Annotated in this window: 50 protein-coding genes (2 of these 50 running past the window's edge); 28 read left to right on the top strand and 22 right to left on the bottom strand. The window is 70.6% G+C overall.

All coding sequences use genetic code 11. From position 1 onward, the window contains the following. Nucleotides 1–848, top strand: partial view of an OpgD/OpgG family glucan biosynthesis protein gene (locus tag AC3WSN_RS26450; protein WP_492542039.1) — the 3' portion only. 667 nt of this gene lie to the left of the window's left edge; 848 of the gene's 1515 nt are visible here — the last part of the coding sequence; the start codon falls outside the window, past its left edge; its stop codon occupies nucleotides 846–848. Nucleotides 849–950: 102 nt separating this feature from the next. Here the strand turns inward: AC3WSN_RS26450 and AC3WSN_RS26445 are convergent, their stop codons facing one another. From AC3WSN_RS26445 to AC3WSN_RS26435, 3 genes are all read right to left on the bottom strand, one after another. Beyond that, nucleotides 951–1151: a hypothetical protein gene (locus AC3WSN_RS26445; RefSeq protein ID WP_192706183.1), complete on the bottom strand. Its 201-nt coding sequence runs from the start codon at nucleotides 1149–1151 to the stop codon at nucleotides 951–953. A gap of 121 nt (nucleotides 1152–1272) precedes the next feature. Further along, complete coding sequence (gene zwf / locus AC3WSN_RS26440; RefSeq protein WP_492542037.1) at nucleotides 1273–2745, bottom strand: glucose-6-phosphate dehydrogenase; 1473 nt, start codon at nucleotides 2743–2745, stop codon at nucleotides 1273–1275. 210 nt (nucleotides 2746–2955) lie between these two features. Beyond that, the gene (locus AC3WSN_RS26435; protein WP_492542035.1) at nucleotides 2956–3798 is read right to left on the bottom strand and encodes an SDR family NAD(P)-dependent oxidoreductase; all 843 of its coding nucleotides are present in this window, start codon (nucleotides 3796–3798) and stop codon (nucleotides 2956–2958) included. A gap of 154 nt (nucleotides 3799–3952) precedes the next feature. Between AC3WSN_RS26435 and AC3WSN_RS26430 the strand changes: the two genes are divergently transcribed. Next, nucleotides 3953–5131: an endo-1,4-beta-xylanase gene (locus AC3WSN_RS26430; protein ID WP_492542033.1), complete on the top strand. Its 1179-nt coding sequence runs from the start codon at nucleotides 3953–3955 to the stop codon at nucleotides 5129–5131. Here AC3WSN_RS26430 and AC3WSN_RS26425 read toward each other — a convergent pair. After that, a complete protein-coding gene (locus tag AC3WSN_RS26425) occupies nucleotides 5118–6236 on the bottom strand; it encodes an acyltransferase family protein (RefSeq protein WP_492542031.1) in 1119 nt (372 codons plus the stop codon). The two genes, AC3WSN_RS26430 and AC3WSN_RS26425, sit on opposite strands and share 14 nt — an antisense overlap. Before the next feature lie 388 nt (nucleotides 6237–6624). Here AC3WSN_RS26425 and AC3WSN_RS26420 point away from each other — a divergent pair, with 388 nt between their 5' ends. Then, a complete protein-coding gene (locus AC3WSN_RS26420) occupies nucleotides 6625–8277 on the top strand; it encodes a L,D-transpeptidase family protein (RefSeq protein ID WP_492542029.1) in 1653 nt (550 codons plus the stop codon). Nucleotides 8278–8576: 299 nt separating this feature from the next. On the opposite strand, the gene AC3WSN_RS26415 is transcribed toward AC3WSN_RS26420, so the two are convergent. After that, nucleotides 8577–11252, bottom strand: coding sequence for a bifunctional acetate--CoA ligase family protein/GNAT family N-acetyltransferase (locus tag AC3WSN_RS26415; protein WP_492542027.1), 2676 nt, complete (start codon nucleotides 11250–11252; stop codon nucleotides 8577–8579). A 410-nt stretch (nucleotides 11253–11662) separates the two neighbouring features. On the opposite strand from AC3WSN_RS26415, the gene AC3WSN_RS26410 reads away from it, so the two are divergent. Together AC3WSN_RS26410 and AC3WSN_RS26405 are read left to right on the top strand one after the other, a co-directional pair. After that, nucleotides 11663–12076, top strand: coding sequence for a Ros/MucR family transcriptional regulator (locus tag AC3WSN_RS26410; protein WP_192706176.1), 414 nt, complete (start codon nucleotides 11663–11665; stop codon nucleotides 12074–12076). A 98-nt stretch (nucleotides 12077–12174) separates the two neighbouring features. Then, nucleotides 12175–12924, top strand: a complete 750-nt coding sequence (locus AC3WSN_RS26405) for a restriction endonuclease (protein WP_492542025.1) — start codon at nucleotides 12175–12177, stop codon at nucleotides 12922–12924. Nucleotides 12925–12929: 5 nt separating this feature from the next. On the opposite strand, the gene AC3WSN_RS26400 is transcribed toward AC3WSN_RS26405, so the two are convergent. Both AC3WSN_RS26400 and AC3WSN_RS26395 read right to left on the bottom strand, forming a co-directional pair. Then, the gene (locus AC3WSN_RS26400; RefSeq protein WP_192706174.1) at nucleotides 12930–13571 is read right to left on the bottom strand and encodes a DedA family protein; all 642 of its coding nucleotides are present in this window, start codon (nucleotides 13569–13571) and stop codon (nucleotides 12930–12932) included. A gap of 92 nt (nucleotides 13572–13663) precedes the next feature. Then, the gene (locus AC3WSN_RS26395) at nucleotides 13664–14143 is read right to left on the bottom strand and encodes a peroxiredoxin (RefSeq protein WP_192706173.1); all 480 of its coding nucleotides are present in this window, start codon (nucleotides 14141–14143) and stop codon (nucleotides 13664–13666) included. Between the two features lie 181 nt (nucleotides 14144–14324). Between AC3WSN_RS26395 and AC3WSN_RS26390 the strand changes: the two genes are divergently transcribed. Beyond that, complete coding sequence (locus AC3WSN_RS26390; protein ID WP_192706172.1) at nucleotides 14325–14945, top strand: YqgE/AlgH family protein; 621 nt, start codon at nucleotides 14325–14327, stop codon at nucleotides 14943–14945. 112 nt (nucleotides 14946–15057) lie between these two features. Here AC3WSN_RS26390 and AC3WSN_RS26385 read toward each other — a convergent pair whose 3' ends face one another. Continuing rightward, entirely contained in the window at nucleotides 15058–16050 is a 993-nt protein-coding gene (locus AC3WSN_RS26385) for a hypothetical protein (RefSeq protein ID WP_492542022.1), read from the bottom strand. 391 nt (nucleotides 16051–16441) lie between these two features. Here AC3WSN_RS26385 and dnaK point away from each other — a divergent pair, with 391 nt between their 5' ends. The 4 genes from dnaK (at nucleotide 16442) to AC3WSN_RS26365 (ending at nucleotide 21215) form a co-directional block, all read left to right on the top strand. Beyond that, nucleotides 16442–18358, top strand: coding sequence for a molecular chaperone DnaK (gene dnaK / locus AC3WSN_RS26380; protein ID WP_492542020.1), 1917 nt, complete (start codon nucleotides 16442–16444; stop codon nucleotides 18356–18358). A gap of 253 nt (nucleotides 18359–18611) precedes the next feature. Continuing rightward, complete coding sequence (dnaJ, locus tag AC3WSN_RS26375) at nucleotides 18612–19760, top strand: molecular chaperone DnaJ (RefSeq protein WP_492542018.1); 1149 nt, start codon at nucleotides 18612–18614, stop codon at nucleotides 19758–19760. A 140-nt stretch (nucleotides 19761–19900) separates the two neighbouring features. Further along, a complete protein-coding gene (locus AC3WSN_RS26370) occupies nucleotides 19901–20539 on the top strand; it encodes a class I SAM-dependent methyltransferase (protein ID WP_192706168.1) in 639 nt (212 codons plus the stop codon). Between the two features lie 355 nt (nucleotides 20540–20894). Next, the gene (locus AC3WSN_RS26365) at nucleotides 20895–21215 is read left to right on the top strand and encodes a hypothetical protein (RefSeq protein WP_492542016.1); all 321 of its coding nucleotides are present in this window, start codon (nucleotides 20895–20897) and stop codon (nucleotides 21213–21215) included. A gap of 103 nt (nucleotides 21216–21318) precedes the next feature. On the opposite strand, the gene deoA is transcribed toward AC3WSN_RS26365, so the two are convergent. From deoA to AC3WSN_RS26320, 9 genes are all read right to left on the bottom strand, one after another. Further along, nucleotides 21319–22617, bottom strand: a complete 1299-nt coding sequence (gene deoA, locus AC3WSN_RS26360; RefSeq protein ID WP_192706166.1) for a thymidine phosphorylase — start codon at nucleotides 22615–22617, stop codon at nucleotides 21319–21321. A gap of 2 nt (nucleotides 22618–22619) precedes the next feature. Then, nucleotides 22620–23351: a deoxyribose-phosphate aldolase gene (deoC, locus tag AC3WSN_RS26355; protein WP_492542014.1), complete on the bottom strand. Its 732-nt coding sequence runs from the start codon at nucleotides 23349–23351 to the stop codon at nucleotides 22620–22622. Further along, complete coding sequence (locus AC3WSN_RS26350) at nucleotides 23344–24168, bottom strand: purine-nucleoside phosphorylase (RefSeq protein WP_192706164.1); 825 nt, start codon at nucleotides 24166–24168, stop codon at nucleotides 23344–23346. The genes deoC and AC3WSN_RS26350 overlap by 8 nt, the downstream gene beginning before the upstream one ends. Then, a complete protein-coding gene (cdd, locus tag AC3WSN_RS26345) occupies nucleotides 24161–24589 on the bottom strand; it encodes a cytidine deaminase (RefSeq protein WP_192706163.1) in 429 nt (142 codons plus the stop codon). The genes AC3WSN_RS26350 and cdd overlap by 8 nt, the downstream gene beginning before the upstream one ends. A 73-nt stretch (nucleotides 24590–24662) precedes the next feature. Next, on the bottom strand, nucleotides 24663–25427 hold the full coding sequence (locus AC3WSN_RS26340; RefSeq protein WP_492542011.1) for an anti-sigma factor family protein: 765 nt from the start codon (nucleotides 25425–25427) through the stop codon (nucleotides 24663–24665). 93 nt (nucleotides 25428–25520) lie between these two features. Further along, nucleotides 25521–26156 carry a sigma-70 family RNA polymerase sigma factor gene (locus AC3WSN_RS26335; protein ID WP_492542009.1) on the bottom strand — a complete coding sequence of 212 codons (636 nt, stop codon included), beginning with the start codon at nucleotides 26154–26156 and terminating at the stop codon, nucleotides 25521–25523. Between the two features lie 56 nt (nucleotides 26157–26212). Beyond that, nucleotides 26213–26767, bottom strand: a complete 555-nt coding sequence (locus tag AC3WSN_RS26330; protein WP_192706160.1) for a glutathione peroxidase — start codon at nucleotides 26765–26767, stop codon at nucleotides 26213–26215. Between the two features lie 119 nt (nucleotides 26768–26886). Continuing rightward, nucleotides 26887–28578: a methyl-accepting chemotaxis protein gene (locus AC3WSN_RS26325; RefSeq protein WP_492542007.1), complete on the bottom strand. Its 1692-nt coding sequence runs from the start codon at nucleotides 28576–28578 to the stop codon at nucleotides 26887–26889. 234 nt (nucleotides 28579–28812) lie between these two features. Continuing rightward, nucleotides 28813–29940, bottom strand: coding sequence for a patatin-like phospholipase family protein (locus AC3WSN_RS26320; protein ID WP_492542005.1), 1128 nt, complete (start codon nucleotides 29938–29940; stop codon nucleotides 28813–28815). 353 nt (nucleotides 29941–30293) lie between these two features. Here AC3WSN_RS26320 and ispG point away from each other — a divergent pair, with 353 nt between their 5' ends. From ispG to AC3WSN_RS26290, 6 genes are all read left to right on the top strand, one after another. Further along, a complete protein-coding gene (gene ispG, locus AC3WSN_RS26315; protein WP_192706157.1) occupies nucleotides 30294–31622 on the top strand; it encodes a flavodoxin-dependent (E)-4-hydroxy-3-methylbut-2-enyl-diphosphate synthase in 1329 nt (442 codons plus the stop codon). A 423-nt stretch (nucleotides 31623–32045) separates the two neighbouring features. Next, nucleotides 32046–34055, top strand: coding sequence for a potassium transporter Kup (locus tag AC3WSN_RS26310; protein WP_192706156.1), 2010 nt, complete (start codon nucleotides 32046–32048; stop codon nucleotides 34053–34055). A 207-nt stretch (nucleotides 34056–34262) separates the two neighbouring features. Then, nucleotides 34263–34598 (top strand): DUF6968 family protein, encoded by a 336-nt coding sequence (locus AC3WSN_RS26305; protein ID WP_192706155.1) that lies wholly within the window; start codon nucleotides 34263–34265, stop codon nucleotides 34596–34598. Nucleotides 34599–35051: 453 nt separating this feature from the next. Further along, complete coding sequence (locus AC3WSN_RS26300; protein WP_192706154.1) at nucleotides 35052–35531, top strand: (2Fe-2S)-binding protein; 480 nt, start codon at nucleotides 35052–35054, stop codon at nucleotides 35529–35531. Next, complete coding sequence (locus AC3WSN_RS26295; RefSeq protein WP_492542002.1) at nucleotides 35528–37858, top strand: xanthine dehydrogenase family protein molybdopterin-binding subunit; 2331 nt, start codon at nucleotides 35528–35530, stop codon at nucleotides 37856–37858. The genes AC3WSN_RS26300 and AC3WSN_RS26295 overlap by 4 nt, the downstream gene beginning before the upstream one ends. A 74-nt stretch (nucleotides 37859–37932) precedes the next feature. Continuing rightward, entirely contained in the window at nucleotides 37933–38316 is a 384-nt protein-coding gene (locus AC3WSN_RS26290) for a hypothetical protein (protein WP_492542000.1), read from the top strand. A gap of 245 nt (nucleotides 38317–38561) precedes the next feature. Here the strand turns inward: AC3WSN_RS26290 and AC3WSN_RS26285 are convergent, their stop codons facing one another. The 3 genes from AC3WSN_RS26285 to AC3WSN_RS26275 form a co-directional block, all read right to left on the bottom strand. Then, nucleotides 38562–39356 (bottom strand): DUF1194 domain-containing protein, encoded by a 795-nt coding sequence (locus tag AC3WSN_RS26285; RefSeq protein WP_492543262.1) that lies wholly within the window; start codon nucleotides 39354–39356, stop codon nucleotides 38562–38564. A gap of 311 nt (nucleotides 39357–39667) precedes the next feature. After that, entirely contained in the window at nucleotides 39668–39892 is a 225-nt protein-coding gene (locus tag AC3WSN_RS26280) for a hypothetical protein (RefSeq protein WP_238194614.1), read from the bottom strand. A 218-nt stretch (nucleotides 39893–40110) separates the two neighbouring features. After that, a complete protein-coding gene (locus AC3WSN_RS26275; RefSeq protein WP_492541997.1) occupies nucleotides 40111–40824 on the bottom strand; it encodes a Sir2 family NAD-dependent protein deacetylase in 714 nt (237 codons plus the stop codon). A gap of 120 nt (nucleotides 40825–40944) precedes the next feature. Here AC3WSN_RS26275 and AC3WSN_RS26270 point away from each other — a divergent pair, with 120 nt between their 5' ends. From AC3WSN_RS26270 to AC3WSN_RS26235, 8 genes are all read left to right on the top strand, one after another. Further along, nucleotides 40945–41505, top strand: coding sequence for an isochorismatase family protein (locus AC3WSN_RS26270; RefSeq protein WP_492541995.1), 561 nt, complete (start codon nucleotides 40945–40947; stop codon nucleotides 41503–41505). Continuing rightward, a complete protein-coding gene (locus AC3WSN_RS26265; protein ID WP_492541993.1) occupies nucleotides 41502–42596 on the top strand; it encodes a GlxA family transcriptional regulator in 1095 nt (364 codons plus the stop codon). Before AC3WSN_RS26270 ends, AC3WSN_RS26265 begins: the two co-directional genes overlap by 4 nt. 235 nt (nucleotides 42597–42831) lie before the next feature. Further along, complete coding sequence (gene hydA, locus AC3WSN_RS26260; protein WP_492541991.1) at nucleotides 42832–44259, top strand: dihydropyrimidinase; 1428 nt, start codon at nucleotides 42832–42834, stop codon at nucleotides 44257–44259. Nucleotides 44260–44308: 49 nt separating this feature from the next. Further along, nucleotides 44309–45304, top strand: a complete 996-nt coding sequence (locus AC3WSN_RS26255; protein WP_492541990.1) for an ABC transporter ATP-binding protein — start codon at nucleotides 44309–44311, stop codon at nucleotides 45302–45304. 11 nt (nucleotides 45305–45315) lie between these two features. Further along, nucleotides 45316–46578 carry an ABC transporter substrate-binding protein gene (locus tag AC3WSN_RS26250; protein WP_492541988.1) on the top strand — a complete coding sequence of 421 codons (1263 nt, stop codon included), beginning with the start codon at nucleotides 45316–45318 and terminating at the stop codon, nucleotides 46576–46578. Next, complete coding sequence (locus tag AC3WSN_RS26245; RefSeq protein WP_492541986.1) at nucleotides 46575–47585, top strand: ABC transporter permease; 1011 nt, start codon at nucleotides 46575–46577, stop codon at nucleotides 47583–47585. Before AC3WSN_RS26250 ends, AC3WSN_RS26245 begins: the two co-directional genes overlap by 4 nt. Nucleotides 47586–47587: 2 nt before the next feature. Next, nucleotides 47588–48475: an ABC transporter permease gene (locus AC3WSN_RS26240; RefSeq protein WP_492541984.1), complete on the top strand. Its 888-nt coding sequence runs from the start codon at nucleotides 47588–47590 to the stop codon at nucleotides 48473–48475. A 190-nt stretch (nucleotides 48476–48665) separates the two neighbouring features. Beyond that, entirely contained in the window at nucleotides 48666–49352 is a 687-nt protein-coding gene (locus AC3WSN_RS26235) for a 50S ribosomal protein L25/general stress protein Ctc (RefSeq protein ID WP_492541982.1), read from the top strand. A 359-nt stretch (nucleotides 49353–49711) separates the two neighbouring features. On the opposite strand, the gene pdxH is transcribed toward AC3WSN_RS26235, so the two are convergent. Continuing rightward, nucleotides 49712–50308: a pyridoxamine 5'-phosphate oxidase gene (gene pdxH, locus AC3WSN_RS26230; protein WP_492541980.1), complete on the bottom strand. Its 597-nt coding sequence runs from the start codon at nucleotides 50306–50308 to the stop codon at nucleotides 49712–49714. A gap of 120 nt (nucleotides 50309–50428) precedes the next feature. On the opposite strand from pdxH, the gene AC3WSN_RS26225 reads away from it, so the two are divergent. After that, nucleotides 50429–50920, top strand: a complete 492-nt coding sequence (locus AC3WSN_RS26225) for an RT0821/Lpp0805 family surface protein (protein ID WP_492541978.1) — start codon at nucleotides 50429–50431, stop codon at nucleotides 50918–50920. A gap of 56 nt (nucleotides 50921–50976) precedes the next feature. On the opposite strand, the gene AC3WSN_RS26220 is transcribed toward AC3WSN_RS26225, so the two are convergent. Further along, nucleotides 50977–51273, bottom strand: a complete 297-nt coding sequence (locus AC3WSN_RS26220) for a hypothetical protein (RefSeq protein ID WP_192706139.1) — start codon at nucleotides 51271–51273, stop codon at nucleotides 50977–50979. A 341-nt stretch (nucleotides 51274–51614) separates the two neighbouring features. Between AC3WSN_RS26220 and AC3WSN_RS26215 the strand changes: the two genes are divergently transcribed. From AC3WSN_RS26215 to AC3WSN_RS26205, 3 genes are all read left to right on the top strand, one after another. Further along, complete coding sequence (locus AC3WSN_RS26215) at nucleotides 51615–53216, top strand: glucosamine inositolphosphorylceramide transferase family protein (RefSeq protein WP_492541976.1); 1602 nt, start codon at nucleotides 51615–51617, stop codon at nucleotides 53214–53216. Between the two features lie 127 nt (nucleotides 53217–53343). Continuing rightward, on the top strand, nucleotides 53344–55320 hold the full coding sequence (locus tag AC3WSN_RS26210) for a monovalent cation:proton antiporter-2 (CPA2) family protein (RefSeq protein WP_192706137.1): 1977 nt from the start codon (nucleotides 53344–53346) through the stop codon (nucleotides 55318–55320). Between the two features lie 8 nt (nucleotides 55321–55328). Next, nucleotides 55329–56415: the 5' portion of an MATE family efflux transporter gene (locus AC3WSN_RS26205; protein ID WP_492541974.1), read on the top strand. It continues 350 nt past the right edge of the window; only the first 1087 of its 1437 coding nucleotides appear in the window; it begins with the start codon at nucleotides 55329–55331; its stop codon lies off the right edge, out of view.

Genomic DNA, 56415 nt, shown 5'->3' with positions numbered 1-56415 from the left:
GGACGCTCGCGAAGTTCGGCCTGGCGCCGCTCACCAGCATGTTCCTGCACGGCCAGAACGGACCCGGCGCCCGGGGCGCGACGCCGTTCGACGACTTCCGGCCGCAGGTGCACGATTCCGACGGGCTGTGCGTCGCGGCCGGGAGCGATCCAGCGCGGGTCGATCGCCTCTGGCGGCCTCTGGTCAACGGTCGCAGTCAGCCGCAGATCTCCGCCTTCGCGGCCAAGCCGCTGGCGGGTTTCGGGCTGATGCAGCGCGAGCGACGGTTTGAGGCCTATCTCGACGTGGAGGCGCGCCAGGAGGCACGGCCCGGCCTGTGGGTCGCGCCCGATCGCGCGGGCGGCGCCTTCGCGGAGGGCGCGGTGCAGCTCTACGAGATCCCCTCCGGCGAGGAATACGCCGACAACATCGTCGCGGCCTTCGTGCCGGCGGCTCCGGCCCAGCCCGGCACCCCGCTGCGGCTCGCCTACGGCCTGACCACGGTCGGAGCGGAGCCCGTGGCGGCCATCCCCCAGACCGCCCTCGCCAGGGTCACCTCCACGCGCTTCGGCTCGGCGGAACGCCTGCGCCCGACCAACCCGCCGAGCCCGCAGCGGCGGCTCTGCGTGATCGATTTCGAGGGTCCCGGCCTGCCGAAGGGCGCCGACGAGGACGTCGCCGCGGAAGTCTCGGCCAGCGCCGGCACGATGCACGAGCCGGTGGCCAATTTCGTGCCGCAGACCGGCGGATGGCGGATCTACGTCGAGTGGCGCCCGCCGGACCCGATGCCGAGGGGCGATGTCGTGCTGCGCGCCCGGCTCATCCGTGGGACGACGCCCCTCAGCGAGACCTGGGACGCCGCCGTGTGAGCCCGTCCGCGCATGCAGCGAGGCGACTCTAGCAGGCGCAGGATGGCAAGGCCGGCGCGGTCCGGGATTGCCTCGCGCGCGGATGTTCCGGGCCGGGCGCGTTCAGGCGGTCCGGCGTTCCTGCTCCAGGCGACGCGCGAGACGGGTGGCGCCGTACACCTCGCTCAGGCGGCGGCGTGCGGCGGAGATCGGCGGCGCCTGCCGCTCGACATGGGCGGCGGCGATGACGCGCAGGGCGGCGGCGACCGAACGCTCCAAGCGGCGCTCGGCCTGCGCGGCCGGGTCCTGATGGGTGGCCAGCATGTGATGATCCCTCGTGCATACCGTATCCACCCTCTTGTGGGGCGGTGATCGGCGGCACAGACAGTGTTCACATCTGGCTTGACCGCATCAAGGCAGCTTGGCCGTAAACCGGCGCGCGTCGTTACCGCAATTCCTCGTGCCATGTCCGGCCATCGCGCTCGATCAGCGCGATGGCGGCGGTCGGCCCCCAGCTCCCCGCCGGGTAGGGCCGCGGCGCCTCGGGCCGATCGGCCCAGGCCTTGAGCACGCCGTCGGCCCAGGCCCAGGCGGCCTCGACCTCGTCGCGGCGCATGAACAGGGTGGCGTTGCCGCGGACCACGTCCATCAGCAGGCGCTCGTAGGCGTCGGGATAGCGCTGCTTGAAGGTCTCCTCGAAGGAGATGTCGAGGTCGGTCGGGCGCAGGCGCAGGCCGCCGGGACCGGGATCCTTGGTCATCACCTCGAGCTTCATGCCCTCCTGCGGCTGCAGGCGGATCACCAGCCGGTTCGGCTCGCGGCCGAAGGCCTCCTCGGGGAAGATCGAGAAGGGCGAGGCGCGGAACTGCACCACGATCTCGGAGAGCTTCTGGGGCAGCCGCTTGCCGGTGCGCAGGTAGAACGGCACCCCGGCCCAGCGCCCGGACTGGATCTCGACCTTCATGGCCACGAAGGTCTCGGTCCGGCTCTCGTGGCCGAGCTCGGCGAGGTAGCCCTCCACCGGCTTGCCGTCGACGGCGCCCGCCACGTACTGGCCGCGCACGGTGACCGCCTGCACGTCGTGGGCCGTGATCGGCTTGAGGGCGCGCAGCACCTTCAGCTTCTCGTCGCGGACCGAGTTCGCCTCGAGATTGAGCGGGCTCTCCATGGCGGTGAGGCAGAGCAGCTGCAGGATGTGGTTCTGCAGCATGTCGCGCATCGCGCCCGACGTGTCGTAGTAGCCGGCCCGGCCCTCGACCCCCACCGTCTCGGCGACCGTGATCTGGACGTGGTCAATCACATCCGAGGTCCAGAGCCGCTCGAAGATCGTGTTGGCGAAGCGGAGCGACAGCAGGTTCTGGACCGTCTCCTTGCCGAGATAGTGGTCGATCCGGAAGATCTGCGATTCGGGGAAGACCTCGCCGACCGCGTCGTTGATCGCGCGGGCCGATTTCAGGTCCTTGCCGATCGGCTTCTCCAGCACGACGCGGGACTTCTCGCCGACGAGCCCGTGGGCGGCGAGGTTGCGGCAGATCGAGCCGTAGAGGTCGGGCGAGGTGGCGAGGTAGTAGGGCCGGACTTGGTCGGGCCGCTCGTCGAGCTTGGCGACGAGGTCGGTCCAGCCGCTGTCGCCGGCCCCGTCGACCGCGACGTAGTCGACGTGGTCGAGGAATCGCCCGAGCATGGCGTCGGTCAGGTCGGCGGCCGGCACGAAGCGCTTGAGCGCGTCGCGGGCGTGCTCGTGGAAGGCGTCGATGGACAGTTCCGAACGCGAGGCACCGATGATTCGGCTCGTCTCGGGAATCTGGCCGTCGCGGAAGCGGTAGAACAGCGCCGGCAGCAGCTTCCGCGCGGTCAGATCGCCAGTCGCGCCGAACACGACGCAGTCGAAGGAAGCGACGGGGATGATCGTGGCCAAGTGCGGCTCCCGGTTGTCGTGCGCTGGTCTCGTGCGGCGGCTGCGTCGCACTGACCTAGCCCGTGTGCAAGGGCTTCGCCAGACGAGGGGCGCAGGCCTGCGCTGCCCGGGCCGGGGCTCGGCCGCGACAGGTCCGGGCGACCCGATCGCGTCACGCTCAATCTTCGCGAGCGCAGCGAAGTGACTCAGGGCAGCGCGAGGCCGATTGGGTCAGCCCTCCATGTACCGCTTGAACGCCTCGGCGTAGTCCGGATGCCAGCGCGACAGGGCAGGCCGGTTCTCGACGATGTCGCCAGACGCCCAGGCGATCCGCTTCGCATCCTGGGCGCGGGTGGTCTCGTTGTCGGGGCAGAGGATGTAGAAGTCGCCGGCGGCGAGCCGCTCCAGCATGAACGCCACGGTCTCCTCGGGCGTCCAGGCGCCAGCCGGCTTCTCGGTGACGCCGCGGGCCTTGGTGAGCCCGGTATAGACGAAGCCGGGGATCAGCAGGTGGGCCGTGGTGTGGCAGCCCTCCCGGTTGCGCAACTCGTGGGCGAGCGCCTCGGTGACCGCCTTCACGCCCGCCTTCGAGACGTTGTAGGGCGCGTTGCCCGGCGGCGTGGTGATGCCCTGCTTCGAGCCGGTGACGATGATCGCCCCGGCCTTGCCGCCCTCGATCATGGCGGGTGCGAAGGCGTGGATGCCGTTGACCACGCCGCCGAGGTTGGTGCCCAGGATCCGCGCCCAGGTATCGGCGTCGGAGAACAGCTTTCCGCCGGCCTCGATCCCCGCATTCAGCATCACCAGGGCGGGCGGTCCGGCCTTGGCGACGGCGGCCGCCAGGGCCTCCACGGCGCCCCGGTCCGAAACGTCGGTGGGTACGGCGCGCACTTCGACGGCGGCGAGTTCGGCGACGGCGGCCCGGGCCGCGTCCAGGGCCGGCCCCGGCAGGTCGGCGAGCCAGACATTCATGCCGGCCCGGGCGAAGGCCTGCGCGGCGGCAAGCCCGATGCCGCTCGCAGCCCCGGTGACGACCGCGTTGCGACCGGGGCTGATCGCGGGGTGCTGGCTCATGACGGATCCTCGGCTGACTGGCGCCCATCAGATGGGGCGAGCCTGGAGGAAGGCGAGTTCGCGGCAGCGTACCGAAACCCCGCAGAACCCGCGGATCGCCGCAGGAGCGGCGTCTGTTAGGGTGAGGCTGCGCCCTCAGGATACCAGGACCCGGATGCCCCCTCCCCCGAGCCGCCGGTCGATCCTGGCCGGTGCGGCCACCCTCGGTCTCGCGGCGACGGCGCGGGCGGCCGGTCCGGCCGGGTTCGGCCCTCCCGGCCGCCCATCCTGGTCGGGCGACAGCCTCCAGGCGGCCGCGTCGGCCAAGGGCCTGCTCTACGGCTGCGAGGTGCCGTTCCACCGCTTCGACGCGACCCCCGCCTACCGGCAGGCGGTGGCACGCGAGTGCGGCCTCCTCGTCTGCGGCACCGAGATGAAGATGGAGGAGGTTTTGCCCGCCCCCGGCAAGACCGACTTCGCCCGCGGCGACGCCATCCTGCGGTTCGCCCGAGCGAACGGCCAGCGCATGCGCGGCCACACGCTCGTCTGGCACGCGGCGCTGCCGCCCTGGGTCGGGCCACTGCTCGGCCGGGCCAGCGCCGTCCAGGCCGAGGACTTCATGCGGCGCTGGATCGAGACGGTGGCGGGGCATTACCGGGGCCAGATCGTCGCCTGGGACGTGGTCAACGAGATCCTCGGCAACGAGGCCGATCCCGACCGCGGCGGCGGCCTGCGCGACTCGCCCTGGCTCGCCTCGATCGGCCCCGGCTACGTCGATCTGGCCTTCCGGATCCTGCACGAGACCGACCCTACGGCGGCCGGCACGTGGAACGAGGACGCGGTGGAGCAGGGCGTGCCCTGGATGGAGGCAAAGCGCACCAAGGTCCTGCGCCGCTTGGAGGCGATGCGCGCCCGCGGCGTGCCGATCCGGCGCTTCGGCCTGCAATCGCATCTCACCAGCACGATCCCGATCGACCAGGGCCAGCTGCGCCGCTTCCTGCGGGAGATCGGCCAGATGGGGCTCGGGATCGAGATCACCGAGCTCGACATCGACGACCGGGCGTTTCCGTCCGACGTGGCCACCCGCGACCGGAGGGTGGCCGACTTCGCCCGCCGCTTCCTCGACGTGGTGCTGGACGAGCCCGCCTGCCTCGATGTCGTGACCTGGGACATCTACGACCCGGATACGTGGCTGAACGACCACCCCTACCGCAAGCGACCCGATGGCCTGCCGCAGCGGGCGCTGCCGCTCGACGCGCAGTTCCAGCGCAAGCCGCTCTGGCACGCGATGAAGGCGGCCTTCGAGGCCGCGCCGGATCACAGGGTCGCCCGCGACAAGCTCAGGCGGGCGTGACGCCGGCCCGACGGCTGTCCTCGGCGAGGCTCGGCTCCGGCGGCCGGTCCGCCAGGAGGCGGCGGCGGAGACGCGCGCAGGGGCGTTCGACGAGCCCGTACATGCCCCAGCACCAGAGCAGCGTCACCGGGAAGGCCGCCAGCATCAGCCCGAACCCGTGGAGTCCAGGCCGCAGGTGCAGCACCAGGGCCACCACCGTCATGTGGGCGAGGTAGAAGCTGTAGGACCAGAGCCCCAGCTGCCGCATCGGCCGGCTCGCCAGCACCCGCACCAGAGACCCCTCCCCGTGCAGCAGGTACGCGAAGGGCACGAACAGGGCGGCGCTCTGGAGCGTGTAGCGCAGGCTCTCGCGGAAGGCGGGATCGCGGACCGCCAGGGTCCCGAGGATCACCGCGAGGCTGGCGGCGACGTGCCAGAGCGCGGGGCGCCGAGCCCGGTCGGCCGGGATCACCGGGTTGTTCCACAGGCCGAGGCAGCAGCCGAACAGGATCGCGTCGATGCGGGTGTGGGTCCAGCTGTAGTTCAGGCTGTAATCCGGCAACCGCCAGACGTTGCTGCACCGGATCGCCAGGACCGCCGCGCAGAGTCCCAGACAGGCGAGCGCGGCCCGGCGCGGCGCGAGACGCCCGAGCCACAGCACGAAGGCCAGCGGGAAGACGAGGTAGAAGTGCTCCTCGATGGCGAGGCTCCAGAGCGGCACCGGCAGCACCGCCTCGGTGCCGAACAGGCCGGGATAGTTGGTCAGGAACGTCACTTGGCCCAGCACCGCCGCCGGCGCGACGGGCATCCAGTTGAGGAGGCCCGTCGCGTAGAGCGCTCCGGAGGCGAGCAGCGTCAGGTACATCGGCGGCAGGATGCGCAGGCTCCGCCGCAGATAGAAGGCGGAGAGCGAGACCGCACCCGTCCGCGCCCGCTCGATCCGCAGGAGCGTGGTGATCAGATAGCCGCTGAGGAAGAAGAAGATTGTGACGCCGAAGCCGCCCGGCACGATGTGGCTGTAGCCGCAATGGGCCGCGAACACGATCAGGATGGCGAGCGCCCGAACCCCGTCGAGCTGCGGCAGGTAGGGCATCGCTGCGGGACACGGGTCTCCGGGATGCGGCATGGCGGGAACCGATCTCCTGTCTGGGTCTGGGCAGCCGTGGCGGACCAGCCATGCGGTGTCCGATGGAACGCTTCGATTGAGGTGTCTCACGCCGTCATCGCGAGCGGAGCGACGTGACCCAGGGCAGCGCGCCGTCGATGAACGGGGCGCTGTCTGGATTGCTTTGCTCCGCTCGCAAAGACGGCGGTGCCGAAGCCAGCACGTCATAAAATGTATAAGCGCCGTTTTCGCGCCGGCCGACATCCGCACGAAACCTCACGCGGCTGAACCAATTGCAGGATCGTGAATCCGGGTCTCGGGCCACTCTCATGGCCGGAGGAGATTGGTAACCACGCCGGCCCATCATCCGGCCCGGTCGCGCCGCCTGAGCGCGTCGGGAGTGTTGCGTATGGTCCCGGTCCCACCCCGCCGTCCTGCCGACCCGCGTGCCCGTCTCGGTACGGGCCTGTCGCTCCTGGCGCTGCTCGGCACGTCCGTCGCGGCGCTGGCGCAGGGCGCCCCCGCGGCCGTCCCGGCGGCCAGCCCGCCTCCGGGGCCGGTACCGCCGCGCGCCATTCCGGCTACGCTGCCGCCGAGCCCGGACACCGGATCGCCCGGCAAAGGCGCGGAGACCAAGGTGCCGGAGGCGAAAGGCCCCGAGACGAAGCCGGCCGAATCCAAGCCCGCGGAGACGGCATCCCCCGAATCCAAGCCCCTCCCGGGCAAGCCGCAGGAGACGGCGCGGAAATCGCGTGAGCCGGCGCCCCTCGTCTACGCCAAGGTCTCCGCCGACCCGAACCCGACGCTGACGGCGCGCACCTTCCTGGACACGCTCCGGGCGGCGGAGCGTTACGCGGCCTTCGCGGAGGCCGGCGGCTGGGAGCGGCTGCCCGAGGATCTCGCGCGCCTGAAGCCCGGCGAGCGCAACCCGGCGATCCCGGCGTTGCGCCACCATCTGACCCTGACCGGCGACCTGCCGGCGGACGCGCCCCCGAGCGACCGCCTCGATCCGCCCCTCGTGGCCGCGATCGCGGCCTTCCAGGGCCGCCACGGCTTGCCCGACAGCGGCATCCTGGGCCGGCTCACGATCAACGCGCTCAACGTGCCCGCCTCGGTGCGTCAGCGTCAGCTCGCCGCCTCGGCGTCCCGGCTCATGGGCTCGAAATTCCCGTTCGGCGAGCGCTACGTCGTGGTCAACATCCCCTCGGCCGCCGTCGAGGCGGTGGAGAACGGCACGGTGGTCCGCCGCTACGTCGCGGTGGTCGGCTCCCCCGACAAGGCGACCCCGGCCGTGGAGACGCGCATCACCGACATCAACTTCAACCCGACCTGGACCGTCCCGGCCTCGGTGGTGAAGAACGAGATCATCCCGCAAATGCGCAAGAATCCGGGCTATCTCGCCAAGAACCACATCCGGATCCTCGGGCCCTCCGGCGAGGTCGACCCGACCAAGATCGATTGGGCGGGCGAGAAGGCCGTCAACTACACGCTGCGGCAAGATTCCGGCTTCGACAATTCGCTAGGCCAGGTGCGGATCGACATGCCGAACCGTTTTGCCGTCTACATGCACGACACGCCGGCGAAATCGCTGTTCGCCGCCAGCGTGCGCTTCCACAGCCACGGCTGCGTCCGCGTGGGTCAGGTGAAGGAGCTCGTCGGCTGGCTGCTGCAGGGCACCGATGGCCCGAACGGCCCGGGCACGAGCTGGGGGCCGATCGAGATCGAGACCGGCATCGCCGACGGCGAGCGCCGCGACATCAAACTGCCGAAGCCGGTTCCGGTGACCTTCGTGTACCTCACGGGCTACGCCACCCCGGACGGCAAGGCGCATTTCCGCGACGACATCTACAATCTCGACACGCCGGCTCCGGAACCCGCGGCCACCGGCGCGATCCCGCCTGCGGCCAGCGTCCCCGCGCTTGTGAAGCCGGCCGTCGCCGCGCCGACAGCCAGACCCGCTGGGATGCCCGCAGTGGCGGCCAAGCCCGGCCCGACGAAGCCTGCTTCGGCCAAGCCCACAGCGGAGCGCCGCACTTTGGAATCCGTTGACGCTATCCGCTGACCCAACCCCGCGATGTCGATGAGCGCTCGTGTTTGCGCCATCGGATCGTCCGGAATGCCACCGACAGCGGCCATTTCACGGGTGCGGGCTCTCGGATTCGAGCCTCACGAAGCCTGACGTCCTTGAGGGTCACCCTTCAGCGTCATCCCGGGGCGCCGCAGGCGAGCGCGGAATCCGGACGCCTGGTCGGTGAAAGACTTGCCGCGTCGGTAGGTCTGGATCCCGGGTTCCGCTCCCGCGGACCCGGGATGACGATGGCCAGGGCTTAGCGGCGCGGGCGCCCTGCATCCGAGCAGGCATCAAGCCCCCGCCAGATCCAGCCGCACTTTGACCAAACCGGGATCCTCCGGGTCGCGCCCCTGCGCGAAGCCGAGGCGGCGGCAGACGGCCAGCATCGGCCTGTTCTCGGCCAGCACCGAGCCCTCGACCCGGCCGATCCCCTCCGAGCGCGCCCAGTCGATCATCAGGCGCATGAGGGCGAAGGCCAGACCCGTGCCCCGGACGTCGCGGCCCACCGCGATCGCGTACTCGCCGCTCTCGTGGTTGGCGTCGGCGTGCAGCCGCACGGCACCGAGCATCCGCTCGCCCCCGTTCGGCTCGACCTCGGTGGCCACGAACGCGATGGCCCGGGCATAGTCGAGCTGGGTGAGGCGTGCCAGGAAGGCGTGGCTGAACTCGCGCACCGGCCCGAAGAAGCGCAGACGCAGATCCTCCGGGTCCAGCCCCTTGAAGAAGGTCAGGAACAGGCCCTCGTCCTCGGGTCGCACTGGCCGCACGCGGATCGTGCGGTCCTTGAGATTGAGGGTGCGGACCCACTCCGCCGGGTAGGGGCGGATCGCGAAGCGCGGATGGCCGCGGCCGTATTGCCTCTTCTCGGAGCGATTGATCCGGACCTTGGCGTCGAGTGCCAGCACGCCGGTCTCGTCGGCGAGCAACGGGTTGATGTCGAGTTCGCGGACCTGCGGCAGGTCGGCGGCCAATTGGGACAATTTCACCAGCGTCAGCGCGATCGTCGGCAGGTCGGCCGCCGGCACGTCGCGGTAGCTGTCGAGACGCCGGGCGACGCGGGTGCGGCCGATGAGGTCGCGGGCGAGGATCAGGTCCAGGGGCGGCAGGCCGAGCGCCCGGTCGTCGATCACCTCCACCGCCGTGCCGCCGCGGCCGAAAACCACGACAGGGCCGAAGACCGGATCCTCGGCGAGGCCGGCGATAAGCTCGCGCCGCTGGCCCCTGCGCACCATCGGCTGCACGGCGAAACCGGTGACCCGCGCATCCGGCCGCTCCCGGCGCGCCCGGGTCAGGATGCTGCCCGCGGCCGCGCGGACATCGGCCTCGCTGGTGAGGTCGAGATGGACCCCGCCGACATCGGATTTATGCACGACGTCGGGAGAGACGACCTTGAGGGCTACGGCCCCGCCCGCCGCGATGATCGGCCACGCGGCGGCGGCGGCGGCATCCTTGTCGGGGGCGAGGGTGATGGGGACGGTCGGGATGCCGTAGGCCTCCAGTAGGCCGTTCACCGCGACCGGATCGAGCCACGCGGCGCCCTGACGGAGGGCGCCGGCGATGATCGAGCGGGCGCGGGCCGTATCGGGGGAGAAGTCGCGCGGCAGCGAACCCGGCGTGCGCATGAGGTCGTCCTGCGCCTCGCGGTAACGCACGAGATGGAGGAAGCCCTCGATCGCCTCCGAATCGGTGGTGAAATGCGGGATCCCGGCCCGGGCGTAGGCGTCGCGCGCGGCCTCAGCGTCGCCCAGGCAGACCGCGAAGACCGGCTTCTTGCGCGTCTGGCCGGCCCGGGCCCGCTTGACCGTGTCGGCGATCGCGCTCGCGACCTCGCCGGCCTCCGAGCGGGCGGTCGGGACGTGGATCGCCAGCACGGCATCGCTCGTCCGGTCCACGAGCATCGGGCCCAGGGCGCCCGAGAAGGCCGGGCCCGCCGCGTCGATGCCGAGGTCGAGCGGATTGCCGGCCGGACGCCCCTCGGCTGCGGCGGCTCCGGCAAGGCTGCCCGACTTCTCGATCAGCCGGTCGGCGGCGAGCAGGCCGATGCCGCGGCCGTTCGACAGGATGGCCAGCCGGTCGCCCGGGAACGGACGCTGGCGCCCGAGGGTCTCGACCGCGGAGAACATCTCGTCGAGATCCTGGACGGCCAGGAGACCGGCCCGCCGGAAGGCCGCCGCGTAGACCGCGTCCGGCCGGGCCAGCGCGCCGGTATGGGTCACGGCCGCGCGCCTGTCCGGGCGGTGACGGCCGGCGCGCAGCACCACGACGGGTTTCGCGCGGGCCGCAGCGCGCGCCGCCGACATGAACCGGCGCGCATCGGCGACCCGGTCGAGGCACAGAAGGATCGCGCGGGTGCGGTAATCGGCGGCGAAGTGATCCAGGCAATCGGCCACGCCGATATCGAGCACGCTGCCCAGCGACAGGACCGCCGAGAAGCCGGTCCCGTGGCGGGCGCCCCATTCGACGAGGGCCGCGGCGACGGTGCCGGATTGCGAGACGAGCGCGAGGTCCCCGGCCTTGGGGGCATGGGCGAAGAGGCTGGCATTGAGCTTGGCGCCCGGCACCGCGAGCCCGGCACTGTCAGGCCCGAGCAGGCGCAGGCCATGCGCACGGGCGATCCGATGTGCCGTCGGCCCGGGATCGTCCGGCTCCGAGCCGAGCCGGGCAGTGAGGATGACGGCCGCCCCGGCGCCGATCGCGGCGGCCTGCGCCACCACGTCGGGAACACCCGGCGGCGGCACCGCGATCAGGACGAGATCGGGGACGGCTGGCAGATCGGCGATCCGTGGCACGCAGGGCAGGCCGTCGATGGTGGCCTGATCGGGCTGCACCGGCATGATCGCGCCCGGAAAGCCGGCGCCGCGCAGGCTGTCCAGCACGCTGCGACCCAGCGAGCCCTCCCGCGTCATGGCCGCGACCAGGGCGATCGAGCGGGGCGCCAGCAGCTTGTCGAACCGATAGGTACTCACGACCGGCCGCTCACAGGGCCGCCGTCACGGGATGAGATCCTGTGGGGGATGCGTGCCGGCGTGCATGCGGTGTCCCTCGCTGGCATCGGGATCCGGCGAGCCTCCAGGCCTGCGCCGCTCTACCAGATGGCGCAGGCCGCCGCACGGGCAATGCCCGATCGGCCCGCCCCTGTCGGACGCGGCTCCGGGGCTGCCGGGCCCTACAGAGACATCCACGATGTCCAATATCTATCAACCTTTACCGTCGTCAAAATGGATTTTGTGAACCGATCTAGATTGGTCTTGCCATCAAATTCGCGCCACCATAGTAACTGCGCCTCAACTACCCTGTATCGGGCCAACCAGAAACAGATTCCGGCCCTTCGGCGCAGAGCGACGGCCAAGGCCAGGGATCACGAGGAGATTGCGGGATGGATGCCACGGTTGAAGGGCAACCGGACTATCTCACGCTGTCGGTCGACATCGTATCGGCGTTCGTGAGCAACAATCCGGTGCCCGCGCCGGAACTGCCGAGCCTGATCGCGGCCGTCCACGCGACGCTGCATGGGCTCAGCCAGCCCGCGGCGGCGCCGGCGGAGGAGTTACGGCCTGCCGTCCCGGTCCGGCGCTCGGTCCAGCCGGACTTCATCGTGTGCCTGGAGGACGGGAAGAAGTTCAAGTCGCTCAAGCGCCACCTGCGCACCCATTACGACATGACGCCCGACGCGTACCGTCAGAAATGGGGTCTCCCGCCCGACTACCCGATGGTGGCGCCGAACTATGCGGCCGCCCGGTCCAGCCTCGCCAAGAGCATGGGGCTCGGCCATCAGCGCCGGAAAGGCTGAGCGCGTCCGCGCGCATCCACAGCTTTCCAGCCCCGGTTTAGGTATCGGGCAAGGGGCGCTTGCGAGGGTCGAACGCCCCTCCACACTCCCGAGACCCGATGTCCGGCAAGCCCAGCCCCGTCGCCCGCCTGTTCTGGACGGCCGTGATCGGCTGCCCATTCGGGTTCTGGTACGGCACGCCCGGCTTCGCGGCGACGGGCGCCGCTCTCGCGCTGGTCCTGACGCGCCATGTCGGCCGGCCCCGCCGGTTCCGGGCTCGGGTCCGCCGCATCGCCCGGGCGCATGGTGAGACCCTGGCGCTCCGGCGGCGCCAGGAGAGCTTCTGCGACGCCTACGGCAACTGGATCGAGGACGGCTGGCTGCGCGAGCGGGCGTACTTCCTCGATCGCACGGTGCTGCCGCAGATTGGTCCACGCTACGCCGATCTCGCCGTCTCGGAGCGCGAGCGGATGCTGGCGATCGTCGAGGCCGAGGCCGCTGCGGTCGCGCTCCCGGACGAGGAGGACGCTCCGGAGGAGGGGCTCGAGTACGAACGCTTCTGCGCGGATCGCCTTGCTGAGGCCGGCTGGCGGGCGCACAGGACCCCGGCGAGCGGCGATCAGGGTGCCGACATCGTCGCGGTGCGTGACGGCCTGCGCCTCGTGGTTCAGTGCAAGCGGCTGAGCAAGCCCGTCGGCAATGCCGCGGTGCAGGAAGCGGCGGCGGCCCAGCGCTACTGGGCGGGCGACCGCGCCGCGGTCGTGTCGAATGCCGGATTCACGCCGGCGGCCCGCCGGCTCGCGGCCGCGACGGGCGTGCTGCTCCTGCATCACGATGCCCTCGCAGCGCTCGACCTCGCCGCGCGGTGACGGCTTCAGGCGAGCGGGCCGGGAATGGCGATCTCCGCCTCGCCGAGCAGGCGCGCCTCGTGCCGACGCACGAACAGCCAGAGGGCCAGGCCGCCGAACACCACCAGGGCCAGTAGCGTCAGGCCGACCGGACCCACGATGTGCTCGATCGAGCGCCCGCAATAATATGAGCCGATGCCCATGCTGGCCGCCCAGGTGATCCCGCCCAGCGCGTTGAAGGCGAAGAATCGGCGGGCATCCAGGCGGTTCACGCCCGCCAGCAGGGCCGCGTAGGCACGCAGCATCGCGGTGAAGCGGCCGAAGAACACGATCTTCCCGCCATGGCGGCGGAACAGGTATTGGCCGAGCTTGAGGCGTCCGTGATCGAGGGCGATCACGTGTCCGTAGCGCAGGAGCAGGGGCATGCCCCAGCGGCGACCGGCCCAGTAGCCGACATTGTCACCCAGGATCGCGGCCGCCGCGGCCGCGGCGATCACGAGGCCGATGTTGAGGTTGCCCGTACTGCCGGCATAGACGGCGGCCGAAATCAGCACCGTCTCGCCCGGGCAGGGCACGCCGGCGCTTTCCAGGGTGATGATCACGAAGATGGCGATGTAGCCGTAATTCGCGATCAGATCGGCGATAGGCAGGTCGTTCAGGAAGGCCATGCGGTCCTCGAGGCCGGTCTTCGGGCAAAGCCCGAAGACAGAAGCGGGCGGAACGTGGCCTTAAAAGGGCTCGCCGAGGGCGGGAAGCCGGCTCAGAGCACCTTCAGGAGCGCCTCCGCACCCGACGCCTCGGCCTTCGAAGGCGTCTCCTCCACGTTCAGGATGCGCACGACGCCATCCTCGACGAGCATGGAGTAGCGCTTCGAGCGCATGCCGAGACCGAAACCGGTGCCGTCCATCTCAAGGCCGATCGCCTTGGCGAAGTCGGCATTGCCATCGGCGAGGAATTCCAGGCCTTCGGCCCCGCTGGCCTTCGACCAGGCGTCGAGCACGAACACGTCGTTGACGCTGGTCACAGCGATCGCATCGACACCGCGGCCGAGGATCTCGTCCTTGTGGGTGACGAAGCCCGGCAAGTGGTTGCGGTGGCAGCTCGGCGTGAAGGCGCCGGGCACGCCGATCAGCACCACGCGCCGACCCTTGAACACGTCGTCGGTGGTGCGGGCGATCGGGCCTTCCGGACCGGTCACCCGGAACGTGGCCTGGGGCAGATGGTCGCCAACCTGGATCATCGCGGGTTCCTCGTTGCCGCGCGCCAAGATTGCGCGCGTGAGCAGCGCGCCTGACCTAGCGTGACAGACAGGACCTGTCGAGGAAGCCGCGTGCTCGAAGTCCGGTGCTCATGACGCCGCGCCAAGCCGGTCGGGCGCTTTGTCCGCTGGACAAGCGGAGGGCACCGCGTAGCATGTGGGTATGCAGAACCCAGCGTCGCCCGCGCGTTCCGCGCTCTCCGGACCGAACTTCCTCGACGGCCAGTTCCTCGTAGCGATGCCGGGGATGGCGGACGAGCGCTTCGCCCGCTCGGTGATCTACGTCTGCGCCCATTCCGCCGACGGGGCGATGGGCATCATCGTGAACAAGGCGGCGACCGACATCAGCATGCCGGATCTGCTGGTCCAGCTCGACGTGGCGCCCGAGGCGGACGCGATCCGCCTGCGCGAGCGCGTCGGGCACATGCCGGTCCTGATGGGTGGTCCCGTGGAGGGACGACGCGGCTTCGTCCTCCACACCGACGATTTCCACATCCAGCAATCGACGCTGATCATCGACGACGGCATCTGCCTGACGGCGACCGTGGAGATCCTTCGGGCCATCGCCAGCGGCGAGGGACCGGCGAGCGCCGTGCTGGCGCTCGGCTATGCCGGCTGGCAGGCGGGCCAGCTGGAGAGTGAGATCATGGCCAATGGCTGGCTCAACTGCCCGGCCGATCCGGCCCTGATCTTCAACGCCGACCTCGACGCGAAGTACGACCTCGCCCTGCGGGCGAACGGCATCGACCCCGCGATGCTGTCGATGACCGCCGGCCGGGCCTGATCCGGCCGGGAGCGCGACTGGCCTCACGTTGCGCCGGGTTGCATCGCTTGGCGCGCAAGGGCGCTCGAGCCGAACTGCCAGCCGGCGATGAGGCGCGGATCGGCGCGGTGGCCTATTCCTGAACGGCGTCGGCACCGCCGCCCGCGTCCGGGTTCATGCCTTCGACGGCGGGCTTCGGCCGGGGCCGGCGCGGCGCGGCCGCGGCGGTCGGAACCGCCGTGTTGGCACCGAGGCGGGTGGCTAGGGCCAGAGCCCGGTTCTCGGTGACGCGCAGGTGGCAGAACCCGTGCGAGCCTTCCCGAGAATAGGTGCGGCAGAGCTGCTCCCGATCCGACGAGAAGGCAGCCTGCTCGCTTACGATCGGCCGCACGTCCTCGCGCCGGGCCCGCTGCGTCATGAGCTTGTAATTGTCGCGCACGGCCTTGTCGGCGACGCCCCGACCCGTGTCGAATTCGCCGGCCCGCGGAATCAGGGTGGCGGCGGCCGGCCCCCAGAGACCCGTGGGGGTCGTGGCGCAGTCCGCGGCCGAGAAGGTGCAGACCGGACCTGAGCCGAGGGTCGAGACCAGGACCCCACCCTCGGTCACGTCGAAACGCAGCGGGCACTCGGCCCCGGCGGCCTCGAAACGCGGGACGCCCTCGGGCTTGCCCTCGGCGCTCAACGAGACGGGATTGCCGCCCGCGAGCGGCACCGTGCACGTCTCGGCCGGCTGCGAGATCTTGGTCCCCGGCAGCTTGATCCGGGCGGTGATCGCGGTGCCGGACCGTTCCAGCTTCAGGGCGCCGGACAACCCGTTCAGCATGAGCTCCTGCCCGAGGATGCCGTCCTCCGACGGAGTCTTGAGCACGACCGGGCGCGCCGGCACGGGCGCGGGGCGCGGCGCTTCCGCCGCTGGAGGCTGCCCCGGCTCACCGGGTGCGCCCGGCGCGGGTGCCGCGGGCGGAGCCTCGGGAACGCCGCGGGGCGGCACCGGGGGTCGATCGGGCTTGATGCCGAACAGACGCTCGAAGAAGTTCTGCGCATGCGCAGGCGGCGAAGTCAGCATCGCGGGCGCCGCGACGGCGACCGCCAGGATCGGGAGCAGGAAGCTGCGGTTCAGACGCATCGTTCTCTACGGGGGACACGAAGTGGCGGGGCCACACGCAACCCCTTGTCGAAACGTTAACACGCCCTCGATGGCGCGGACGTGGCAGCGAAGCAACAAAATGCCATCACGCCATCCGGCAAGATCGCAGTCTCGGGCGATATCCTGCCGGGAACACAAAGAGATAGCAACGCTGCGCCCGGCCGATCGCCGCGTGCAGGCTTCGCCTTGCGAGCCCGTTGCGGGCTTCTTATATCGCCCTCGACGCGGGATTGCGCGCTGGGTTTCAGCCGTTCACGGCCCTTGATCCGGCCCGGGTCCCATACTCACATCACCTCCGTACACCGCCATGGGCCGAGCTGCTTCGGGGCTCGGCGGTCTGCTTGAACGCGACACAAAGAGGGATCCCACCATGGGTAAAGTTATCGGCATCGACCTCGGCACCACCAATTCCTGCGTGGCCGTGATGGAAGGCACGCAGCCCAAGGTCATCGAGAATTCGGAAGGCGCGCGCACCACGCCGTCCATCGTCGCCTTCACGGACGACGGCGAGCGGCTCGTCGGCCAGCCGGCCAAGCGCCAGGCGGTCACGAACCCCGAGCGCACGTTCTTCGCCATCAAACGGCTCATCGGCCGGACCTACGACGACCCGATGACCCAGAAGGACAAGGGCCTCGTGCCCTACAAGATCGCCCGCGGCGATAATGGCGACGCCTGGGTCGAGGCGGACGGCAAGAAGTACTCGCCCTCGCAGATCTCCGCCTTCACGCTGCAGAAGATGAAGGAGACTGCCGAGTCGCATCTCGGCCAGCCGGTCACGCAGGCAGTCATCACGGTCCCGGCCTACTTCAACGACGCCCAGCGTCAGGCCACCAAGGATGCCGGCAAGATCGCGGGCCTCGAGGTGCTCCGCATCATCAACGAGCCGACCGCGGCGGCGCTCGCCTACGGCCTCGACAAGAAGAAGTCCGGCACGATCGCCGTTTACGACCTCGGCGGCGGCACCTTCGACGTGTCGATCCTTGAGATCGGCGACGGCGTCTTCGAAGTGAAGTCGACGAACGGCGACACCTTCCTGGGCGGTGAGGACTTCGACAACCGCGTCGTCGAGTATCTGACGGCCGAGTTCAAGAAGGAGCAGGGCATCGATCTGACCAAGGACAAGCTCGCCCTTCAGCGCCTCAAGGAGGCCGCCGAGAAGGCGAAGATCGAGCTGTCCTCGGCCACTCAGACCGAGATCAACCTGCCCTACATCACCGCCGACAACACCGGCCCGAAGCACCTTGCGCTGAAGCTCAGCCGCGCGAAGTTCGAGTCGCTCGTCGACGATCTGGTGCAGCGGACGATCGAGCCCTGCCGCAAGGCGCTCAAGGATGCCGGCGTGTCGGCCTCCGAGATCGACGAGGTGGTGCTGGTCGGCGGCATGATCCGCATGCCGAAGATCCAGGAGGTGGTGAAGTCCTTCTTCGGCAAGGAGCCCCACAAGGGCGTCAACCCGGATGAGGTCGTGGCCATCGGCGCCGCCGTGCAGGCGGGGGTGCTCCAGGGCGACGTCAAGGACGTGCTGCTCCTCGACGTGACCCCGCTGTCGCTCGGCATCGAGACGCTGGGCGGCGTGTTCACCCGGCTCATCGACCGCAACACCACGATCCCGACCAAAAAGTCCCAGACCTTCTCGACAGCGGAAGACAACCAGAACGCGGTCACGATCCGGGTCTTCCAGGGCGAGCGCGAGATGGCGGCCGACAACAAGCTGCTCGGCCAGTTCGACCTCGTCGGCATCCCGCCGGCGCCCCGCGGCATGCCGCAGATCGAGGTGACCTTCGACATCGACGCCAACGGCATCGTCAACGTGACGGCCAAGGACAAGGCGACCAACAAGGAACACCAGATCCGCATCCAGGCCTCGGGTGGCCTCTCGGACGCCGACATCGAGCGCATGGTCAAGGACGCCGAGGCGAATGCCGAGGCCGACAAGAAGCGGCGTGAGCTCGTCGAGGTGAAGAACCAGGGCGAGAGCCTGATCCACGCCACCGAGAAGTCGGTGACGGAGTACGGCGACAAGGTCCCGGCCGCCGACAAGGGCGCGATCGAGACCGCGATGACCGCGCTCAAGACCGCGCTCGAGGGCGAGGACGTTGAGGCGATCAAGGCCCGCACCACGGACCTGATGCAGGCCTCGATGAAGCTCGGCGAGGCCATGTACGCCGCCAATCAGGCGGCCGGCCCGGATGCCGGTGCCGAGGCGGCGGCCTCCGAGAAGAAGGACGACGTCATCGACGCCGACTTCCAGGAGGTCGACGAGAAGGACCAGAAGAAGCGCGCCTGAGGCGCATTTCTGATACGACCGCGCAGGGCCGGAGCGATCCGGCCCTGCGTTTGCGTGGGCAGCTGATCCGAAGGCTCCGTCATTCCGGCGACGCGAAGCGAAGCCCGGAAGCCAGAAGCGCCGACAGATCAACGTTCTGCACGGGCAGTGCTTCTGGATTCCGGGCTCGCCTGCGGTGCCCCGGAATGACGAAGCGAGAGTAGAAGCGTCGCGATCCGAAGTTCGGGCCGACGGGAAGGCACCTGAGGGCGGGATGTCGAAGCGGGACTATTATGAGATCCTGGGGGTCACCAAGACCGCCACGGAAAGCGAGATGAAGGTCGCTTTCCGCAAGCTCGCGATGACCTATCATCCCGACCGCAATCCCGGCGACAAGGACGCCGAGATCAAGTTCAAGGAAATCAACGAGGCCTATCAGTGCCTCTCCGACGGCCAGAAGCGCGCCGCCTACGACCGGTTCGGCCACGCGGCCTTCAGCCAGGGCGGCGCCGGCGGACCCGGATTCGGCAACGAGTTCGGCGACTTCATGTCGGACATCTTCGACAATTTCTTCGGCGACGGCCGTGGCGCCGCCGGCGGCGCCCGGGGGCGCGGCGGCGCGCCGGGCCGCGAGCGTGGGGCCGACCTGCGCTACAATCTCGAGATCACCCTTGAGGAGGCGTTCGCCGGCAAGGCCGAGACCATCAAGATCCCGACCTCGGTGACCTGCGAGGCCTGCGACGGTTCCGGCGCCAAGCCCGGCTCGAAGCCCAGGACCTGCCCGACCTGCGCGGGCTACGGGCGCGTCCGGGCCGCACAGGGCTTCTTCGCCATCGAGCGCACCTGCCCGAACTGCCACGGCCGCGGCGAGATCGTCGACGATCCCTGCACCGCCTGCCAGGGCGCCGGGCGCGTCAACCGCGAGCGTACCCTCTCGATCAACGTGCCGGCGGGCGTCGATGACGGGTTGCGGATCCGGCTCGCCGGAGAGGGCGAGAGCGGGTTGCGCGGCGGCCCGGCGGGGGACCTCTACGTCTTCCTGTCGATCAAGCAGCACGAGTTCTTCCAGCGCGACGGCGCCGACCTGTTCTGCCGGGTGCCGATCTCGATGGTCACCGCCGCGCTGTCCGGCGAGATCACCGTGCCGGTGATCGACGGCTCGCAGACGCAGGTGCGCATCCCCGCGGGCACGCAGACCGCCAAGCAGTTCCGCATCAAGGGCAAGGGCATGCCGGTGCTCCGCTCGCGGGAGGTCGGCGACCTCTACATCCAGGTCTTCGTCGAGACCCCGCAGAACCTGACCAAGCGCCAGCGCGAGCTGCTCCAGGAGTTCGACCAGTCGGCCTCCCCGGAGAACCACCCCGAATCCGCGGGCTTCTTCTCGAAGGTGCGGGACTTCTTCGGCGGCACCGTCCGTCCGTGAGGTCGGATCCCAAACCGGGGAAGACCTGTTATGCATGCGGCCGGCGTGGCCTGCGTACCCTAGGCGCCGTCCCGGCTTGACTGTAAGACAGCGCCGTTCTCTAGCCTTTCATTCTCATCCGGCATCAAGGAATCCAGGACTTGCCGCCGCTCCGCCGTCCCAACGCGAAGGCTCCTGCCGCCAGGAGCGCGATTTTCGGGCCGCGGCGCGACCCCTTGGAGGACGAGGCCCGCTTCCTCCGCTCCTGGTTCGAGCGACCGCTGGTGACGGGTGCCGTGACGCCCTCGGGCAAGATGCTGGCCCGGACCATGGCGTCCTACGTCGATCCGCGGCGGGAAGGCCCGGTCGTCGAGCTTGGGCCCGGCACCGGCCCGGTGACCGAGGCGCTGATCCGGCGCGGCGTCGCACCGGAGCGGCTGATCCTCGTCGAGTTCAACCCCGATTTCTGCCGCCTGCTCACGCATAGGTTCCCCGGCGTCACGGTGATCCGCGGCGACGCCTACGACATGCGCGCCAGCCTCAAGGCCGTGCTCACGCAGCCCGCCGCCGCGACGATCTCCAGCCTGCCGCTGTTCACCAAGCCGCTGGAGCAGCGGCTCGACCTGCTCAACACCGCCCACGACCTGATGCAGCCGGGCGCGCCGTTCGTGCAGTTCACCTACGCGGTGGTGCCGCCGATCCCGGCCCGCTGCGAGGCCGGCAGCTACACCGCCGACCGCTCCAACCGGGTCTGGCTGAACCTGCCGCCGGCTCGGGTCTGGGTCTACCGCCGGCCCTGAGCTGAACACGGCCCTCGCTGCAGGGACGATTGTCCAGACGGCAGCGATCGACCACCCTGTCATTCCGGCGCGCCGCAAGCGAGCCCGCAATCCAGAAGCACCGTTCGTGCAAGGTCCTGGCAGGTCCGCGTTTCTGGATCCAGGGCTCCCCTGCGTGGCCTGGGGACGACGGGGTGAAGGCTTGTGCGTCGACGCGCCCCCGAACGCGGAGAAGAGCAGACGTTTCAGAAGCGGCGGCCGGGTCGACCTGAACACGGGCTGAGCGAGCAGCTCACGTTGATGTCAACTTCAACGGTTCACACCTGAGACACGGCCGGACGCGCAATCGCGCCCGGCGTGGAACAGGAGAACCTCGATGTTCACCAAGACCGCACGCACCCGCTTGGCTGCAGCGCTGGCCTTCGGCGGCCTTGCCCTCGCGGCGCCGGCCATGGCCGCGCCGCCGAGCCGCGACGCAGGATTGCAGCAGGGTTCCGGCGAGGTCCACACCGTCCAGTACGGTCATGGCTACGGTCACCGCCATGGCGGCTGGGGTCACCACGGTTTCGGCCCGCGCCATCACCATCACGGCGGCTGGGGTCGGGGGCACCATTACGGCTGGCGCCACCATGGTTTCGGCCCGCGTCACCATCACCACGGCGGCTGGGGTCATCGGCACGGCCACGGCCGCTGGTAGGCTCCTGAGGGGCGCGCGTTCCACGTGAGCGGGGCGCGCCTTTTCAGGACATCGCAGCCGCGCCCGGCCGCCACCCGGGTGCGGCCGCTCGACGGGCCGGACGCTAACCGGCGCTCACCCGTTCGATGACGGCCGGCCGCTCCGCTGGCGCCGCCCCCATCCGATAGGCGGCCCGCAGGGCGGCCTCCGCCTGATCGGCCGCGGCCTCATCGGCGGCGTGGACGATCCCGAGCAGGCCGCCGGACGCGCCGGGGCCGGCGAGATCGGTGAAGCCGACCCGTGGGTCGATGGCATCCTCCGGCCGGGTGCGACCGCCGCCGAGTTCGATCACCGCCAAGCCGAGCGCCCGCGTCGCGACTGCCGCGACGGTTCCGGTCTGATGGACCGGCCGCTGCACCGGCGCCTCGGACAGGGACCGGGCCGGCTTTTCCAGGAGGTCGCCCGGCCCGCCGAGGGCGGTGACCATGCGGGCGAAGCGCTCGGCCGCCCGGCCCGTGGCGAGCGCCTGCTCCAGCCGCGCCGCAGCGTCGTCCCGATCCGGCGCCAGACCGCCGGCCACAAGCATCTCGGCGCCCAGCGCCAGCGTGACCGCGTGGAAGCGCGGCTCGCGGCGTACGCCCGTCAGGTAATCGATCGCGTAGGCTACCTCGACGGCGTTGCCGGCGGCGCTGGCCAGCGGCGCGTCCATGTTGGTGATCAGCGCGGTCGTGCGCAGGCCCGCGCCGCCCGCCACCGTGACGATGCTCTCGGCCAGCGCCTGCGCCGCCGGCAGGCTCTCCATGAAGGCGCCGGAGCCCTGCTTGACGTCCATCACCAGCCCGTCGAGGCCCGCGGCCAGCTTCTTCGACAGGATCGACGCGGTGATCAGGTCGAGGGATTCCACCGTGCCGGTCACGTCGCGGATCGCGTAGAGGCGCCGGTCGGCCGGGGCGAGGTCGGCCGTCTGCCCGATGATCGCGCAGCCGACCTCCCCGACAACCCGTCGGAACGCGTCGAGCCCCGGCGTGGCGTCGTAGCCCGGGATGCTGCCGAGCTTGTCCAGCGTGCCGCCGGTATGGCCGAGCCCCCGGCCGGAGATCATCGGCACGTAGCCGCCGCAGGCCGCCACCATGGCAGCGAGCGGCAGGCTCACCGTGTCGCCGATCCCGCCGGTGGAGTGCTTGTCCAGCACCGGACCGGGCAGGCTCCAGGTGAGGACGCGGCCCGACTCGGCCATGGCGCGGGTCAGCGCCACCCGCTCCGGCAGCGCGAGCCCGCGGAAGAATACCGCCATCGCGAAGGCCGCGGCCTGTCCCTCCCCGACCGCACCGTTGGTGAGACCCTGGACGAAGGCGCGGATTTCCTCGGGGTCGAGGGACAGGCCGTCTCGCTTGGCGCGGATCGTCTCCTGGGGAAGCCGCACCCTCAGACTTCCCGCGCCTGCATCAGGGTCTCGAACAGGCTGCTCGCCCCGAGCCGGAAGGTCTTCTGGGTGATCCAGCCCGGCCCCATGACCCGATCGGCCAGGGCGAGGTAGGCCGCGGCGTCGGCGACGCTGCGCAGGCCGCCGGAGACCTTGAGGCCCGCCGGTCGGCCGCTCGCGCGGATCTCGGAGAGCATCGCCTCGGCCGCGTCCGGAGTCGCCGAGACCGGGCTCTTGCCCGTAGAGGTCTTGAGGAAGTCGGCGCCCGCCTCCAGGGCGAGCCGGCTGGCTTCCCGGATCCGCGTCGGATCGGCGAGCTCGCCCGTCTCCAGGATCACCTTGAGGATCGCCGAGCCGCAGGTGTCGCGCACGGCCTCCACCATGTCGCGGGCGATGGCCGCGTCGCCCCGCAGCAGGGCGCGGTAGGGCAAGACGAGGTCGATCTCGTTCGCCCCGTCGCGCAGCGCCTCGGCGGTGTCGTCGGTTGCGCGGGCGCAGTCCTCGCCGCCGGCCGGGAAATTGATCACCGTGGCGACACGGATCCCCGTGCCCGCGAGCGCCCGTGCGCCCTGCTCGACGAAGCGGGGCCAGACGCAGATCGCCGCCACGCCGCCGCGTTTCGCGTCCCGGCAGAGGGTATTGATCTTGCTCTCGGTGCAGGTCTCGCCGAGATCGGTGAGGTCGAGGAGTGGCAGCGCCCGGCGGGCGACCGCGCCGGCTTCGGGATCACTCATCGGACATGTCTCCGTCGGGCAGGCCGGCCACGAAGGCCCGGACCAAGCGTCCGAGATCCGCCGCGGCGCGGGCTGCCACCGCCTTCGTCTCCGCGTGGTGCGGCGCGCCCCCGGCAATCCCGGCCGCCAGATTGGTCACCACCGAGACCGCGGCGACCGGCAGATCGAGGAAGCGGGCGAGGATGACCTCGGGCACGGTGGACATGCCGACGCAATCGGCCCCGAGGATGCCCGCCATACGAACCTCCGCGGGCGTCTCGAAGCTCGGGCCGGAGAACCACGCGTAAACGCCCTCTCCCAGAGGCACACCGCAGGCCGCGGCCGCCGCGCGGAGCCGCGCCCGAAGGTCCGGATCATAGGCTTCGGTCATCGGCACGAAGCGGGCGTCGCTGGCCTCACCGATCAGGGGATTCAGGCCGGAGAGATTGATGTGGTCGGCGAGCAGCACGAGGCTGCCGGGGCCGGTCTCAGGCCGGAGCGAACCGGACGCGTTGGTGAGCAGCAGGCGCCGGGCGCCGAGCTGCCGGGCGCAGGCGAGCGGCACGCGCATCACCGCCGGATCGCCGTGCTCGTAGGCATGGGCCCGCCCCTCGAACACCAGGACGGGTCGCCCTGCCAGGGTGCCGCGGTGCAGCCGGCCGCCGTGGCCGCTGACGCCAGGCCCCGGAAAGCCGGGGACCGCCGCGTAGTCGATGGCAATCGCGTCCGCGAGGGCGGCGGCGATGCCGCCGAGGCCGGTGCCGGTGACCACCGCGCAGGCGTAAGGTCCCGCGAAGCCGGCGGCGCGCAGCGTATCGAGGGCAGCCGCCTCACTCACCCAGCGTCTCCGGACCGAAGGATTCCGGCAGAAGCTCCGCCAGCGTGAAGCTGCGGAGGACACCCTCCGGCCCGGCCGCGTGGATCGGCGTGTCCGGCGCGGCGAATTCACGGATGCGCTGGCGGCAGGCACCGCAGGGCGTCACGAGGCCCGCGCCGTCGCCGCAGACCAGGATCGCCGCGACCCGCCGGCCGCCGGCCGCGATCATCGCGGCGATCGCCCCCGCCTCCGCGCAGGTGCCGACCGGATAGGCGGCGTTCTCGACATTGCAGCCGGCATGGATCGCGCCGACCTCGTCGCGGAGCGCGGCGCCGACCCGAAAGCGGGAATACGGAGCGTGCGCCCGTTCGCGCACAGACCGGGCTGCCGCGAACAGGGCGGCGAGCCCGTCATCCTCGTGTCCTGAACCGACGGCCTGCATGGCCGATCTTTGGCACCCGCCGGGGCGCCCTGTCGAGGGCCCCACCGGAGGTCAAAGTTCGGTCAGGGTAGGGTCAGCGGATCGCCGCGCCGGCCCCGAGCAGGCTCGCGGCCTGGCGCAGATCCGCGTCGTCCCGCGGGCCGCTGAGGGCGTAGGCGGTGTCGCCGGCATTCCACGAGAGGACGTCGCCGTCGTCCGAGCCGGTGAGCGTCGCCGGACCGCCGCGGATCCCGCGGGTGGCGAACAGCGACGCCTCGCCGAAGGTCCCGGCGTCGAGCGCGATCTCGATGCCGGTGCCGTGCCGGGCGGGGAAGATCTGGATGTCGCGCACGTGCCAGCCCTCCGGAAGGGTCGGCAGGTCGATGCCCGTGACGGTGCGGAGCCGCGCCCGGTCGTAGACCGGACCGTCGCCCTGCCCGGCGATGCTCTTGCGCAGCTGCGCCACCGCGCGGGCCTGCCGGGCATCCGACAGCAGCGCCGGATCCGGGGTCGCCGCCAGGGTATCGGGCACGCCGAACTGGCCGATCTCGTCGTGGGCGAGCCATCCGGCGCCGACGAGCACCGCGATGGCGGCGGCCCGCTTCAGGCGCGAGGCGACCCGGCGCCAGCGCAGGTTCCGGTCGAAGCGGCGCGCCAGCGCAAGGGTCCGGTCGGGCCCGGGTCCCGGCACACGCTCGAAACAGGCCCGGAGGGCGTCGCGGTCGTGCATCTCGGCCATCACCCGGGCCGCGGCTGCGGGATCGGCCGCCAGATGCGCCTCGACCTCGAGGCGGCGCATCGGGTCGATCTGCCCGTCGACGAAGGCGATGAGATCGTCGTCTGTGATCGGATCAATCATCGTGAAGTCCTCGAATCCAGCGTAGCCCGGAGGGCTATCCGCCGGTCTCAATCGTCCTATCCTGCCGGCACCGCAGGCGGTGCCGGCCTATCCTCAGGCCTCACCGACGGCGCGCCGGAGCGGCCAAACCGAGTGGCGCTGCGGCTCGTCCGACACGACGAGCCGCAGCGCCGACGGCGGCCCGCGCCGTGTCTCGGGGGATCGGCCGGACTCCGCCTCATCGGCGGCCCGGTCGGTGCGCGCGCCCTCCTCGAAGGCCCGCAGCGCCGCCCGGCCGCGGCCGAGGCGGGACATCAGCGTGCCGATCGGGATGCCGAGCACGGCGGCCGCGTCGGCATAGGCCATTCCCTCCAGGGTCACGAGGTGCAGGGCGGCGCGCTGCTCCTCGGGCAGGGTGAGGAAGGCTTGGCGGATCTGGGCGAGACGGACCCGGCCCTCCTGGGCCGGCGGCGCCATGTCGTCGGCCATCCGGACCAGCGTGTCGGCGTGGCGCGCCTCGACCTGCTTGCGGCGCTGCTCGTCGATGAAGGCGTTGTGCAGCACCGTCATCATCCAGGTGCGCAGGTTCGTGTTCGGGCGCAGCGAGCCCTGCATCTCCAGGGCGCGGACCAGGGTGTCGTGCACGAGGTCGTCGGCCCGCAGCGTGTCGCGGGTGAGCGACCGCGCGTAGCGCCGCAGCGGCACGAGCAGATCAAGAAGGTCGGGACGCTTGTTCTTATCCGATGCCATAGGGTGTGAACGCGGACGCACGGCCGTTTAATCCCTCCGCCCGCGCGCGGCGTTGCTCAGGCCTGATCGAGGGTGGCGGCGATCCCCGAGATCACGCGCGGATCTGTGGGCTCGACCTGCGTGGCGAAGGCGGCCGCGAGGGTGCCGTCGCGGGCGATCAGGTACTTGTGGAAGTTCCAGCGGGGCGTCTCGGCCGGGCGCTCGGCCGCGGCCCAACGGTAGAACGGGTGGGCGCCCGGCATCCGCACGCGGGTCTTGGCGGTCAACGGGAAGGTGACGCCGTGGTTCTTCCGGGCGGCCTCCGCGATCGCCGGCCCGTCCAGGGGCTCCTGATTGCCGAAATCCGGCGAGGGCACCCCGATGACCGTGAGGCCCCGGTCGCGGAAGCGGGTCCACAGCGTCTGAAGGCCGGCGAGCTGTCCGGCATAGCCGCAGGCCGTCGCGGTGTTGACCACGAGGATCGGGCGGCCGGCATAGGCCGAGAGGGGCATCGGGCCGCCCTCCGGCGTATCGAAACCGAAATCGGTCGCCCGCGGCCCATCGGCCGCATGCGCGCCGCCGGCGAGCCCGGCGCCGATCAGGATCAGGGCTTCCCGGCGCAGCAATGTCATGACGGCAGCCTCGTTCCGAGGGGGCGACCGCGCGCCCGATGGCAGGTGCCCGAACGTGCCACGCCGCGCGGGGTTTCGTCACGCGACGGGGTCGATTCGTCGCAGACGCCAGCTGCGCCTCAGGCCGCCCGGATCGAGTCGAGGAACTGGCGCATCTCCGCGTCGAGCTTCCGGGCCTGGGTCGAGAGGCCCGAGGCCGAGTCCAGGACCTGCGCCGCGGCCGCGCCGGCGCCTTCGGCTGCGCGGGCCACGCCCGCGATGCTGGTCGTGACCTCTCCGGTCCCGAGCGCCGCCTGCCCGACATTCCGGACGATCTCCTGGGTCGCCGAGCCCTGCTGCTCGACCGCCGCGGCGATCCCGCCGGCCTGCCCGCTGATCTCGCCGATGCGGCCAACCACGACCGCGATCGCGTCCGACGCATCTCCGGTCCAGGACTGGATCTCGCCGATCTGCTTGGCGACCTCCTCGGTGGCTCTGGCCGTCTGGCCCGCGAGCTCCTTGACCTCGCTCGCCACCACCGCGAAGCCGCGGCCCGCCTCGCCGGCGCGCGCGGCCTCGATCGTGGCATTGAGCGCCAGCAGGTTGGTCTGCGCCGCAATGCCCGAGATCAGGCCGACCACGTCGCCGATCCGGGCGGCGCCCGCGCGCAGCGTCTGCATGAGGTCGGCGGACTTTCCCGCCTCCGCGACGGCCGCATCGGCGAAGTCCGCCGAGTTCTGTACCTGCCGGCCGATCTCCGCGACCGTGGCGCCGAGTTCCTCGGCCGCCGCCGCCACCGTGTTGACGTTCGAGGCCGCCTGTTCGGCCGCCGAGGCCACGGCGGTCGATTGCCGTGCGGTCTCGGTCGCGGCCACGCTCATGGTCTCGGCGGTGGATTGCAGCGAGGTTGCGGCCTCGGAGACGGCGCGCACGACACCGCCGACCGCCGCCTCGAAGCCGTCGGCCATCTCGTGCATCGCCGCCTTGCGTTGGGCGTCCAGCGCGTCCCGCGCCTCCGCCGCCTTCGACTCCAGGACCTTGGCCCGGGCGAGCCCGTCCCGGAAGACCTGCACGGCATCGGCCATCGCGCCGATCTCGTCGCCGCGCCCGACGCCCGGGACCGCCACCGAAAGCTCGTCCGCGGCCAGCCGGGTCATCGTCCCCGTGATCGCGTGGATCGGACGGGCGATGCTCACCTGCAGGAGCGCCAGCCCGGCAAGGGCCGCGAACACCATCAATCCGAGGCCGACGAAGCTGGCGGTGCGCGACGACGCGATGGCCGCCGTCGAGCCCGCGGCGCGGATCTTGAGGAGATCCTGCTCGGTCTTCGTCAGCTCGGCCGCCTTCGCGCGCAGACCGTCCATTGCCGCCTTGCCAGTCCCCGAACTCTCGATGCGCCGCGCCTCGTCCCGAGTCGACGGATCCTTCATCAGGGCGATCTCGCGATCCGCGACGGTGCGGCTCCACTCCTCGGCCAGCACCTTCAGGTCCGCGAGTCTCGCCTGCTGCGACGCGTTGCGCGCCGTCAGGTCTCGCGCCGCGGCCCAGGCCGCCGCGAAGGTCGCCCGGCCCGCCGCCTCGGGCTCGAGGAAGCGGGGATCGGCGGAGATCAGGTAGCCGCGCAACCCGGTTTCACGGTCGATCATCGCGGTGGTCATCCGGCCGATCTCGGACAGGACTTCGTGGGTGTGGACGGTCCAGGTCTCCGCTTCCTCGATCTGGCCGACGTTCCGGAGGTAGATCACCGAGACGCCGACCGTGATCGCCAGCATTACCGCCATGGTCAGCGCAATCTTCACGCTGATCCTGAGATCGGCCAATCGAACGCCCATGAACCGCCCCGCCCTCACGATGGAGCCCGACGGGGCAACCATTTCGCGCGGATCAGGTAGATGATCTCTGTAAAAATCAAGCCGTCATCGCAAAAATCCGCTCCATCAACGTGCATCCAGCCGCATAAATCAACGTCAAAACTGATTTTCTACTGCTTTATTTGCGACCATCGGTCTTTAAAACGGAAAAGTCTTAATCACCAAAATCGCTCAACAACTGTGACTCGGGCGGCATTACTGATACGCCTGCTGCAGATCGACGGTGCAGTCCCGGCCGACCCGCTCGTAATTCTCGGCGAGCCAGGCCTGCGCGGCGGCCCGGCCCTTGTCGCGCAGGCGCTTGAACACGGTCCACCGCGCGTCGAGCTTGGACGCCGCGTTGTACGCTTCCAGGGCGTCGGTGCCATCGATGCGGTGGACCAAGACCCGGCGGTACTGCCCCTGGCCCAGGGTCCCCTCCTCGATCAGCCCGTCGAGGAAGTCGATGGCCCGCAATTCCCGCATCAGGTTGGCATTGAAGGTGATCTCGTTGAGCCGGTCGCGGATCTCGCTCTCGGTGCGCGGCGTCTCACGCCGCTCCACGGGATTGATCTGTACGAGGAGGATGTCGCGCGTCCGGGCGCCGCGATGGAGCGGATAGAGGGGTGGATTGCCGAGATAGCCGCCATCCCAGTACGGCACGCCGTCGATCTCCACCGCCTGGAAGACCGTGGGCAGGCAGGCCGACGCCATCAGGTGGTCGACGGTCAGGCGCTCGCGCTCGAACACCGCGAGCTTGCCGGTCCAGACGTTGGTGGCGGAGACGAACAGGCCCGCCGTGTCGGCTGCGCGCAGGCGGTCGAAATCGACCTGCTCGGCGAGCGCCTTGCGCAGCGGGTTGATGTTGAGCGGGTTCGACACGTAGGGGCTGGGCGACAGCATCTTGGCCCAGAACTCGGCCACCGGATTGCCCTTCCACAGGCTGAACAGGCCGCTGACGACGTTGCGCTGGGCCGGCCCGAGATCGCCGTCGAGGCTGACCTCGCGCCAGAATCGCTCCAGCCCGTCGCGGGCGCCGTCCGGGCCGCCCTTGAGCCAGCCGTCCACCAGAACGACGGCGTTCATCGCACCCGCGCTTGCCCCCGTCACCGCCTCGAAGGCAAGGCGTCCGTCCTCGATCAGGGCGTCGAGCACGCCCCAGGTGAACGCGCCGTGGGCGCCCCCGCCCTGCAGCGCCAGGGAGACCGGCTTCTCGGCCCGAGGTCCGGACAGAACCTGACCGGTCGGCTGCGCGGACACGGCCTCGATCGCGTCCGAGACCGGACCCTCGGGCACGGCCGTCGCGGGGTTCTGCGGCGCAGCTTCGCCGGAATGCTCGCTCATGATGGCCTCCTCGAACAGGACCGAAGATGGGATGCTGCGCTGCAGCATCAACTGCGCATCAGGGTTGCGGCCCGAAGCGCGACCCGGACGGGCCCCGCGCGAATCGGCAACAGACGCCGACGAAAACCCGGCGGCGTGCCGAGCAAACTCGACATCCGCGCCCGGATACGACATGACAGCGGCGATGCTGTCATGCGCGATGCTGTCCTGCGCGGCGCCGGCTTGACGCGGCGCCGGGTCGTCCGCAGCTAACCAAAGGCAGCCCCGAAGTTCCGGCGAGGCGCGTCCCCGGACCGGTCCGGCAGCCCCTCAGGGCTCCCACGGCCCGCGAGACGCGCACGCGAAGGTCCACGATGGAAGTCATGGAAGCCACCCGTTCCGAAATCCCCGCCGAGAACCCGCTGGCCGGCGGCGGTCCGGAGATCGCAGGCCCCGCCCCGCGCCACCGCACGGTTGGCGTCACGGTCGGCGAGGGCGCCGGCGCGGTCACGGTCGGCGGCGGCGCACCGATCGTCGTCCAGTCGATGACCAACACCGACACGGCCGATATCGACGCCACGGTGGCCCAGGTCGCGCAGCTCGCCCGGGTCGGCTCGGAGCTGGTGCGCATCACGGTCGACCGCGACGAGGCGGCCGCCGCGGTGCCGAAGATCCGCGAGCGCCTCGACCGGATCGGCGTCCACGTGCCGCTCGTCGGCGACTTCCACTACATCGGCCACAAGCTGCTCGCCGACCACCCGGCCTGCGCCGAGGCGCTGGCCAAGTACCGGATCAACCCCGGGAACGTCGGCTTCAAGGACAAGAAGGACACGCAGTTCTCGTCGATCATCGAGCAGGCGATCAAGCACAACAAGACCGTGCGGATCGGCGCCAATTGGGGCTCCCTCGACGGCGAGCTGCTCACCCACCTGATGGACGAGAACGCCAAGCTGCCGCGGCCGATCGATGCCCGCGCGGTCATGCGCGAGGCGATGGTCCGCTCGGCGATCGGCTCGGCCGACCGGGCCGTGGAACTCGGCCTGCCGCAGAATAAGATCATCCTCTCGGCCAAGGTCTCGGCGGTGCAGGACCTGATAGCGGTCTACCGCGAGGTGGCGCGCCGCTCGGACTACGCGATCCATCTCGGCCTGACCGAGGCCGGCATGGGCTCGAAGGGCCTCGTCGCCGCCTCGGCCGCCATCGGCGTGCTGCTCCAGGAGGGGATCGGCGACACGATCCGCTACTCCCTGACTCCCGAGCCGGGCGGCGACCGGAGCGTCGAGGTGAAGGCCAGCCAGGAACTCCTGCAGACGATGGGGTTCCGCACCTTCGTGCCGATGGTGGCGGCCTGCCCGGGCTGCGGCCGCACGACCTCGACGACCTTCCAGGAGCTCGCCCGCGACATCCAGAACTGGATCGTCACCTCGATGCCGGAGTGGAAGAAGACCTATCCGGGCGTGGAGGGGCTGAACGTCGCCGTGATGGGCTGCATCGTGAACGGCCCGGGCGAATCGAAGCACGCCGACATCGGCATCTCGCTGCCCGGCACCGGCGAGACCCCGACCGCGCCGGTCTTCATCGACGGCAAGAAGGCGATGACGCTCCGCGGCCCGACGCTGGCCAAGGATTTCGAGACGATCGTCATCGACTACATCGAGCGCCGATTCGGCCAGCAGGGCGGGACGCGCACCGCCGCCGAGTAAGAGGCGCGGGGCGGGTCTCCTCCGACCGGAAGATCAGTCTCCCGCACCGTCATTCCGGGGCGCCGCAGGCGAGTTCGGACCCGGAGAGGCACGCCGGAGGCGGGCAATCCAGAACCGCTGGCGGTGCAAAGTCTGAGCGCGTCGGCGGCTCTGGATCCCGGGCTCCGCTCCGCGGCCCCGGGATGACGGGACAGCGGCCAGGTCTGGGCCCACCGCGCCGAGACCCAGCTCCGCGCTCTTCGCATCTGCACACGGTTTCCGCCTGCACGCGGCCGTGGTAGCAACGCGGCACGATCCCGTGAAAGGTCGGCCCGGTGGCCGTCCCGCGCGGTTCGGCGGAGTCTTCGCGTTTGCTGCCCGGCCCCGACTGGCCCCTGAGCCGAACCGCGAAGCGCCGGCCACGCCCAAGCTTCCGACATCCACATGAGCCAAACCTTCGCACCCGGCGTAGCAGCCCAGCCCGCGCCCGCGGCGCCCGACGCCCCGCGCGAGGCCGCTCCGGCGGCCGAGGGCGAGGGTTCCATCCAGGGGCCGGCCACCTCCGGCACGCTCGATGCCCCCGAGAAGGCCGAGACGCGCCACGGCCATGCCGGCTTCTGGACGCTGCTGGTCGGCTCCGTGGGCGTCGTTTACGGCGATATCGGCACGAGCCCGCTCTACGCGTTCCGCGAAGCGCTGGTCCCGGCCCGCACCGACGGCATCCTGCTGCCAGAGGAGGTGATCGGCACCGTCTCGCTGATCCTCTGGGCGCTGTTCATGATCGTGACGGTGAAATACGTCGCGATCCTGCTGCGCATGGACAACAACGGCGAGGGCGGCATCCTCTCGCTGATGGCGCTGGCCCGGAAGGCGCTCGGCGGCTCGCGCATCGTGTTCATGCTGGGGCTGCTCGGCGCCTCGCTGTTCTACGGCGACGCGGTGATCACCCCGGCGATCTCGGTGCTCTCGGCCGTGGAGGGGCTGAAGCTCGTCACCCCGGCCTTGAACGACTACGTGCTGCCGATCACCGTGACGATCATCGTCGCCCTGTTCCTCGTGCAGAACCGTGGCACCGCCAAGGTCGCGGCCTTCTTCGGGCCGATGACCGTCGTGTGGTTCGTCGCCATGGCGCTCGCGGCGCTGCCGCATATCGGCCTGCACCCGGAGGTGTTCCGGGCGATCAACCCCTGGTACGCGGTGCATTACCTGCTCGGCCACGGCAGCGGGGCGCTGGTGGCGCTCGGCGCGGTGTTCCTGGCGGTGACGGGCGCCGAGGCCCTGTTCGCCGATCTCGGGCATTTCGGCCGCAAGCCGATCCAGGTCGCCTGGGTCTGCCTCGTCTTCCCGGCGCTCGCGCTCAACTATCTCGGGCAGGCGGCCCTGGTGCTGGAGAAGCCCGATACCGCCGATCCGTTCTTCCAGTTGGTCCCGGCCTGGGGCCTGCTGCCGATGGTGGTGCTGGCGACGCTGGCGACCGTGGTGGCGAGCCAGGCGGTGATCACCGGGGCGTTCTCGCTCTCCCGGCAGGCAATCCAGCTCGGCCTGCTGCCACGGCTGGAGATCCGCCACACCTCCGAGTCGCATGCCGGCCAGATCTACCTGCCGCAGATCAACGGGCTGCTGATGATCGGCGTCGTGCTGCTGGCGGTGCTGTTCAAGACTTCCTCGTCGCTCGCCTCGGCCTACGGCATCGCGGTGACCGGCACGATGCTGCTCACCGCCTCCATGACCTTCCTGGTGATCTGGCGGATGTGGGGCTGGTCGCCGGTGGCGGCGGCCGCCGTGATGCTGCCCTTCATCATCCTCGAATTCCTGTTCCTGCTCTCCAACCTGATCAAGGTGGTGGAGGGCGGTTACGTGCCGCTGCTGCTCGCCGGCGGCCTGATCATCCTGATGTGGACCTGGGTGCGCGGCGTCACGATCCTGTTCAACAAGACGCGCAAGACCGACGTGCCGCTCGTGGAACTGGTCGGCATGCTGGAGAAGAGCCCGCCGCACCATGTCCGCGGCACCGCGGTGTTCCTGACGAGCGACCCCGAGATCGCCCCGGCGGCGCTCCTGCACAACCTCAAGCACAACAAGGTGCTGCACGAGAAGAACGTGATCCTCACCGTCGAGACGGTGGACACGCCCCGATCCAACGAGGCCGACAAGGTGCGGATCGAGCCGGTGGGCCCGCATTTCTTCAAGGTCGTGATGAAGTTCGGCTACATGGAGACGCCGAACATCCCGAAGACCCTGGTTCTGCTGCGCCGCCAGGGCTTCAAGTTCGACATCATGGCGACGTCGTTCTTCCTGTCGCGCCGCTCGATCCGGCCGGCCGCCCATTCGGGCATGCCGCTCTGGCAGGACCGGATTTTCATCACGCTGGCCAAGAACGCCAACGATGCGACTGACTTCTTCCAGATTCCGACCGGGCGTGTGGTGGAGGTCGGGACGCAGGTGACCGTGTAGGCGGGCGGCCTCGCCGACACAGAATAAATCCGATTCACAGTTCAGACTGATGCTGCGCTCCCGCCGCCAAGATTTACACAGCCATACGATTTTTCGAGCCTTTTTTCGCCGAATAGACATTCAGTTTCCGCGCTTGAGTCGGAGCGGCACATAGGCAAGTCTCCGAGATCAGCCGAATGAGTCCTTGCGACTTCTCGAGGTCGAACCATGGTGATCGCAGAGCGATCTCTCTCGATAGAGGACGGACCCGAGCCCAAAGCGTGCAAGGTTACGATGCACGCGCCTGAAGACGCCGACGGGATGTGGATCTGCCGCTATACAATTTCATGGCCGACCGCTCCGGAAGAGAGCTTTGGCGCTGGCGTGGACGCCTTCCAAGCGCTCCACCTCACGCTCCAGAAAATCGGCATCGCGCTTTATGCCAGCGCCTATCACAAAGCGGGCATCTTGGTGTTCGACAGGCCCGGGAGAGGCTACGGCTTCCCCATGCCGAAGAACGGACGCGACCTTCTGATCGGGGACGACAAGATCTTCGACGGGTGAGCGCCGGGCTCGCGCGCCGGCTGTTCGGCACCCTTGTCACTGGCCGCGGGGCAACTCTGGCGGGGGTCCCGCGGCGGCGCCAAATCGCTCCTCCCTCAGGATGGGATCCGGGCCTCTGATCGGCAGGTTGATCCTGCAACACTCGGTGGCAGGGCCAGACGAGCCGCGCCGGCCGAGTGGACACAACCTCGAGCTGTTCCCACGGCCACGCACATCATGTGCGCCGCCGCACGCGGCATGACCTGAGCGCAACCAAGCGAGGATGACCTTCCCCGTCCGTGCGTTGCGCCCGGGACGGGGCCTGCTTTAGAATATTTATTATTCTGAGCTTGAGCGTTTGCCCGGCGATCTTCCCCGCATCGGCACGCGTGAGCCGGCAAAGCCGGCATCGGCCCCAGGCCCGGCTCGGACCCGACTGAACGCCGCTCCGGCGCCGCCAGACAGGACGCAACGATGATCAAACTCACCGTGAACGGGGCTGCGCGCAGCTTCGACGGCGACCCCGACATGCCGCTGCTGTGGTACCTGCGGGACGAGCTCGGGCTCACCGGCACCAAGTTCGGCTGCGGCGTCTCGCTCTGCGGCGCCTGCACCATCCATCTCGGCGGCGCGGCGACCCGTGCGTGCATCACCCCGGTCTCGGCGGCCGAGGGCCAGGAGGTCGTCACCATCGAGGGGCTGTCGCCGGACGGCAACCACCCCGTGCAGGTGGCGTGGCGCGACCAGAACGTCGCGCAGTGCGGCTTCTGCCAGTGCGGCCAGATCATGCAGGCCGCCGCCCTCCTGAAGGACACGCCCAAGCCCACCGACCAGGACATCGACGACACGATGAGCGGCAACATCTGCCGCTGCGGCACCTATCCGCGCATCCGCACCGCGATCCATCAGGCCGCCGGCCAGACCGCGCCCGCCAGCAAGGGAGAGCGCCTGTGATCCACGACGCCAAGCTGAGCGCTGAGCGCGCCGCCGGCACCAATCCGGCCCTCGACAATGTCAGCCGCCGCGGCATCCTCGGCGGCGCCGGCGCCCTGGTGCTGGCCCTCTCGCTGCGCCCCGCCTGGGCCGACGAGACCCAGACCCAGGAGCAGAAGGAGCAGAAATTCGGCGCCGACGGCATGCCGCATGGCTGGCGCGACGATCCGAAGGTCTTCGTCGCGATCGCGCCGGACGGCACCGTCACGGTGACCAACCACCGCTCCGACATGGGCCAGGGCATCCGCACCTCGGTGGCCTTCACGGTCGCCGACGAGCTGGAGGCCGACTGGTCGAAGGTGAAGGTGGTCCAGGCCTGGGGCGACGAGACCCGCTTCGGCAACCAGGACACGGACGGCTCGCGCTCGACCCGCCACTTCTTCCAGCATTTCCGCCACGCCGGCGCCGCCGCGCGGCTGATGCTGATCCAGGCCGCCGCCAAGCAGTGGGGCGTGCCGGCCTCCGAGGTGACGGCGGTCAACCACACGCTGAGCCACGCCAAGTCGGGCCGCACCCTCAGCTACGGCGCGGTGGCCCAGGCGGCCGCCGAGCTGCCGGTGCCCACCGACGTCAAGCTGAAGGACCCCAAGGACTTCCGCTACATCGGCACCGGCAAGGTCGGGCTGATCGACAACTTCGACATCACCACCGGCAAGGCGATCTACGGCCTCGACACCAAGCTCGACGGGATGCTGTACGCGGTCGTCGCGCGTCCGCCGGTCTACGGCGGCAAGGTGAAGTCGTTCGACGACAGCGAGGCCAAGAAGGTCGCGGGCGTCGTGAAGATCTTCAAGATCGACGGCGGCGAGATCCCGTCCGAGTTCATGCCACTCGGCGGCGTGGCGGTGGTGGCCAAGAACACGTGGTCGGCCATGAAGGCGCGGGACGCCCTCAAGATCACCTGGGACGACGGCCCGAACGCCGGTTACGACACCGACGCGTTCCGCAAGGAGCTGGAGGCCGCCGCCCGCAAGCCCGGCAAGGTCGTGCGCACGCAGGGCGATGTCGACGGCGCCCTGGCGAAGGCCAAGACGCGCGTCCAGGCCGAGTACTTCGTGCCCCACCTCGCCCAGGCGCCGATGGAGCCCCCGGCGGCGGTCGCCCGCGTGAAGGACGGGTTCTGCGAGGCCTGGGCCTGCGTGCAGGGTCCGCAGGCGGCCAACGACCGCCTGATGAAGGCGCTCAAGCTGCCCGACGACAAGGTCAAGGTGAATGTGACGCTGCTCGGCGGCGGGTTCGGACGCAAGTCCAAGCCCGACTACGTGGTCGAGGCGGCGCTCTGCTCGCAGGCCGTTGGCGGCGCGCCGGTGAAGCTCGCCTGGACCCGCGAGGACGACCTCCACCACGGCTTCTATCACACGATCTCGGTGGAGCATCTGGAGGCCGGCCTCGACGAGAAGGGCATGCCGGTGGCGTGGCTGCACCGCTCGGTGGCGCCGACGATCGGCTCGATCTTCGCGCCCGACCCGAAGCACGAGCTGCCGTTCGAGCTCGGGATGGGACTGGTCAACACGCCGCTCAACATCCCGAACATGCGGCTGGAGAACCCCGAGGCCGCCGCCCATGTCCGGATCGGCTGGTTCCGCTCGGTGTCGAACATCCCGCACGCCTTCGCGATCCAGTCCTTCGTGTCGGAGCTGGCGCACGCCGCCGGCCGCGAGCCGAAGGAGTACCTGCTCGACCTCATCGGACCCGATCGCAAGATCAGCCCGACCGAGATCGGCGACGTCTGGAACTACGGCGAGGATCCCAAGCGCTACCCGATCGAGACCGGCCGCCTGCGCGGCGTGATCGAGGCGGTCGCCAAGGGCGCGGGCTGGGGGCGGCAGATGCCCAAGGGCAGCGGCCTCGGCGTCGCCGGCCACTACAGCTTCGTCACCTACACGGCGGTGGCGGCCGAGGTGGAGGTCGACGACAAGGGCCAGGTGAAGGTGAAGGCGATCGACATCGCGGTCGATTGCGGGCCGCAGGTGAACCCGGAGCGCATCCGTTCGCAGATGGAGGGTGCGGTGGTCATGGGGATGGGGCTGGCGCTCACATCCGAGATCACCTTCAAGCAGGGCCGCGCGGTGCAGAACAACTTCGACGGCTACGAGGTCCTCCGGATCGACGCCGCCCCGAAGGTGGTCCGCGTGCACCTCGTGCCGACCGGTTCCTATGACGGGCCGCTCGGCGGTGTCGGCGAGCCCGGCGTGCCGCCGGTGGCACCGGCGATCGCCAACGCGATCTTCGCGGCCACCGGCCGCCGGGTCCGGCAGCTGCCGATCCGCGATCAGCTGAGCGCCTGAACCGTCACCCGTCGCGAGACGTTGGGGCCGTGGGGGAACCCGCGGCCCCTTCTTTTTGGAAAGTACCCGACCCGATGATGCGTCCCGCCTTGACGGCCTGCCTGACCCTGATCCTGACGGCGGCTCCCGCCCTCGCCTCGCCCTGCGGCGACCGGATCGACAGCGTGTCGAAGCGCGTCCAGTCCGAGGTGAGCCAGTCGATCTCGGCCAACACCAGCGGCCAGGGCAACGCCGCCAAGCGCGGCGGCGAGGGGCTCACCGGGACGGAGGGACAGCGGGCAAACGAGTCGCCGCAGGCGCCCCCGGAGAAGTCGGCCCAGGCCGGCCAGGGGGCGGACGCCGCCCAGCAGGCGAAGGTCGCCCTGGAAGAGGCGCGCACGGCGGATCAGAAGGGCGACGCGAAGGCGTGCGAGGCGGCGCTCACCCGCGCCGAGCAGCAGTTGAAGAAGGCGCCGTGAGGCGCTGATACGCTTTTTGGTTGTCTGCTTCGATCCCACCGTCTTTGCGAGCGGAGTGAGGCAACCCAGGGTCACGCCAAGCTTTCCGAGATCGCGCTGCCCTGGGTCACTTCGCTTCGCTCGTGATCACGGGGAGAAGCGACACCGGGAGCCTTCGTCAGGTCCACGCCGGCCCCTCGCAGTGGGCTCAGTGCCGGCCGCAAGCGCGATTCGATCCGCGTGACGTACGCCCGGGGCAAGAGCCCCTACCGACCCAGCGCGCTGATCTCGATCACGAATTTCCGCCGCAGCGCCCGCGAAAAGTCGCCGTAGCCGGCGGCCGCCAGCAGGAACGCGCCCGGGCCGCCGATGACGTGGGCGCGGTACCATTGCTCCAGGCTCGGGCGCTCCTGCGGCAGCGGCGTCGGGAGCAGGCCGTAGCCGAGCGCCCGGCAGGCCCCGGCCCCCACCACGTCGTTCTCGCCCGGCACCAGGATCGTCAGGCCGTTGACCGTCGCGCCGGTGTCGAGCAGCGTCCGCTGCGTCTCCGCGAGGCTGTCGGCGTCGGTGCAGTTGTCGATCCCGTCGCCGGAGACGTCGATCACCACGCGCTCGGCCGGAACCGGCAGCGCCGGGAGCACGGCGGCGGTCACCGTGCGGAACATCTGGCCGAGGCAGGTGAACTCGCCCGCCTGACGCGGGGCGGCCCGGACCAGCGCGGCGACGGCGGCCGCGTCGGCCCGGCCGGCGATCCGCCGCCAGCCGACCGCGAGGTCCGCCCGGTCCGCCCAGGTCACCATCGCGAACAGGATCCCGCCCGGATTGCCGGTGATCGCGCCGAGGACCGACGGATCCTCCAGAGCCTCGGCGATGCCCTCCATCTGCAGCCGGAAGCGCGCGTCGTCGACGGATTGCGAGACGTCCACGGAGACGATGAGCGCGGTGGCGACGCTCTCGGGCGCGGCCTTGACGGGCTCGGCTTTGGCGGGCGCGAGCCCGAGGAGCAGGAGGCCGGCGCCCCGCAGCACGCCGCGGCGGATCCGTCGCGAACCCGTCCGCATCATCGGCCTCGGCGCTCCCGGAAGGCGCGGCCCTGCGGCCGTCGCGCATCCGTTAGGCCACGTTTCGACGCCGCGCGAAACCGGCCTTTCGGGGGGCCCGTCGTGCGGATCCGCCCGTCGGGCCGACGCGCCGTGGGAGATCCCGAATGCGCGTCGGCGGGGTGTCGATCGGGCAGATGCCCGGCCCCGGTGAGGATAGCGCGGCTCCGGCGGCGGTGACCCGCTCATCTCGGAGGCGGCCCGTCCTCCGGCCTCATCCCTGGACCGGCCGCGGGGCAGTCGGGGACGGCATCGGCCGCCCCGGAGAGGGCTCAGGCGGCCGCGGCGCCGAGCGCGTGCGGGTTGCCGTTCAGGCCGGCGCAGAGATCGTCGATCTCGGCGAGGTCCAGCGCATCGCCGGCCCGGCCGGCGATGGTGTCGATCAGGTGATCCTGTCGGGGATCGAACGGATGCCCCTGCATCCGGTAGAACTGGTAATAGCGCAGCGCCGCCAGGACGGTGTCACGCTCGCGGTCGGTTACGGTGAAGTGCTGCATGGGTAGTTGCTTCCCCTTGTGGCTTCAACGAACGCTCGGGTAGGCCGCGACGCCGATCCCGAGCTTGACTGTTGTAACCCGTGGGCAACTGCCCGACCAGTTCTTGACAGCTCGCACGGACGTGATTCGCGGGCCTCAAAACGCTGTCGCGCGTCCGCGACAGCTGAAACCTGGATCAGAAATCCAGTCCTTTCAGAGACTTGCCGGAGTTTGGCTCGTCACAGACCAAGATCGGCCAGATAGCGCGGCAGCGCCTCGCTCGCCGGCCCGTAGCGCGCCTCGTCGAAGGCATCGGCGTTGTCCGACGGTTCGAGGTTGATCTCGCAGGTCGGGATGCCGAGAGATTGGGCTTGCCGCACGTAGCCCGCCGCCGGGTAGACCGCCCCCGACGTGCCCACGGCCACGAACAGGTCGGCTGCGGCCAGCGCCGCCTCGATCGCGTCGAGATGCATCGGCATCTCGCCGAACCAGACCACGTCCGGCCGCATCCGGCCCGGTGCGCCGCAGGCGGGGCAATTGTCCGCTCGGCTCAGGTCGGCGCGCCACGGCGTGACGGCGCCGCAGGCGCAGCAGCGGGCCTTGAGCAACTCGCCGTGCATGTGGGTGACCGCCCGCGAGCCGGCCCGCTCGTGGAGGTCGTCGACGTTCTGCGTGCACAGAAACAGCCGCCCGCCCCGCGCGGCGATCCGCGCCTCGGCCCGCGCCAGGGCGCGATGCGCGGCGTTCGGTTCGGCCGCGACCACGCCGCGGCGGCGATGATCGTAGAAATCGAGCACCGTGTCGGGGTCGGCCGCGTAGGCCTCGGGGGTGGCGAGCTTCATCGGGTCGAACCGCGCCCAGAGGCCGCCGCGATCCCAGAACGTGCCGAGCCCGCTCTCGGCCGAGACGCCGGCCCCGGTCAGCACGAAGATCGTCTTGGGATGTCCCGTCATGGGCGGCTCCTGCGCGTCGGAGATTGGCCGGATATGTCCGCTGGTTGGCGGTGCGGTTTCTTTCCCGCAGCGTCCAACCGGTGAATGCTGCGGCTCGCTTTACTGAGCGGGAAACACGAAATGTCCGATGTTGCGCTGCTGGTCATCGATGTCCAGGAATCCTTCCGGCAAAGGCCCTTCTGGAACGACGCCGATGTCCCGCCCTTCACCCAGCGTCTGCAGGCACTCATCGACGGCGCCGCCGCGCGGCAGATCCCGGTTCTGCAGGTCTTCCACGTCGCCGAGAGCGGACCGTTCGCCATCGCTTCCGGCCATGTCCGCACCCTCGAACCGATCGTGATCGCGCCGACGGCCACCTTCCACAAGCGCCGGCACAGCGCCCTGGTCGAGACCGGCCTGTCCGGCTGGCTGACGCAGCACGGCACTCGCCGGCTGATCGTGTCGGGCATCCGGACCGAGCAGTGCTGCGAGACCACGGCCCGCCACGCCTCCGACAGCGGCTGGCAGGTCGACTACGTGACGGAAGCCACCCTGACCTTCGCCATGATCCACCCGGACGGCCGCCGCTTCGGCGCGGACGACATCAAGGCCCGGACCGAGCTGGTGCTGACCGACCGCTTCGCCCGGATCGCCACCGTGGACCAAGCGCTGGCCGGCCCAGACCTGCCGGTCGCCGCATGAGCGGGACGGCGCGGCACATCCCGGTCCTCGTGGTCCTGCCGCCGCGCGCGCTGCTGCTCGACCTCGCCGGCCCGCTGGAGGTGCTGCGGATCGCCGGCACCGTCCAGGACCGGGTCGGCTTCGCGGTGGCGTACGCGGCGCCGCGGGCGCTCACCCGCTGCTCGATTGGGCTCGACCTGGGCGGTGCCGGACCTCTGCCGGATACGGTAGCCGACGGGACAATTGTGCTCCTGCCGGGCTCCGCGACGCAGGTGCTCGGCGACGCGCCCGACTCGGCAGCCGACGCCGACGCGGAGGCCGAGATCGTCGCGTGGCTGCGCGCCCTCATCCGGCCGGGCCACACCGTCGCGACCGTCTGCGAGGGCGCCCTGCTGGCGGCGCGGGCCGGGCTCCTCGACGGCTACGCCTGCACCACCCACCATGCCAGCTGCGACCGGCTGATGGCGGCGGCGCCCCGGGCCCGGCTCCTCGAGAACCGCCTGTTCGTCCAGGACCGCGACCGGTTCAGCAGCGCCGGCGTCACGGCCGGCATCGACCTGATGCTGCACCTCGTGGCGGAGTGGGCGGGACCGGCGACGGCGGTCGCCGTCGCGCGGACGCTCGTCGTGTACATGCGGCGCGGGCCCGACGATCCCCAGCTCTCGCCCTGGCTCGAGGGGCGCAGCCACCTGCACCCGGCGGTGCATCGGGCCCAGGACGCGATCGCCGCCGACCCGGCCCGGGACTGGTCGCCGGCGCTGCTCGGCCGGGTCGTGGGCGCGAGCCCGCGCAACCTCGCGCGGCTGTTCCGGCTCCACGCCGGCATGACCGTGACGGACGCGATCAACCGGTCCCGCGTGGCGCTGGCCCGGGATCTGATCGCCCAGAGTGACCTCGGCCTGGAGCAGGTCGCCGAACGGGCCGGCTTCGGCTCCGCCCGGCACATGCGCCGCGTCTGGCGGCAGTTCCACGCGGCGGCGCCGTCGAGCCTGCGCGCCGGATCCTCGGATGAGGCGTCCGGGCAGCTCATCCAGCGGCCTGTCGGCCGGGGTTCGGCACGGCCCCCCGCGAGACAATCGTCCTTGCGAGCGGAGCGAAGCAATCCAGGGTAGCGCTCCGCTTTCCCGCGTCGCGCGACCCTGGGTCACTTCGCTGCGCTCGTGATGACGGGAGAGCGACGACGGCCGAAGGATTCGGCTGGAACCGCGTGCGTCAGGCCGTGCCGCTCCCGGCCCGCTGGACCCGAACGGCCGCCTGTGACCTCCTGCCGTGCCGACCCCGTCCGCCCGAATCGGCGCGGACCCTGCATCGGCCCGGCGCGCCCGTTGGCGCGGAGGAGTGAGCGGCATGCCCGAATTCGACCTTGCCATCCGGGGCGGCACGGTGGTCACGGCGAGCGACACGGTCCGGGCCGATATCGGCGTGCGCGGCGGCCGGATCGTCGCGGTGGCGGAGGGCATCGCCGACGCCGCCCGGGTAATCGACGCTTCCGGCCTGCTGGTCCTGCCCGGCGGCATCGACAGCCACGTCCACATCGCCCAGGATTCCGGCCCCGGCATCGTCATGGCCGACGACTTCGCCAGCGCCACCCGGGCGGCGGCGGCCGGCGGCAACACCTGCGTGATGCCCTTCGCGCTCCAGCCGCGGGGCGCCTCCCTGCGCGGCGCCGTCGACGCCTACCGGGCCAAGGCCGAGGGTCAGTGCCACGTCGATGTGGCGATCCACATGATCATCTCGGACCCGACCGAGGCGGTGCTCGGCCAGGAGCTGCCGGCTTTGGTCGCCGACGGCTACACCTCGTTCAAGGTCTTCATGACCTACGACGACCTCGTCCTGAACGACCGCCAGCTCCTCGACGTGTTCCACGTCGCGCGGCGGCAGGGCGCCCGGGTCATGGTCCACGCCGAGGGCTACGACGCGATCCGCTATCTCAGCGAGCGGCTGGAGCGGGCGGGCGAGACCAAACCCTACGGCCACGCCCTGTCGCGCCCCGAGATCGTCGAGCGGGAGGCGGCCCACCGGGCGATCAGCCACGCCGAGCTGATCGACCTGCCGATCGTGATCGTCCACGTCTCGGGCCGCGAGGCCACCGAGCAGATCGCCTGGGCTCAAGGACGGGGCCTGAAGATCCGGGCCGAGACCTGCCCGCAATACCTGACGCTGACGGCCGAGGACATGAAGGGGCTTGGCCACGATGACCCGATGGCGGGGGCGAAGTACGTCTGCTCGCCGCCGACGCGGGACGTCGAGAGCCAGGAGGCGGTCTGGTCAGGGATCCGGCGCGGGATCTTCGACGTGGTCAGCTCCGACCATTGCCCGTTCCGCTACGACGACCCGCAGGGCAAGCTGAACCCGCGGGGCAAGACCTCCTTCCGCTGGATCCCGAACGGCATCCCCGGCATCGAGACGCGGCTGCCGGTGTTCTTCTCGGAAGGCGTCTCGAAGAGGCGGATCAGCCTCAACCAGTTCGCCGCGCTGACCGCCACGAACCACGCCAAGCTGTACGGCCTCTACCCGCGCAAAGGCTCGATCGCCCCGGGCTTCGATGCCGACCTGACCCTGTGGGACCCCAACAAGCGCGAGACCATCCGCCAGGCGAACCTGCACCACGGCTCCGACTACACGCCGTGGGAAGGCTTCGAGGTCACCGGCTGGCCGGTGGTGACCATCGCGGGCGGGCAGGTCATCGCCGAGGACGGCCGGGTCCTGTCCGAGCCGGGCCGCGGGCGGGTGCTCGACCGGGCGGTCGACCCGGCCGAGCGGCGGGAGGCCTGACGGTCACGCTGGCCCGCCGCTTGCCTGCAGCCTCCGGGGGGAGCACCGCATGGACGTCGAGCTGATCGGCCTGACCAAGCGCTACGGCACGGCCATTGCGGTCGATGGCATCGACCTGAAGGTGCCGTCCGGCGCCTATTGCTGCCTGCTCGGCCCCTCCGGCTGCGGCAAGACCACGACGCTCCGGATGATCGGCGGCCACGAGCGCGCGAGCGCCGGCGACGTCGTGATCGGCCCCAAGGCGGTGGGCGACGCGGCCCCGGCCGAGCGCGGTACCGCCATGATGTTCCAGAGCTACGCGCTGTTCCCGCATCTCGACGCGCGCGACAACGTCGCCTTCAGCCTCAAGATGCGCGGAATCGGCAAGGCGGAGCGCCGCGCCAAGGCGATGGCGATGCTCGACCTCGTCCAGATGGGCCACCTCGCCGGGCGCCTGCCGGCGCAGCTCTCAGGCGGCCAGCAGCAGCGCGTGGCGCTCGCCCGCGCCCTCGTCACCGGCCCGAAGGTGCTGCTGCTCGACGAGCCGCTCTCCGCCCTCGACCCGTTCCTGCGGGTGCGGATGCGGGTCGAGCTGAAGCGGATCCAGACCGAGCTGGGGCTCACCTTCATCCACGTCACCCACAGCCAGGAGGAGGCGATGGCGCTCTCCGACCTCGTCGTGGTGATGAATGCCGGCCGGATCGAACAGGCCGCCGACCCGCGCACCGTGTTCGAGCGCCCGGCCACCGCCTTCGTCGCGCGCTTCATCGGCGGGCACAACGTCATCCGCCTGGACCGAGGGCTCGTCGCCGTGCGGGCGGACCGGATGCGGCTCGGCGGCGGGGCCGGCCCCGCCGCGCTGTCGGCCCGGGTGGTGGCGGTCGAGTACCAGGGCACCAGCGTTCATGTCGGCCTCGATGCCGACGGGCTGGAGCGCATCCCCGAGAACCCGTCTGCCCTCACGGCGATCCTCAGCGACGTGGACTTCGCTGCCCGCCCGCTTCGCCTCGGCGACATGATCCCGGTCGGCTGGGACGCGTCCGCCGCCCACCCCCTTGATGCGTAACGGAGACGATCATGGACCTGCCCTCGACGCCGAGCCGACGCACGCTCCTGAAGGGGGCCGCCGCGCTGGCCGCGACGCCGGTGACCGGCTTTCCGGCCGTCCACGCCGCCGAGCCCGTGACCCTGCGCTACCTCGGCACCGCGGTGAACCAGTCCGCCGACATCGCCAAGAAGGTAAAGGAGGATCTGGGCCTGACCATCGAGTACATCCCGGTGGTCACCGACGAGGTGACCAAGCGCGCGGTCACCCAGCCGAACTCCTTCGACCTGATCGACACCGAGTATTTCAGCCTCAAGAAGATCCTGCCCTCGGGCAACCTGCAGGGCATGGACGCCAAGCGGATCAACCTCGCCGACAAGATTTCTTCCGTTTTCACCAAGGGCGAGGTGGCGGGCAAGAAGATCGGCGACCAGGGCACCGCGCCCAAGAAGGTCTTCTACCTGGAAGGCCAGGAGTCTAAGAAATTTGCCGGCGAACAGACTCAGTGGATCTCGCTGATCCCCACGGTCTACAACGCCGACACGCTGGGCATCCGGCCGGACCTGATCAAGGTGCCCGTCACGAGCTGGAAGGAGCTCCTGAACCCGGCCTTCAAGGGCAAGGCCTCGATCCTCAACATCCCGTCGATCGGCATCATGGACGCCGCCATGGTGGTGGAGGCGACCGGTGACTACACCTACGGCGATAAGGGCAACATGACGAAGCCCGAGATCGATCGCACCATCAAGGTGCTGATCGAGGCCAAGCGCGCCGGCCAGTTCCGCGCCTTCTGGCAGGACTTCAACGAATCCGTGAACCTGATGGCCTCGGGCGAGACGGTGATCCAGTCGATGTGGTCGCCCGCCGTCACCAAGGTCCGCGCGCAGGGCGTGCCCTGCACCTACCAACCGCTGAAGGAGGGCTACCGGGCCTGGGCCTCGGGTTTCGGCATCCCCAAGACCCTGAGCGGCCGGAAGCTCGACGCGGCCTACGACTTCATCAACTGGTTCCTATCCGGCTGGGCCGGGGCCTACCTCAACCGGCAGGGCTACTACTCGGCGGTGATGGAGACCGCCCAAGCGAACATGCAGCCCTACGAGTGGGCTTTCTGGATGGAGGGCAAGCCGGCCGAGAAGGACATCCTCGGCCCCGACGGCACCCTGATCGAGAAGGCCGGCGCCACCCGCGACGGCGGCTCCTTCGAGGCGCGGATGGGCGCGGTCGCCTGCTGGAACGCCGTAATGGACGAGAACACCTACATGGTGCGCAAGTGGAACGAGTTCATCGCGGCGTGAGCGGGCTCACCTTTCCCCTCCCCCCTGTGGGGAGGGGCAGGGGTGGGGGTGGTGCAGACGGCACCGCACCGCTCGATCCTGCACCACCCCCACCTCCGGCTCCTCCCCACAAGGGGGAGGAGAGTCGCGTCGCGCCCTTTCAGCCCCGCCGCGCCCTCGCCTACCTCCAGGCCGCGCCGCTGGCCCTTGTCTTCCTCGTCTTCCTCGTGGTGCCGCTGGTGCTCACCGGGATCGTCTCGCTCTGGGAGTACAACGAGTACGAGATCATCCCGGCGCTGACCCTGCAGAACTACGCCGACGTCTTCGACGGCTGCCTGTCGGCCGACCTCTGCACGACGGTGCGCACCTACCTCTCCACGGTGAAGTTCGTCGTGCTGACGCTGGCGATCACCCTGCCGCTCGGCTTCGCCATCGCCTACTTCCTGGCCTTCCACATCCGCTCGGGCACGGTGCGGATGGGCCTGTTCCTGCTCTGCACGATCCCGTTCTGGACCTCGAACGTGATCCGCATGATCTCGTGGATCCCGCTGCTCGGCCGCAACGGCCTCGTCAACGACACGCTCCGCACCCTCGGGCTGATCCGTGCGCCGATCGACGGTCTGCTCTACTCCGACTTCGCGGTGGTCCTGGCCTTCGTGCACCTCGACACGGTTTTCATGATCGTGCCGATCTTCAACAGCCTCGCGCGGATCGACCGGCGGCTGGTCGAGGCGGCGCGCGACGGCGGCGCGTCCGGCGCGCAGATCCTGTGGAACGTGATCCTGCCGCTGGCCAAGCCCGGCATCGCCATCGGGACGATCTTCGTGACAACCCTGGTGATGGGCGACTTCGTCACCGTCGGCGTCATGGGCGGGCAGCAGATCGCCAGCGTCGGCAAGGTCATCCAGGTGCAGATGTCCTACCTGCAATTCCCGGCCGCCGCCGCCAACGCCGTGGTGCTGCTCGCCGCCGTGCTGCTGATGATCCTGGGGCTCACCCGGATGATCGATCTCCGGCGGGAGCTGTAGCGATGGACCAGCCCCGCGGACGCGCCTTCTACCTGCTGGCGGCGATCTTCGCCCTCTACGTCCTGTTCCTGTACGGGCCGACGCTGACGATCCTGGCGCTCAGCTTCCAGGGCCCGTCCGGTGGCCTGACCTTCCCGATGAACGGCGTCTCGACCCACTGGTTCGCCAAGCTGTGGGAAGGCGTCGGCGTGGTCGACATCTGGGCGGCGCTGCGGCGCTCCCTGGCCCTCGGCCTCGTGGTCATGGCGCTCACCGTGGGAATCGCGTTCTACGCGGGCCTCGCCTTCCGGAAGGGGTTTCGCGGGGCCGGCCTCGTCTTCGCCCTGGCGGTGTCGAGCCTGATCGTGCCCTCGATCGTGGTCTCGCTGGGCATCGGCCTGGAGTTCCGGCTCCTCGACGACGCCGTCAAGGCGCTGGCCGCCGCCACCGGCTGGGGGGTCCTGCAGGACCACGGCACGCTGATGGGCCTCTACACCTCGGCGCTGGGGGCGCACCTCACCTGGACGCTGCCCTTCGGCCTGCTGATCATGTTCGCGGTGTTCAACCGGTTCGACCCGGCCTACGAGGAGGCCGCCCGCGACCTCGGCGCCAGCGGCCCGCAGACGCTCCGGCACGTGGTCGTGCCGATCCTCGCACCGGCCCTCGTCGGCGTGGCGCTGTTCGGCTTCACCCTGTCGTTCGACGAGCTCGCCCGCACCAGCCAGGCGATCGGCGGCCGCAACACCCTGCCGCTGGAACTGCAGGGGCTGACCACCACGGTCACGACGCCGGAGATCTACGCGCTCGGTACGGTCACCACGGCCGTCTCGGCCCTGGTGATCGGCACGGCGCTCGTCCTGACCCTGTGGCTGCAGAAGCGCCGGGCACGGCGGGCGCTGTCCGGCATGTGAGGAAGGCCGGGCGGCCGGCCCGCCATCGGTCCATGGAGCCTCGACATTGCCAATCTACCCCCGTCCGTGTATGCGCACCGCGCGCCCCCGAGACACCCTTGGAGGCAGGGGCGCGCCGGGAAGGTCGTGAGCCGTCCGCATCGGGCGGCTTTTTCGCGTTCCGGCTCCAGCAATCGTAAAGGATCACGCCATGAGCGCTGTGAAGACGCTTGAGGCCGTGGCACGCGACCGGGTCGGCAAGGGGGCCGCCCGGGCCGTTCGTCGCCAGGGCCAAGTTCCCGCCGTCATCTACGGGGGCGGCCAGCCGCCGCAATCCATCGCGGTCGACCTCATCCGCACCCGCACCCTGATCTACGCCGGCGGTTTCAAGACCACGCTGTTCGAGATCAACGCCGGCGGCACGAAGGTTCGCGCGATCCCGCGCGACTTCCAGCTCGACCCGGTCAGCGGCGTGCCGCTGCACGTCGACTTCCTGCGCGTCGTCTCGGGTCAGACCGTCACGGTCGAGGTGCCGGTGCACTTCGTCAACGAGGACGCGGCTCCCGGCATCAAGAAGCTCGGCGGCACCCTCAACATCGTGGCCCACACGCTGACCCTCGACGTCGCCCCGGACCAGATTCCGGACGCCATCGAGGTCGACCTGACCGGCCGCCAGATCGGCGACGTGATCCACGTCTCCGACATCAAGATCCCGGCCGGCACCCATACCGGCGCGCCGACCGACCCGGTGGCCAACATTGTGCCGCCGACCGTGCTGGGCGCCGAGGTGGAGGCCGAGGAGGCCGCAATCGCCGAGGCGCAGTCGGCCGAGGCTGCCGATGACAAGGCCGAAGAGGCCGCCGAGGACGGCGAGAAGAAGGACGGCGAGGAGGCCTGAGCCTCGTCGCACCGCTCCACGCGAAGCGAGAGCCCCGGCCCTGCCGGGGCTCTTTTGCGTTCAGACCGATCGCCGTTGGCCGACTTTGCCAGCGGAGCGAAGCAATCCAGCCCCCGCCCGGCGCGCAACGTGCTGCCCGGGGCACGAGTGTCTTCTTTTGCCACGACCGCCAGATTTTGCCACGACCGCCAGACCTAACGGGTCTGGTCAGCGCCGTCGTTCCGGGGCGCCGCCGACGAGCCCGAATCCGGAGGGGCAGGGCCGAAGGCGGGCAATCCAGAGCCTCTGTCGGTGCCGAGCCGTCCCGCGTCGGCGGGCCTGGATCCCGGGCTCCGGTCCGCGGCCCCGGGATGACGCGGCTACGGATACAGCCGCGCGCGGCTCCAGCCCTCACCCGTCCGGGTGAAGCGGACCCGGTCGTGCAGGCGGAAATCGCCGTTCTGCCAGAACTCGATGCTCACCGGCGCGATGCGGAAGCCGGTCCAGTGCGCCGGCCGCGGGATCGGACCGTCCCCGTAGTGCTCCGACAACGCCGCCACGGCGCTCATCAAGGTGTCGCGGTCGGCAAGCGGGCGCGATTGCTGGCTGGCGATGGCGCCGAGCCGGCTCTCGCGGCGGCGGCTCTGGAAATAGGCGTCCGCCTCCTCCGGCGTCACCGGTTCGATCGGGCCCCGGGCCCGCACCTGCCGGCGCAGGCTCTTCCAGTGCAGCACAAGCGCGGCCTGGGGATTCTGAGTCAATTCCTCGCCCTTGGTCGACTGGGTGTTGGTGTAGAACACGAAGCCGCGCGCATCGAAGTCCTTGAGCAGCACCATGCGCACGTCCGGCAGCCCGTCGGACCCGGCGGTGGCGAGCGCCATCGCGTTCGGATCTTCGGGCTCGGCGGCCTCGGCCTCCTTCATCCAGGCGGCGAACAGCGCAACCGGATCTTCGCTCAGCGTGAAGTCCGCACGCATCGGGTCATCGGTCCTTAACTGATCCACGCCAAGACTCCTGCCTGCCGCGTCCAGGGGCCTGAGGGGGCACCGACATCGGCATGTTCGGTCGAGCGGAAAGCCCGTCGTGAGTCAGGTGTAATGCGGCGATGCGCGTGTAAAGAGCCGAGCCGGCGGTCGCACATCGTCGCGTCCCTGTCGGCCCTGTCGTTGATGGTCGCGCTGTGCGGATGCAGCCAGCCGCTGCTCGTGTTCCGCGGCGAGGTCGCCGAGGCGCCGCGGGTGGTCGAGGAGCCCGTCGTCACCGGCAGCATCGAGAAGCGCCCCATGAGCTTCGGGGACGATCTCGCCGAGGAGGATTGGCGCCGCGCCCGCGCGGCCTTGGGCGTCGCGCTGGACCCACAGGGCAATGGGCGTCCGGTGAAGTGGGACAATCCCGAGAGCGGCCTGCACGGGACCGTCAATCCGACCGGACTGCCCTACGTCGCCGAGGACCTGATCTGCCGCAACTTCCTCGCCTCGGTAGTCGCGCCGGGCCGGAGCCGGTTCGTGCGCGGCACCGGCTGCAAGCCGTCGGGCGGCCAGTGGACGCTCAAGCGCGTCCGGACCGCGACGAAGACCGAGCGTTCCTGAGAGCCAGGGATGCCGGGCCCTCGCGGGAGGACCCGGCGGGATCCGTCAGAAGCGCCTCAATATGGGTAGCCGTAATACGGCCGCATGCGCAGGCGCGGCTGGGCGGCCGGCGGGGCGGCGTAGCGGGCCGCGGCCTCCGGATCGTAGGCCCGGATGTACGGGTCGAGGGCGGGATCGCGGTAATTGCCGTTGTTGACGCCCGCCGAGCGGTCATTGCCGCTGAGCGCCGCGTAGGGCGAGAGCCCGCTGCCGCTGTCACCGCCACCGCCGCCACCCCCGAAGGCGAAGGCCCCACCCGGGACGGCGGCGAGGAGCATCGCCGCGAACGGCACCGCCAGCGTCTTGCGCATCATGTCCTTCTCCACATCACGTCTTCGATAGCGAACGGCCAAGCCGAACGGGGGGTTCCCGGGCTGGGCGCCGACGACCGCGCGACACGGTATCACGCTGCTGTAACGGGGATTTACCAGAGCGGAGAAAACCCGACCCTTTTCGATGATGTCAGCAGAAATCCGTCCGCATGGCAGGCTTGTACCGGTAGACTCCCAGCCCCTCTTGCTTGATCGTGCCGTCGAGCAACAGATTTCGAGCCTGCAGCGACCGTATCGGCGGTGTCGGCGGGCGCTTTCAGGATCCCGGTCGCCGTGAACATCGTTACGAAAACCGGGGTGTCGGGGGCGAGGCTTCCCTGCTGATGGAGCGGACGATCGGCGGCACGGATCGGCCTCAAGCCGGCGGCGGCCGGGCTCCGGCCCATTCGGAGACGCGGATCCCTGAATCCTGCCCCATCGTGCGGGTGGTCACCGTGCGGCTCAACCGCAGGTCTCTGCGCGGCTGGCACATCCGCCTCCTCGACCAGCTCGGGCAGCGACCCGACCGCCGGATCCGGATCGCCTGGACCGAGGATGCGGGCGGCCTGCCGCCGAACGCGGAGCTGCTGTTCCGGCTGGAAGCCGCGATCCACGGGTTGCCGCGGCCCGGCCTGGCGACCGCGGCCGAGCCGGTCGCCCTCGCGTCCTACGAGGCCGGCCCCGGAGCGGCCGACGGCGAGATCGTCCTCGACCTGTCGGAAACCCCCGCGGATCCGGCCCAAGCCGCGACGTGGCGGCTCGATTTCGACGGGGTGCCGGGCGAGGCGGGCCTTCTCGCCGCCCTGTTCGGAAAGCGCGCGCCGGTGGCGGCCCTGCGCGGGCCGGACGGCGCTCCGGTGGCGGTTGGGCGCCTCGGCGCGGAATCGCACACCGTAATGCTGGCCGCCTTCGAGGATTACCTTGCGCGGACCATCACGCTGATCGTGGCCGCCCTCGACGGCGCGCGCGCGACCCGGCTTCCCGACGGGACCGAGGCGCCGCTGCAGCCCGGTAGCCCCTTCGACCTCGGCGGCCTCGGGGTCGGCCGGCGCGCCGCCGAGGGGCTCGCCCGGCAGATTGCCCGCAGGCTCTACGCCCTCTGCTTCCACCGGCCGCAATGGCGAGTCGGCTGGCGCCGGCTCGCCGGCCCCGACCTCATCGACCTGCGCCATCACCCGGAGGGCGGCTGGATCGACCTGCCCGACGACGGGCGCCGCTTCTATGCCGACCCCTTCGCCATCGCCCGGGACGGGGACGTGACCCTGTTCGTCGAGGAGTTCGACTATCGCCGCGGCAAGGGGGTGATCTCGGCGGTGCGCTTCGCGGCCGACGGCCCGCAGGGGCGGCCGGAGCCGGTCCTGGAACTCGAGACTCACCTCTCCTACCCGTTCGTGTTCGAGGCGGACGGGCAGGTCTGGATGATCCCGGAATCCCACGCCTCGGGGACGATCGACCTCTACCGGGCCACCGCCTTCCCGCGCGGCTGGGTCCACGAGCGGGTTCTGGTGGACGGGGTCGTGGCGAGCGATGCGACGCTGCTGCATCACGGTGGCCGCTGGTGGCTGTTCGCCACGGTCCGGGCCGGCGGAGGCAGCTACTCCGACACCCTGCATCTCTGGCACGCGCTGGATTTCCGCGGTCCCTGGATCCCGCACCGGCGCAACCCGGTGCTGATCGATGTCGGCTCGGCCCGCGCGGCCGGCGCGATCGTGGAACGGGACGGCGCCCTGATCAGGCCGGTCCAGGATTGCCGCGGCGGCTACGGCGCGGCACTCGGCCTGGCCCGGATCCTGCGCCTCGACGAGGGCGGCTACGCGCAGCAGGTCGAGACGCGCCTCGAGCCCGGGGCCGCCTGGCCCGGCTCGCGCCTGCACATGCTGAGCGCGGCCGGCGGATTCGAGTTCATCGACGGCTCGCGGCGGGCCCGCCCGCGCCTTCTGGGCTGAACGCGCGGCACGCAGAAGCCCCGTTGGTGCCGAACGGCACCCGCGCACGGCTCGCATCGCGGCGCCGCGCGCGCTAAGCGGGTGCTCCACGCGCGCGAAGCTTAGAAGAACCGCCAGGACGATCTTCATGGCGAGCCCCGTCGAACATGCGAGCTTCCTGCCGCCGGTCCTGACCTTCCTGTCGGCGGCCGTGATCGGCGTGCCGGTGTTCCGGCTGATCGGCCAGAGCGCCGTGCTCGGCTACCTCGTGGCCGGCGTGCTGATCGGGCCGTCCGGCCTGTCGCTGATCGCCGAGCCGGACACCGCCGCCAGCGTCGCCGAGATCGGCGTGGTGCTGCTGCTCTTCATCGTCGGCCTGGAACTGCACCTGTCGCAGCTCGTCTCGATGCGCCGCGACATCTTCGGGCTCGGCGCCGCGCAGCTCGTGGTTTGCGCGCTGGTGCTGGGCGGTGCCGGCGTGCTGGCCGGCCTCGCTCTCGGCGCCGCCGCGGTGATCGGCCTCGCCCTGGCGCTCTCGGCCACCGCGGTGGCGCTGCAACTCCTGGAGGAGCGGGGCGACCTCGGCAGCGCCTATGGCGGCCGCGCCTTCGCGGTGCTGCTGTTCCAGGATCTGTCGGTGGTCGGCATCCTGGCGCTGATGCCGCTGCTGGCCTCGGCGGGCGAGGCGACCGACGCGTCGTGGCTCGGCGAGGCCGCCGCCTCGACCGGCAAGGCGCTCGCCGCGATCCTCACGGTGGTGCTGGTCGGCCGCTACGGCCTCAACCCGTTCTTCCGGCTGCTGGCCGCGAGCGGCGCCCGCGAGGTGATGACCGCCGCAGCCCTGCTGGTGGTGCTCGGCACGGCGCTGCTGATGGAGCAGGTTGGCCTGTCCATGGCCATGGGCGCGTTCCTTGCCGGCATCCTGCTCGCCGAGTCGAATTTCCGCCACCAGCTCGAGGCCGACATCGAGCCGTTCCGCGGCATGCTGCTCGGCCTGTTCTTCATGAGCGTCGGCATGTCGATCGACGGCGCCCTCGTGCGCGAGGTCTGGCCGGCCCTGTTCGGCGCGACGCTGGCGGCGATCCTCGTCAAGGTCGCGCTGGTGGCAGGCCTGTTCCGGCTGTTCGGCTCGGACACACTCGGGGCGCTGCGCGGCGCCGCCGTCCTGGCGCCCGCGGGCGAGTTCGCCTTCGTGCTTCTCCCGCAGGCCGAGGAACTCGGGCTCACCGGCGCCAAGGCGACGCGTTTCGCGGTGGCGCTGGCCGCGCTGACGATGCTGATCGGGCCGATCGCCGCGAAGGGCCTCGACAAGCTGATCGAGCGGCGCAACGCGCGGACCACGCACGACCTTGAGGAGCCCGCCTCCGAACTCGCCGAGAGCGGCGACGCCCGGGTGCTGGTGATCGGCTTCGGGCGGTTCGGGCAGGTGCTGACGCAGGTACTGCTGGCCGAGGGCATCCCCGTCACGGTGATCGACAAGGACGTGGAGCAGTTGCGCGCCGCCACGCGCTTCGGCTTCCGCATTTATTACGGCGACGGCACGCGGCTCGACGTGCTCCGGGCCGCCGGGATCGGGCGGGTCGAGCTGGTCTGCATCTGCGCCGACGACCGTGAGGGCGCCCTCAAGATCGTCGACATCGTGCACGAGGAATTCGCCAGCGTGCGCACCTTCGTGCGCGCCTACGACCGCCTGCACGCGGTCGAGCTGATGAACCGGGACGTGGATTACCAGATCCGCGAGACCTCCGAATCCGCCCTCGCCTTCGGTCGGGCGGCCCTGGAGGGCCTCGGGCTGTCGCCGGAGGCGGCCGCGGCGCGGGCCGACGATGTGCGCAAGCGCGACATCGCCCGCCTCGTGCTGCAGCAGGCCGGCGCCCTGCCGGACGGGTCCAGCTGGATGCGCGGGGCCGCGGCCGGCCTCAAGCCCGAGCCGCTGACCGTCCCCGTGCGGCCCGCCCGGGCCCTGAGCACCGAAACCCGCGACCTCGTGGGCAGCGACCGGCGCGAGGCGGCCGAGCGGCTCCTGGAGAAACCCGCCCTCGCCCCGCAGGAGACCGATGGTGCGGACGCCGAGGGCGATCCGGACGCGGAACTGGAGTCCGAAGGCAGCGCCCGGGATGCGTGACGGCGCGGATGTCTGACGGGGCCCCCGCGGCCGGGACGGGCCGCTTCGTCACGGGCTCGATCCTCCGGCACGTGATCGTGATGGCCGCGACCGGCTCGGTCGGGCTGATGGCGATCTTCGTCGTCGACCTGCTGTCGCTGTTCTACGTCTCGCGGCTCGGCGACCCGAACCTGACGGCCGCGGTCGGCTTCGCGGGAATCGTGCAGTTCTTCGCCACGGCGGTGAATATCGGCCTGATGATCGCCGCCGGGGCGCTGGTCGGAAAGGCGGTCGGCGCGCGCGACCCGGCGGCGGCGCGCCGCTTCGCGACGTCCGCGCTGGTGCTCGGCAGCCTCGTCTCTGCCCTGATCGCGGTGCTGATCGCCGCGCTCGCCGACCCGCTCCTCGCCTTGATCGGCGCCAGCGGCGAGGTCCTGAGCGTGGCGCGCCTGTTCCTGCACATCACCCTGCCGTCGAACGTGCTGCTCGCCGCCGGCATGCTGTTCACCGGCTTGCTGCGCGCGGTCGGCGAGGCTCGGCAGGCGATGCTGGTCACCCTGGCGGGCGCGGTGATCACGGCCTTCCTCGATCCGCTGCTGATCTTCGGGGCCGGCCTCGGCGTGGGAGGCGCGGCGATCACGGTCTGCCTGGCGCGCGCCACCTTCGTTGCGGTCGGAATCCGCGGCGTTGCCGGCCACGGGCTTCTCGGGCGGCCGCGCCTCGCCGACCTGCCCTCCGATGCCGCCGCCCTGTCGACGGTCGCGGGACCGGCCATCCTCACCAACCTCGCGCCGTCGGTGGCGAGCGCCTTCCTGGCACGCCTCTTTGCCGGCTACGGAGCAGACGCGGTCGCGGCCGCCTCGGTGATCGATCGTCTGACGCCGGTGGCCTTCGGCGGCCTGTTCGCTCTCTCGGGCGCGATCGGTCCGATCCTGGCGCAGAACTGGGGCGCGGGCCGGTTCGACCGGATGCGCGGCGTCCTGCGGGACTCGGTCCGAGTGACGCTGGCCTACGTGACGGTGGTCTGGCTCGTCCTGGCGCTCGCCCGCGGCTGGCTGGCGGCCCTGTTCGGCCTGCACGGGGTCGCGGCCGAGTTGTTCGGCTTCTTCTGCCTCG

The organism is Methylobacterium sp. FW102-HT35C08, from assembly GCF_058790235.1.
This window is presented reverse-complemented; position numbering and strand designations above follow the sequence as displayed.

Coding starts and splice junctions, on each gene's coding strand:
- AC3WSN_RS26445 (WP_192706183.1), bottom strand. CDS start 1,151: ATGCTGGCCACCCATCAGGACCCGGCCGCGCAGGCCGAGCGCCGCTTG.
- AC3WSN_RS26435 (WP_492542035.1), bottom strand. CDS start 3,798: ATGAGCCAGCACCCCGCGATCAGCCCCGGTCGCAACGCGGTCGTCACC.
- AC3WSN_RS26430 (WP_492542033.1), top strand. CDS start 3,953: ATGCCCCCTCCCCCGAGCCGCCGGTCGATCCTGGCCGGTGCGGCCACC.
- AC3WSN_RS26425 (WP_492542031.1), bottom strand. CDS start 6,236: ATGCCGCATCCCGGAGACCCGTGTCCCGCAGCGATGCCCTACCTGCCG.
- AC3WSN_RS26420 (WP_492542029.1), top strand. CDS start 6,625: ATGGTCCCGGTCCCACCCCGCCGTCCTGCCGACCCGCGTGCCCGTCTC.
- AC3WSN_RS26410 (WP_192706176.1), top strand. CDS start 11,663: ATGGATGCCACGGTTGAAGGGCAACCGGACTATCTCACGCTGTCGGTC.
- AC3WSN_RS26405 (WP_492542025.1), top strand. CDS start 12,175: ATGTCCGGCAAGCCCAGCCCCGTCGCCCGCCTGTTCTGGACGGCCGTG.
- AC3WSN_RS26400 (WP_192706174.1), bottom strand. CDS start 13,571: ATGGCCTTCCTGAACGACCTGCCTATCGCCGATCTGATCGCGAATTAC.
- AC3WSN_RS26395 (WP_192706173.1), bottom strand. CDS start 14,143: ATGATCCAGGTTGGCGACCATCTGCCCCAGGCCACGTTCCGGGTGACC.
- AC3WSN_RS26390 (WP_192706172.1), top strand. CDS start 14,325: ATGCAGAACCCAGCGTCGCCCGCGCGTTCCGCGCTCTCCGGACCGAAC.
- AC3WSN_RS26385 (WP_492542022.1), bottom strand. CDS start 16,050: ATGCGTCTGAACCGCAGCTTCCTGCTCCCGATCCTGGCGGTCGCCGTC.
- dnaK (WP_492542020.1), top strand. CDS start 16,442: ATGGGTAAAGTTATCGGCATCGACCTCGGCACCACCAATTCCTGCGTG.
- dnaJ (WP_492542018.1), top strand. CDS start 18,612: ATGTCGAAGCGGGACTATTATGAGATCCTGGGGGTCACCAAGACCGCC.
- AC3WSN_RS26365 (WP_492542016.1), top strand. CDS start 20,895: ATGTTCACCAAGACCGCACGCACCCGCTTGGCTGCAGCGCTGGCCTTC.
- deoC (WP_492542014.1), bottom strand. CDS start 23,351: ATGAGTGATCCCGAAGCCGGCGCGGTCGCCCGCCGGGCGCTGCCACTC.
- cdd (WP_192706163.1), bottom strand. CDS start 24,589: ATGCAGGCCGTCGGTTCAGGACACGAGGATGACGGGCTCGCCGCCCTG.
- AC3WSN_RS26340 (WP_492542011.1), bottom strand. CDS start 25,427: ATGATTGATCCGATCACAGACGACGATCTCATCGCCTTCGTCGACGGG.
- AC3WSN_RS26335 (WP_492542009.1), bottom strand. CDS start 26,156: ATGGCATCGGATAAGAACAAGCGTCCCGACCTTCTTGATCTGCTCGTG.
- AC3WSN_RS26330 (WP_192706160.1), bottom strand. CDS start 26,767: ATGACATTGCTGCGCCGGGAAGCCCTGATCCTGATCGGCGCCGGGCTC.
- AC3WSN_RS26325 (WP_492542007.1), bottom strand. CDS start 28,578: ATGGGCGTTCGATTGGCCGATCTCAGGATCAGCGTGAAGATTGCGCTG.
- AC3WSN_RS26320 (WP_492542005.1), bottom strand. CDS start 29,940: ATGAGCGAGCATTCCGGCGAAGCTGCGCCGCAGAACCCCGCGACGGCC.
- ispG (WP_192706157.1), top strand. CDS start 30,294: ATGGAAGTCATGGAAGCCACCCGTTCCGAAATCCCCGCCGAGAACCCG.
- AC3WSN_RS26310 (WP_192706156.1), top strand. CDS start 32,046: ATGAGCCAAACCTTCGCACCCGGCGTAGCAGCCCAGCCCGCGCCCGCG.
- AC3WSN_RS26305 (WP_192706155.1), top strand. CDS start 34,263: ATGGTGATCGCAGAGCGATCTCTCTCGATAGAGGACGGACCCGAGCCC.
- AC3WSN_RS26300 (WP_192706154.1), top strand. CDS start 35,052: ATGATCAAACTCACCGTGAACGGGGCTGCGCGCAGCTTCGACGGCGAC.
- AC3WSN_RS26290 (WP_492542000.1), top strand. CDS start 37,933: ATGATGCGTCCCGCCTTGACGGCCTGCCTGACCCTGATCCTGACGGCG.
- AC3WSN_RS26285 (WP_492543262.1), bottom strand. CDS start 39,356: ATGCGGACGGGTTCGCGACGGATCCGCCGCGGCGTGCTGCGGGGCGCC.
- AC3WSN_RS26280 (WP_238194614.1), bottom strand. CDS start 39,892: ATGCAGCACTTCACCGTAACCGACCGCGAGCGTGACACCGTCCTGGCG.
- AC3WSN_RS26275 (WP_492541997.1), bottom strand. CDS start 40,824: ATGACGGGACATCCCAAGACGATCTTCGTGCTGACCGGGGCCGGCGTC.
- AC3WSN_RS26270 (WP_492541995.1), top strand. CDS start 40,945: ATGTCCGATGTTGCGCTGCTGGTCATCGATGTCCAGGAATCCTTCCGG.
- AC3WSN_RS26265 (WP_492541993.1), top strand. CDS start 41,502: ATGAGCGGGACGGCGCGGCACATCCCGGTCCTCGTGGTCCTGCCGCCG.
- hydA (WP_492541991.1), top strand. CDS start 42,832: ATGCCCGAATTCGACCTTGCCATCCGGGGCGGCACGGTGGTCACGGCG.
- AC3WSN_RS26255 (WP_492541990.1), top strand. CDS start 44,309: ATGGACGTCGAGCTGATCGGCCTGACCAAGCGCTACGGCACGGCCATT.
- AC3WSN_RS26250 (WP_492541988.1), top strand. CDS start 45,316: ATGGACCTGCCCTCGACGCCGAGCCGACGCACGCTCCTGAAGGGGGCC.
- AC3WSN_RS26240 (WP_492541984.1), top strand. CDS start 47,588: ATGGACCAGCCCCGCGGACGCGCCTTCTACCTGCTGGCGGCGATCTTC.
- AC3WSN_RS26235 (WP_492541982.1), top strand. CDS start 48,666: ATGAGCGCTGTGAAGACGCTTGAGGCCGTGGCACGCGACCGGGTCGGC.
- pdxH (WP_492541980.1), bottom strand. CDS start 50,308: ATGCGTGCGGACTTCACGCTGAGCGAAGATCCGGTTGCGCTGTTCGCC.
- AC3WSN_RS26225 (WP_492541978.1), top strand. CDS start 50,429: ATGCGGCGATGCGCGTGTAAAGAGCCGAGCCGGCGGTCGCACATCGTC.
- AC3WSN_RS26220 (WP_192706139.1), bottom strand. CDS start 51,273: ATGATGCGCAAGACGCTGGCGGTGCCGTTCGCGGCGATGCTCCTCGCC.
- AC3WSN_RS26215 (WP_492541976.1), top strand. CDS start 51,615: ATGGAGCGGACGATCGGCGGCACGGATCGGCCTCAAGCCGGCGGCGGC.
- AC3WSN_RS26210 (WP_192706137.1), top strand. CDS start 53,344: ATGGCGAGCCCCGTCGAACATGCGAGCTTCCTGCCGCCGGTCCTGACC.